Consider the following 57,671-nt stretch of genomic DNA (forward strand, 5'->3'; position numbering starts at 1 on the left):
CTGACATCCGGCACCACATTCACCGGCAGCCCCTGGGCCTCGCGATAGAGCGTTAGTGCCTTGCTGGTAAACTCTCCAGAATGCCCATCCACCACTCCCGGACCAAATTGACGGCCATCCAGAAAGATCTGTAACTGCACGGTGCGATCCCGTGAAAAGGCATCCACAGCAGGATCCGCAACATGGCGGCTACTGGTCACACATCCCGTTAGTCCAACAAGAACAGACGTCGTCAAGGCGGCCAGGGCGCACTGACGTGAACCGGCACAAAAAAGGAATCGCATGCCTGTATGAGGTGGGGCGGGCTGGTTTATTTCGCACCTGGGAAAGAAAACTTGTAGCGAGCCATCGCTTTATCGCCTGTCTTTTTGAGGATTCCCGATTCCACTGCCATTTGAAGATCCCGGCTGGCCGTGGCCGCAGAAAGGCCAGGAAAATGGCTCATGTATTCTTTACGTAAAAAGGAAGCGGAGCCCATCAATCCATTTGCTGCTGAAATCCGCTCCATCCCTGACATCCGTGGCTGTGGCGTGGTAAAAACTGGCTTCAGGGCAGCCAGCGTGACTTCCAGGGAAAATTCAATAAACAGCGTGGATTTCCCTGCCTTGTCACACAAACCCAGCACTGTGTAATAGTCCTGCTGCCGGTCACGGATCGCAGATTCAATCGGCACCAGTGAGAACAATGGATGATGGCGAAAGAGGATTAAGCTGTGCCAGAGACGCCCCATGCGCCCATTGCCATCCTCAAAAGGGTGAATGAACTCCATCTCGTAATGACACACAGCCGCGCAGATCAGTGGCGGCACTTCCTTTTCTTCCTTTAGCCAGCCGAACAAAGAGTTCATCAAACCTGCCACGCGGTCTGCTGGCGGGGCAATGTGGGCGATCATAGAGCCTTTAGCGATGCCCACGCCCCGGCTGCGCCAAGCGCCAGGGCGGCTTACCAGGCCGGCCATCATGAGATGATGCGCAGCCAGCAAATGCTTGGTGTTTTCCGGCTTCCACTTGGCCAGTTGGTCATAACAACGGATGGCGTTTTCGACTTCCCGCAGATCTTTTGCAGGGGCAATGACGCGTTTGCCCTCCAGCACAGCCGTCACCTGTTCCGCCGTCAGCGTATTTCCTTCAATGGCCAGGCTCGCCTGGATGGTCCGTACCCTTTGTGAACGACGTAACAAAGGGCTTGCCGGAGCCAGCAAGGCCCCATCATGCATCCCCAGCATCCGCTCAATCTCAGCCACAAGACTGGCGGCACGGGCGGTGATTTCAAAAGGGGGACGCATTGGGTGATAGTATCATATGAGACTATCAAAACAAGCATCGCTTACGCCGCACAAGCGCGATGCCAGGGGAGCTTATGCACCGCGCTGCCGCTCCAATTCTGCTCGCAGGCGCTCTTCCTGCTCGCGCAATGCCGGTGTCATTTCGCTGCCAAAATCCTCCATTTCAAAGAAGGGGCGAATCTCCACTTCCGACTCCTCGCCCGGCATTGGATCAGGGCAACGTTTCATCCACTCCAGCGCCTCCTCCATGGACTTCACCTGCCATATCCAAAAGCCTGCGATCAGTTCATTCGTGGCGGCAAAGGGACCGTCAATGATGGTCTTCTTGCCACTGGAGAACCTCACGCGCTTGCCCTTGCTGCTGGGATGCAGGCCATCTCCGTCCAGCATCACTCCGGCCGCCAGCAGTTCCTCATTAAATTTACCCATCTCCGCCATCAGCTCCTCAGTGGGCATGATGCCAGCTTCAGAGTTCTTCGTTGCCTTGACTATGACCATGACTTTCATCGCAGTGATTCTTTCTATTGGTAAGGTGTTTAGGGAAGCCTTCCGGTTACAGCAACCCCCGGTCTTCCTTTCAATCACATGACGAACGAAATCGGTGTGAAAGGACATGGTAGAGTTATTTCACCAAAAAAAATCCCGTCGCCTATGCAGACGACGGGATTGAATCATGCCGATGTATAACCGGTTACACCTTCGCCAAAATCGCGTTCAGGGTCGCGCTGGGGCGGAGGGCGGCGCTGGCTTGGGTGTCGCAGGGTTTAAAGTAGCCGCCGATGTCGATGGCCTTGCCTTGGACGGCGAGGAGTTCCTCAACGATCTTGTCTTCGCTGGCGGTGAGTTCTTCGGCGATGGGCTTGAACTGGGCTTGAAGTTCGGCATCGCCGGTCTGGGCGGCGAGGGCTTGGGCCCAGTAGAAGGCGAGGTAGAAGTGGCTGCCGCGGTTGTCGATGGTGCCTAGTTTACGACCTGGGGAGCGGTCGAACTCAAGGAACTTGCCAGTGGCGGTGTCCAAGGTATCCGCCAGGACTTTGGCTTTGGCCGTCTTGAAGGTTTCGGACAGATGCTCAAGGGATGCGGCGAGGGCGAAGAATTCACCCAGGGAATCCCAACGCAGGTAGTTTTCCTCCAGGAACTGCTGAACGTGCTTCGGAGCGGAGCCACCGGCACCGGTTTCGAAAAGGCCGCCGCCGTTCATGAGAGGGACGATGGAAAGCATCTTGGCGCTGGTGCCGACTTCCAGGATGGGGAAGAGATCGGTCAGGTAATCGCGCAGGACGTTGCCGGTGACGGAGATGGTGTCCTCCCCCTTGACGATGCGCTCCAGGCTGAAGGTACAGGCTTCCGCTGGGGCGAGGATGCGGATATCCAGCCCACTGGTGTCGTGATCCTTGAGGTAAGTTTCCACCTTGGCGATGATCTGGGCATCGTGGGCGCGAGCTTTATCCAGCCAGAAGATGGCGGGGACGCCAGTGGCGCGGGCGCGATTGACGGCGAGCTTCACCCAGTCCTGCACGGGGGCGTCCTTGGTCTGGCAAGCACGCCAGATATCGCCCTGCTCCACTTCATGGGAGAAGAGGACGCTGCCGCTGCTGTCGGTGACTTTGACGGTGCCTTTACCTGGGATTTCAAACGTCTTGTTATGCGAGCCGTATTCCTCAGCGGCCTGGGCCATGAGACCGACGTTGGGCACGGAGCCCATGGTCTTTGGATCCAGGGCACCCTGGGCTTTGCAGAAATCAATCACAGCCTGGTAAACACCGGCGTAGGAGCTGTCCGGGATGACGGCGAGGGTATCACCGGTTTTGCCCTGGGCATCCCAGACCTTGCCACCGGCGCGGATCATGGCGGGCATGGAGGCATCCACGATGACGTCGCTAGGCACATGGAGGTTGGTGATGCCTTTGTCCGAATTCACCATGGAGAGTGCAGGGCCGCTGGTATAGGCAGCCTGGATATCGGCTTCGATTTCAGCTTTCTTTTCGGCAGGCAGTTTATCGAGCTTGCCGACGAGATCGCCAAAGCCGTTGCGGAAATCCACATTGAGTTCCTTCAGAGTGGCGGCGTGTTTGGTGATGAGGTCTTTGAAGAAAACTTCCACAGCGCGGCCGAAGATGATGGGGTCCGAGACCTTCATCATGGTGGCCTTCATGTGCAGGGAAAAGAGGACGTTATCCGCCTTGGCTTCGGCGATCTGGCCCGCGAGAAAATCGACCAAAGCGGCTTTGCTCAAAAAGGTGCCATCAATGATTTCGCCAGCTTTCAGCGGGGTGGATTCCTTCAGCACTTTGGAGGTGCCATCGGCCCCGATGAATTCGATCTTCACATCCGTGGCAGCCGGGACGGTGACGGATTTTTCATTGGAGAAAAAGTCCCCTTTGCCGCCCATGGTGCCGACGCGTGTTTTGGAATCTGCAAACCATTTGCCCATGGAGTGAGGATGCTTCTTGGCATAGTCCTTCACGGCCTTGGGTGCACGGCGGTCAGAGTTACCCTCGCGCAGGACGGGATTCACGGCGCTGCCCATCACCTTGGCATAGCGGGCTTTGATTTCTTTTTCCGCATCCGTTTGTGGGTTCTCGGGATAATCAGGAAGCGCATAACCCTGGCTCTGCAATTCAGCCACGGCGGCTTTCAACTGAGGAACGGAGGCGGAGATGTTCGGCAGCTTGATGATGTTGGTGGTCGGCTCCTGGCAGAGCTTGCCCAGATAGCCCAGTTCATCACCGATGCGTTGCGCTTCCGGCAGGGAATCTGAAAAGGTGGCAATGATGCGGCCAGCCAGGGAAATGTCCCGCGTTTCCACCGCGATGCCCGAGGACCGGGTGAAGGCTTCGACGATCGGCAGAAGGGAGTAGGTGGCGAGAGCGGGGGCTTCGTCTGTCTTCGTATAGATGATGGTAGGCTTGGAGGACATGTCGGGATGATTTAGAGGCCCTCAGAGCTAGACGCACCTGCCCCGTTGCGCAACGGTCAAGGTATCCCCGCACTGGCTAAAAATGCGCTGGGAGCGGCCTGAGAGGTAGGAAATAGGGCTAAAGAGGGGATGTGGGAATGGGTGCTAAACCTCCTGCGGATGTTGTTAGCCATCTCTTTGCACCCGCATGAGCCTAAAAACCCTGCCAACTCCCGCACCTTTCTGTTAACGTGCAAATTGCGCAGAGCCGACAGGCAGGCGGATGCGCGATGAACGTGAAAAAATTCTTCCCTATAAAATCATGCCGAATCCAAATTTAACAGCGCCAAGCGTCGATGCAAAAGCCCTCAAGCGGGTCGCCATTGTGGATGATCATACGATGATGCGTGGTGGTATGAAGCTGTTCATTGAGAGCCTGCCTGATTTTGAATTTGCCTGGACCTCCGAAGATGCGCGGGAGGCGATGGCTGCACTAGAAGCCGACGTGCCGGATATCCTCATCATGGACATCACCCTGCCGGACCGCAACGGCATCGAGCTGGTCAAGGACGTCCACGCCATCTATCCAGACCTGCCCGTGCTGATGATGTCCATGCATGATGAGTCCTATTATGCCCTTCGTGCCCTCAAAGCGGGGGCCAAGGGCTATCTGATGAAAAGCATGCCGAATGAAGTCTATGAGCGCGCCCTGCGCCGGGTGGCGGAAGGCGGTACTTGGCTCAGTGAAGCGATGTCCGAGCAAATGGTGCAGATGTACACCAGTGGCACAAAGCGTGAAGGCGATGATGGGCTGGAGGTGCTGACAGACCGGGAATTTGAAGTATTTCAATTGATCGGCGAAGGGCAAAGCACCCATCAGGTGGCGGCGGCGCTGCACATCAGCACGAAAACGGTGGATGTGCATCGATCCAATATCCGCACGAAATTGAAAATGGAAGACGGGTCTGCGGTGGTGCGCTTTGCGATCCGCTGGGTGGAATCCCGCCGGATGGCGGCTCAGTGAGGAAATGCGAGGATATGACAAAGGGAAGCAAAGTCAGGTTATTTGCGTCTCCCAAAGCCGATCAGCCCCAAGGGGCGAATAATGACGGCGTAAATACATTAAAATTCGAAAAAACTCCTCGAGGGTCATTTTTCGTGAATTTTTAAACGCCGTTTATTCGGTGCCCGGAAAAATCTCCGGATAGGCGTGGCCAAACAGCAAGGTCCGCGAAGCCTTGATTTTACAGAGCTGTTTAGGCCTTGGGTAAATTCACTTTATCCTGCTCTAGGGCTGAACCCTGGATGGAAGTCAAGCCATGCCCAAGGGCACTCCAAGGCAGGGAGCCAATAGCCCAAAAAAGGGCTCCAGCCAAGAATGGCGCATCTCCAAAACCCCGCTGGTCCTGACCGCATTCACCCGCACCCCCTTTATGAATACCCAAACGCCACTGACCACTCCTGCTCTGAAAAGAATTTCAGACAGCCGTTCAAAACGGCATCGCCATAGGCTCTCAGTCTTCGCTTGTCTGCCGATACTGGCACTCATGCTGGGCGAGGTCAAAGGTCAGGCACCGGTGACAGGAGACTGGAACGTTAATGCTAATGGTAACTGGACGGATACGACCCGCTGGGTGGACGGGGTAGTGCCAAATGGAGTGGGATATATTGCTGATATTGTTCATAACATCAGTTCTACGCGCACCATCACGTTAGACATTGCCATCACTTTGGGAACTCTGCGGCTGGGGGATACTAATGCAGACGATGCTTTCATCCTGACAGGAGAAACCCTCACATTCGACAATGGCGGGGCAGGAGCCATCCTGGACCACGGCATAGGGAGCGTGACAGGGGGCCCGGCTCAAAATCCAAACGCCAGTGACCGTCTAAACATGATGGTGGATCTGAATGATGACCTGACGATCTACGCAGACGCAAACATCAGTTTTTACAATACCTGGGATGCACAGGGTCACGACATCACCATCAATGGCAATGCCCGGGTTTATTTTGACGGTAACGGAACTGCTGATTTCGGTAATGTCGTCAATGCGGGCACCATCACCGTCAATAGCGGGGAGCTGCGTATTGAAGGCCAGGTCGGTGCCAAAGAAAACTATGTCGGGGCAGATCTCATCTCACTGGGAACAGGCACACCCATGACCGGCAACAACTCCTTCACCCGATTGTATCTGGTCAATACCGAAGCCACTCAGGACTTCGACCTGAACATGAACGGCTACGCCTGGTTCATCAATGATATGGGAGAAAATGACCAGACTTTCACAGGGAACATCAACCTGACTGGAAACTTCAATACCAACCTGATGGATGTGAATGATCCCAGCACCACCGCCAGCGTTCTGTATGAACAGCACATTTTCACGGGTGTCATCTCAGGCACAGGCGGCTTCACGAAGATCAATACCGGAGCCATGGTGCTCACCAATAATAACACCTTTGAAGGCGTTATGCAAATTGAGCGGGGACGCTCAGAGAACCTGGGTTCCGTGCACTTATCCGGCGCGGATGGTGCGGTCTCTGGTACGTCCGGTATTATCCTCAGCCGGGATGGCAGCCTCTACCTGGATAATAGCAGCGCGGTCAACAACAACCGTATCAACGATACTGCCAGCATCACGATGCGGGATTACGGTCAACTGCGCATTATTGGTAACGACAGTGCCGCAGTCTCTGAAACCATGGGCGCACTGGTCATTGGGTCTGGCACCAACCGTATCTCTTTTGACCTCGCGGACTCTACTCCGCAGTCGGTCAGCCTCACCTTTGATAGCTTCCAGCGGAATGCAGGTGCCATCGCCCAGTTTCAGGTGGTGGATTCAGCCCCCGGCGCCCTTGGCACGACCGCGCAGGTGCACATCGCTGATGGTGGAGCCAGTGCTGTGCAATATGGTGGGGGCGGAGGCAATGGCAGCACGAACCAGACAATCCTGGTCGGCGCGGTCGGCGGAAACGCCGCCATACCGGATCACTTCATGACCTTTGACGAGAATAATCCCACGCTGCTACGCCCGCTAGATTTCGATACGGAATACCTGCTGTCACAAAACTTGGTGGACAATGGAATTGCCCACACACTCAACCGCGACACCATTCAAGGCACGGATCATAACCTCATGATCAATTACAACACGGAGGATCCGAACAATCCAGATCCGCAGGTGGACTGGTATGGAGTGCGCCCCATCCGTGTCACTGAAAGCATCGCGATTAACTCCCTTCGCTTCGGCACACGCACACCCACCGTGGGACTGAATACCAATGAACTCGGTTCTACAGTAGTGCTTGACCGGAATGCTGTCATCTACCTGGGTGACAAGGCTGCAGGCGACGGATTACCTGAAGTCACAGGTAGCGGCAGCGGCATGATCCTGTTTGGCCGGGATAGTGCGGGCAATGCGGCGGGTAGCAACCAGTTCATCGTTGGCGGTGCCTTGGACTTTGGTTCCAGGGAGGCCATCTTTATCAATGAAAGCGGTAACAGCGCTTATATCCGCTCAGAAATACGCGGTTCTGGAGGCCTCACCAAAACGGGTGCGCAATCCGTGTTTCTTGACAATGCCAATACCTACACTGGAACCACCACGGTCGCAGAACAATACCTTGTCGTGCGTCATAGCCAGGGCCTTGGAGGCTCCAACCGGGTTGATGTGGTCGGAAATGGTGCCCTATATCTAGAGCTGGGCTCCGAAATGTCCGCAGATACGGATCTTTATATTATGAACCGGAGTGAATCCGATGTGGCCCTGCGCAGCAACTCAAGCCACAACTCCTGGAACGGTGATATCATCATGGATAACACCAGTGCTATCGGGCAGCAGCTTTACTCTGCCCGAATCCAAATCGGCACCCACGACAGCCTGAGCCTGAACGGCAATATCTATGGCGCAAATCTTAGCAATCCATTGACGGCAGACCTCAATCTGAACGATGCAGCCCTTATCTCCACGGAGAGCAGCGGCGCGGGGATCATCAATATCAACGGCGTCTTCCAAGACAACATCAACGGAGCGGCCAGCGACTTGAGTGGGACCGGTGAAAACCAAGTGCTCAGATTCCAAGTCACGGGCAATAACCAACTCATCGTCAATGTCGGACAGCAGTGGAATGCGGCAGGAAGGATTCTTCATGAGCAGGGTTATCTGCGTTACACCGGGGAAGGCAATTTCTGGACAGATGAAGCCGCCGCTGCCATCGTGCCCACCAATGCTATGAGCGGCATGCGACTTGGGGGAAGCAGCTCTGGAGATCTTGCGGATATCAATGTGGTGCTCACCAAGGAAGGCCAGAAGCTGAATATTGACCGTATCGATTTTGGTGGCAGCGGCAGCTCGGATAACTACAACAACTTCGGTAACATCGTCCTGGCCGGCACCAATACCTCCGGCACGGTGACCTTTGGTAACGGCACGGGGATCATGTATTACGGATCCACCGATGCCTCACGATCCTATACCCGTGATCTGGCCGTATTCAGTGCTCTGGGAGGCACCGTCAACATGGACTTCCGCCTGGACGATAACGATTCAGAAGTGCATACCGTCTTCACGAAGATCGGCGGCGGCATTGTCAATCTGCGCGGCGACAACACGGCCACCAACGGGGATGTGGAAAATGTGAACCTTGCAGGGGGTCTGCTTCGCCTAACTAACTATGGGAGCTCCACGGGAACACGTTTTGATAATGGGGCCATGGTTGTCTTTGCCGGCGGCAGCCTGGAGATGGATGGTGTCGGATCCACCACCAACATTACGGAAAACTTCACCGGCACGGCCGTGGGTGGTGCTGCCACTTTCCCTGTCAGCTCGGCAGCCACCGTTATCGCTGCAGGCAGTTCCAATGTAGTTGTCACCTCGGATACCGGACGCACCACCACCCTGAACCTCGGTTCATCCACCATCAATTTAAACCGCGAGTCTGGAGGCACCCTCAACTTCGTCGAAAACAGCAATGGCGGCACCTCGGTCATCACCCTGAATGGTGTCGGTGCTCCGGCGGCAGATTCAGCCATCGCCTGGGCCACGTATGGGGACAGCTTTAATTCCGCCACGCAAACCGCCAATGCGCTGGATTTCGCCATGGTGGACAGCAGCGGTGCGGTCTCCGCATTCACCGGTAGCAGCAGAGAGGACACTGACGATGCATCCGCCTGGACTGCCGGGGCAGACGTGAGTGAAGGCGCGGGTGGTTTCAGTGGCACGACTTCTGCCGGTGCCGAAGTCAATACCCTGCACTTCGACCATGATGGCAGCAGCACGCTGACACTGGATGCAGGCGGCCTTACGGTGGACAGCGGCGGCATCATGATCAGCTCCGCCGTAGCCTCAGACAGCTCTACCAAGAGCATCATGGGCGGTGATCTGCGGGCAGGCAGCGGCCAGGACCTCATCATCCATCAGTATGGTGCAGGTGCCCTGACCATCGACTCCAACATCATTGAAAATGGCGGCACCGCCCTTGTCAAAACCGGCCGTGGAGAACTCATTCTCACCGGCACGAATACCTATACTGGCGGCACTTTCTTAAATGGCGGCATCATCACGGTGAGCAGTGATGACCAGCTCGGAGCAGTTCCAGGAGCCACGGAGGCTGGGAATCTGCGATTCAACGGAGGCACCCTCAATACTACGGCGAACATGACCCTGGACAGCGACCGGGGCATCATGATCGGCGGCAACGGCGGTGGACTGTCCGTTGCTGAGGGCACCACGCTGAGTTATGGTGGCATCATCACTTCTGAGGCCAATCTGATTGAGGAATATGTGACTGCCCAGGCAACGGGAAGTTTTGTCAAATCTGGTGCTGGCACACTGGTTCTTACCGGCACAGATAACCATACCTTCACCGGCATCCTGGATATCCGTGAAGGTACGATTCTCTGGGAGAATACCGCTGCTGGCAGCACCACCGCAGATATATTTGGCTCTCACAATGAGTTCATGGATGGCACCATCCTGCGCAGTGGAGCCACACTTGAATTTGCAGGAGGCACCGCAAGCACCAGTTCTAACAGCACCACAACCATCTATGAATGGTTTACCCTGGAGGCTGGCAGCACCATCAACGCTTCCCTGGTCAGCAACAGCACCACCCCACGTGACCGCACATATACCTTTAACGGTGTCATTCATCTGGATGCCATGGGCAATGCAGGCACGGCGGCAGGGACGGTGCTATTCAACACGGCACGGCGCGGTATCAATTTTAACAATGACGGGGGCTACCTCACCGGGGATGGCGGCATTCAGAAAATCGGCGATGGTGCTTTGTATTTCCGTGAGAACAGCCCCGAGTGGACAGGTCAGCTCATCATTAACGAAGGCACCGTGCAGGCCTACAGCGCCGGCAATGTCTTCGGCACAGGCACTTTGCCCATTTTGTTAGGTCACGATGGCAATGCTGTGGGTGAAACCAACGGTGGCAACAATGAAGCAGGTATCTACATGCGTAATGAATCCGGTTTCAACAACCTGCCCACCATCACGCACGACATCATTGTGCGTAATGAAAACGGCCTCGGCAGCCAGGAAAAGCGCATCGGCGGCTACTACCTTGCCCATGAAGACGTGGCGCAATACAATGGTAACCTGACCCTCAATGATGACGTTCGTTTCTTTTACCAGGATGATGTGCGCAACAGTCTGGACACCAGCAACAACTCCTCACATTTCCGCAATGACACCCGCAGCTACGGAGCCCCGGAAAACTCCGAAACCATTTTCATCAATTTTAATGGTGGCATCAATGGCGACGGTAACATCATTACCTACGTAGGCCAGGGCGGAACGGGCAATGCCACGAACGGCAGCATCACCGGAGCCAACGATGACCTGGTCATCCACACAATTTTCGGCCTGAATGGAGACAACCGTGACTGGACTGGCAAGCTGATCATCAGCAACAATGGCGGTACGACCGCTGCGGATGATGTGGACCGCTTTGCCTATATACGGTTAGGCCACGAATTCGCACTGAATGACAATCAGGTGGAATTTGCCAACCGGGGTTATCTTCAGATGGGTGGTATTGACAAGACCTTCTCCCAAAACTTCCTCTTCATCGGCGGCACCGGTCTGGCCAATACGGCAAAGATTCAAAATGCGGATGAGTCCGATGTCACGATCACTTTCTTCTCCGGTGCGGGCACCGTCAATGAGGTGTACCAGGACATCGGCGTCGGCATGGAAGACGGTGTTGTTTATGGCGGACGGTATGAAGACCGTGGCCTGCTGAACGTGGTCAAATCAGGCGCGGGTCATACCGTCTTCGGTGCCTCCACAGGCGGCGGTGAAATTGCCGATTCCTTCAGCAGCTACAGCGGCACCACGACGGTTCAGGAAGGCATCCTCTATGCAGGTAGCAACAATGCTTTTTCTCCTAACTCCCGTTTCATCGTCGAAGCGGGTGCTGAACTGAGCCTCTACTGGGACCAAGCCTCCACTGGTTTTGACAACACGCTCGGCTCCCTCAGCGGCAGCAGCGGTGCCCTGGTGGACATTGACAATTCCATCCTGCGACTGGGTGGGGATGGCACTATCGGCGCTGATTATTCTGGAACCATCAGCGGCTACGGCAGTTTCTACAAGATCGGCACCGGCTCCCAGCGCCTGTCGGGAGACAATACCTTCTTTGCCAGCAACGTGGCCATTTTGGAAGGCACTCTCATCGGCGGCAGTAACAGTGCCTTCGGCGATGATTATAATGTCATCAACCTGGGAGGTGTGCCCCTGGCTGCACCCAGCCCCATTGACGCACGCGTGGAACTGCTGCTGGATGGCAGCGCTACCGCCGTCAACAACATCGTTTCGATGAATCCTTTTGATGGCAATACTCAAGGCATCACCCTCATCGGGACACGGGCGACTGCGGGCACTTACGGCTTTTCCAACCTGAGCAGCGTGGATGCAGGCAACAACATTTTTGCCATCGCTGAAGGGGACTCCACCTTCCAATTTGGAGGCAACGTGGTCATCTATGATTACGGCATGGGTGCCAGCCTGATCAAGCTGGGTTCCGGCACAGTGGAAATGCACGGCACTTCGAACTATTACGGCACTGGCTTTAACACTTCCGGCCAGGCCATTGATGGCGGCACAGTCCTGCGTCAGGGTACCTTGTCTGTCTTCAATTCGACTGCGCTCAGCACCACGGTCGTTGAACTGGGAGACACACGCCGGGTCTTGAGCCAGGGCGTTTACCTGGCCACCAGCGGCTCGCTCGTCACTCGTGGAGGCGAATTTGATGCGGAAAGCAATGGCGCAGGAGCCGCCGGTGCGGGAGCCTTCCTAGACGTTACCTCCCAGGTGGACGGAGTCACCCTGACAGAGGCGGATGTGGGCAAGCGCATCCTCGTCAAAGACGAACTGGGGGATCCTGAGCGCAATGGCATCTATGAAATCCTGAGCGTCGATGAAGCGGATGGCTCAATGATCCTGGTGCGTGCGGACGACTTCGATGAAGCGGGTGAAATGCTATACGGCAGCAGCGTTGAAGTCGCTGCTGGTGAACAGGCCGGACTCAGCTACTTCATGGCCTCTGCCGATGTGGAAGCCGTCAACGCTGACGATCAGTCCAGTCCTGTTTATTGGGAAAAGGAAGATGCCAGCTCTGACCTGGCCCTCGTCGCCGGTGTGGCGGACCTGACCATCCTCAATGATGTGGATGTGAATGATACCAACAGCGGTGGCATCAGTGCCCTGGGAGGCATCTTCACCAGCGGTAACTCCACCTTCACGGGTAACATCACCCTCCAGCATCAAGATGGAGTGGACAACATCCACGAAATCACCCTGACCTCCGCTTCCAACACAGAGTCTGGAACCGGTGAACGCGGCACCATTTTCACCGGCGTCCTGTCTGAAGCCCAGCTTGGGGATACCCTGCATGTGCGTGTGGATGGCGGTGGCACAGTGACCCTAACCAACGATTCCCACAGCTATACTGGCAAGACCACCGTGGGTGAAGACAGCACCCTGCTGCTCCATGGCGCAGCCTCCATCTCCAACTCCAACTGGCTGGAAGTGGAAGCCGGGGGCGTCTTTGAAACCACCCAGCTCACCAGCAGCAGCGCCTATACTTGGGAAAACACCGTGAGCGGTACCGGGAGCATTCGGCCCGGCGCAGGCAATGCCTTCATCGTGGATGGTGACGGCGTCATCCGCCCTGGACTTTCTAGCAGCCCTTACAACATTGCCACTGCCGGAGACCAAATTGGCCGACTGACCGTGGAAGGAAACCTGGTGCTGGCAGGAGACAGCAGCGGCACGGATCGCCTGCTCCTGCAAATGGGCGCTACAGGCGGGGCCGATTTCAATGACGCCATCAATTTCTCCAATAACCAAGGAGCGGGTTTCGGAAGCTGGCTGCAAACACAAGCGACACTGTATGACAGCTTTACCGGGGGCAATCATGATAGCCTAACCATCACTGGAAATCTTTCCCTGGATGAAGGCGGTTACATTGTCTTCAACAACAGCAACGGTGATTACGTCCCGCAGTATGGGGATGTTTTCAATCTGCTGGACTGGGACTCGCTGACGGAAAATGACTTTGATACCGGGGGCACGCAGCGTGGAGGCGGGCTGCTGGGAGACCTTTATCTACCGGATCTGAACACGGGTTTTTATGATACTTCCCTCTTCCTCAGCCACGGCATCATCGTCGTGGTGCCTGAGCCAGGTCGTGCAGGGCTGCTGCTGGGAGCAGGCTTGATTTTCATGCTGCGCCGCCGCCGTCCGGCCACCCGCTAACCGTCATTTTCCACACGAAAAACCTACCATGAACACATCCACATTACCTGCAAAATCACCGGTTAACAGCCGGAGGAAAGGGCTGGCACTGGTGCTGGTGCTCACCTCCATTTCCCTCTGCATGATTCTCCTGGTGGCGCTGCTATCCACCAGCCAGACGGAGCTGACATCCACCGCAGCCTCTGCCCGTGGAGCCTCAGCCCGCCTGTATGCAGATACTGCTGTGAGCCTCGTGATCGGCCAGATCCAGTCCGCCTCGCAGCCGGATGCGGCTACCGCAGGCATTGAGACCTGGACCTCACAGCCAGGCATGGTGCGTCAATACCAGGAAAATGGTCAGTTGCTCAAGGGTAACAAATTATACTCGGATCAAAAAATGGTGGCTACAACTGAGGCGGAAATCATCAATGATACGCCACCCGCAGACTGGGACACCCTCCCCGAGCGATATGTGGATATCAATGAACCCGTGGCCCGCCGGGATGCCAATCAACCGGGGGCACCTCCCCGCTGGTTTTACCCCATCATCGACCCTCGAGCCTATGCCAACGATCCATCCAAATCCGTCGAAGGTTTCACCTATTCCCAGTATGCCAACGGCATCTCCGGGCAGGCACTGAATGGAGTGACGCTGCCCAATGCCGATAATCCCGATGCGCAGAGGCTGCCCATGCCTGTGGAGTGGCTGTATCAGTTGAAAGACGGCACGCTAGGTTTTCTGGATGAAGAAAACACCTTCGTGGGTCCAGCCGGGGCCGTGGCCAGCAATGACAATCCCATCGTCTCCCGCATCGCCTTCTGGACGGATGATGAATCCTGCAAAATCAACATCAACACAGCCGCCGAAGGCACCGCCTGGGATACCCCGCGCCTGTATCATGAAAGGGATGGCGACTGGGCCAAATACCAGCCCATGTCCTATGAATACCAGCGCTATCCGGGGCACCCGGCCATGGTCTCGATGAGTTCCGTTCTCTTCCCTCATGAGAATATGAATCCGCCGAAGTCAGACACAGCGCAGTTTGAAAAATCCCTGGATTTCAAAGAGCAAATTTATGATCTCATCCCGAAGATCCTGCCGGGAGGCTCCAGATCAGGCTCCGTCATCGTGCCAGCAGGCCGCAACTTTAGCCCGACCGATTTCAAAGAAGTGCAGCATGCCCTGGACGAGCGCCTGTTCGCCTCCGTGGATGAATTCCTTCTGCGGGCCAAGATCGGCGAAGACGGCCAGAGGCAGGAGGTGCAGCTCAATAACAGCGGTGCATGGAGCGGACTGACCCAACCAGAAGTGTTGCAAAGACTGCGCCCTTTCCTCACCCCGCGCAGCCGTTCTCCAGAGATGAACCCCTTTGGCATGCCAAAGATCGCCATGTGGCCCCTGCACGTCATCAATAATGAACAGTACCGCAGCGTCTTTGACCGCACCATCGCCTACTGCTCCACCCTGGGCGGGAAGAACTATTACTTCACCCGCCAGAATAGCAACAGCCAGACGGAACTGAGCACGATCCTGCGGAACAGACAGTTGTTTGACTATTTGTTAGACCTTACCGCCCGGCCCATCCCAGGCTTTGCCATCAACACTGCCGCCAACTTTGAAAACAAGTATGGCGACAACCGTCAGCAGATCCTGATCGAGATCTTCGATTACATCCGCAGCACCAATCTGTATGATGACACCATCGCTGAAGCCAGTGTGGGGGATACTCCCACCATCACCTCCCTGCCCACCGCCCGGCAGACGGCTTATGCAACGAATGGAGGTCTGGCTTCCAAAACCTTCACCCCGATGCGCATCAGCCAGGGCAGCGGTACTAACAGCAGCTTCCCCGGCCACGGGCAGGTCTTGCCCACCGTGCTGCCGAAAGGGCCTAGCGAGGTCTATCGTGGTATGGGCCGGTTCTTTACCATCAGTGAGGCTGGGTTACATTTCATCGCTACAGCCCAGGGGAATACACGGGCAGGAGGTGTATCTGCTGCCAAGATCGTGCCTACATCTCCTCCTGCAGAAGCGAACTACACGCCACCTAGCTGGCGCGGCAATGAATGGGGAGATAGCAACAACTGGTACTCCAACTTCCCCCCCTTGAGCGAGGAGAACCAGGATCCAGCAAATGGCTTCTACATGACCAAATATCCCGCGAATCATCGGCTGGAAGAGCAAGATGGCAATTCCCCTGATCATCCCGGTTATAACCCCATGAACTGGAACTGGACCCTCGACAAGGACACTCCCCTGGCGAACAACGTCAAGCGCATCCAGGCCACCTTCCTCCTCGAATGGTTTTGCCCCTCCGCAGGCTGGGCCATCATCAATCCAGACTTCGCCATTGAGGTGGATGCCAGCGCGCTGCGGATCGGAGGCAAGCCCATGTTCCCTCTCAATGGCGGCAGGACTCTCATTCGGCCGTTTAAAAACATGAGCCAGGGAAACGGCATCCACCAGCGGGGTGGCACCACCTCCTACCGCGCCTTCCTTCAGGAGCGAAAACTCCCTGCTGTGGCGACAGGACTCAATGGTTATACCTCCGGCAGCATTCTCTTTGATGACACCAACATTCCCTCTGCCACCCAGGTGCCTTATTCGACAAATACAGGCCACATCAACTACTCCACCTATGCCTCCCAATCAGGGGTCCTGAAACAGTGCAATCAGTATAACCTTGTCAGTGACTTCATTGATGTGCCCGGCGGAGACCTGGGCAAAATCTCCTTCACCGGCGGAGTGGTCACGGTGAAGATCCTCACCAATACAGCGACCCCGACAGTCCTCCAGACCTTCAATTTCAATTTCCCAACCTCTCAGTTTCCCAGCCCTCTTCTGACTACCCAAAGCACGGACACCACCTGGTCACAGAATGCAGACGGCTCCTGGGTGATCAACCAGCCCGTACCCGCCCCTTACTGGTGGGCCTTCCACTCAGATGGTGCCCTGGGTCGTGATAAAAACGGACGGATCACCCAGACTGCCGCAGTGCCCGCCTCACGCATGGGGGGCCGCTTTCGCTACATTGGCAATGAAATTGGCAATTACACCGGAGCCAATTCTTACAGGCGCGGAAACCTCGCCATCCTGGACGACACCATCCAGTCCCTTGTCCTTCGGCATGGCGATCCCCGCCTAACCATGGGGCAGTATAATGTACCGGTCAGTGAGTTTGAGCGGCACCGCCTTTATGGACAGCAGCGCATGGCCCACAACATCGTCCTCCGCCACTGGAGTGAAGGTCCAGGCCTTGACCAGGGGCTGGACAAAAAGGGCTGGCGGCTCGTCAAAGATGCTGACTACTACGCCTCGTTCCTTCCAGACCACCCCTACTCTCCCGCATGCGGTGCTGGACTGCAAAAGTATGGCGACTTCGACCGAGGCATCACCAACCAGACGGACGGTGCTTACATCAACAAACCCGACGAAGGCAACAGCTACAGCGTCATCAGCAGCAGCGACCAGGAACAACTCGTCCCTTACTTTTCCAATTCCTACAATTCCTGGACTGGCGGGTCATCCTACTTTTCCCCTAACCGCCAAGTAGCCTCTCCCGGCATGTTTGGCTCCCTTCCCACGGGCATTCACAATGCCGGTGCAAGTCCCGCAGGCAAAAGGCGTGAGCCCTGGCGCACCCTCCTTTTCCGTCCACAGACTTGGAGCACCAAACGCGGCCAGCAGTTCCACATTGGCGCACCGCAGGCGCTCAAAGGTTATGGCGTTGCCGCCGCAGGACTGCCCATCCAGGGCGTCAATCCTCCGGACTACCTTTTCATGGACTTCTTCTGGATGCCCATCGTGGAGCCTTATGCCATCAGCTCACCCGGCTCCACCGCAGGTAAGATCAACATGAACTACCAGATGGCCCCCTTCCGCCACATCCGGCGCACCACGGGGCTGCATGCGCTGATGAAAAGTGAGATCCTTACTGCTGTCTCCCATGCCGATGCCAACGTCTATCTGCGCCGCCCTACCGGAGCCCCCAAAGGTGCCGAGGAGAGTTGGTTTTGGAAAGAGGACACGAGCGCCAGCGGCAAGAAATTCTGGCATCGACAGATCGATACCGAAGCCACGCTGAAGCTTTTTGACGAACGTTTTAAGAATGGCTTCGCCTTCATCTCCCCAGCCCAGATTTGTGAAATGTATCTGCTGCCCAAGCGGACAGATCCATCGGATACCCTCGTGCCTAACCAGTGGCCGGACCAGATCGCCAACCTTCTCAAGGCCACCTCCGCAGACAGCATTCTCAAATTTTGGGAAGAGCATGCCATCACTGCTGAAAACTTGAAGGAGCGTCCTTATACCAACCTGTATCCGCGCCTCACCACACGGTCTAACACCTACCAAGTCTTCGTCCGTACCCAGGTCATCCGCAAAGCACGCTCCTCCGACCCCACCAAGTTCGAAACTGGCAAAGACCAGATTGGTGCTGAGTATCGCGGGTCCGCAGTGATCGAGCGTTACCTGGATCAAAACGACCCACAGCTCCTGCCTGCCAGCGGCTTGGACTTTGCCGTGGGAAACATGACCACCAAGCCACATCTCGATGAGCTCCACAGGTTCCGCGTCATCGCTCAAACCCGTTTTGACCCTTGATCTAAAAACCTCAAAAACCACATCCCATGAAAATCACCCACCCGCAGCAGCACGCGCCTTGCACCTCCCCCTTACCTCCAGGCTTTTCCCTGGTTGAGGTCATGATGTCCATGGCCATCGCCTCATTGGGCTTCATCACCATGCTCGGTCTTCTGCCCCATGGGTTGGAGCTCTCCCGCAATGCAGCCTCCATTTCAGCCGAATCCAGGATCAATCAAAAGCTCGCCGGTGAGTTGCAAACAGCCACCTGGGAAGACCTTAACTGGGAAGGCTACGGCCCCACCCGTTACTTCAATGACCAGGGCATTGAGCTCAATGCAGACGAGGTCACTGCGGAAGGGGCCGACAGTTTCAGCCTCAGCTATGTAGCCTCCGTCCAGATGCCGGCTGAACCAATGGACCTCGTCCTGCCTGCCAACAATCCTAATCGCCCGGCGGAGACTTATCTGCGCCGCCTGCGCATCTGCATCGCTCCCACTTCCAACCCGGACTTCGACTTCCAATCCGCACCCGATCGCCGCGTGACCAGCTACACGGCCATCATTGCCAAAAACTGAAGCACGGGCATCGAAACCCCACCTCCCCCATGAAACCTGATCCCCGCTTAATTCCCCGCATCCGCCGCATTGGCTTCTCCCTGGTGGAGCTTCTTGTCTCCATGACGGTGCTCAGCATGATCATGCTCATGTCCGCCCGTTTCATCGGCCAGATGCAGGAAACCTGGTCTGCCAGCAATGCACGCCTGGAACAGTTTCGCGAGGCACGCGGTGCCTTTGAAATCATCACTCAGTCCCTGCGCCAGGCCACGCTGAACACTTATCTCACCTATGAATACAACACCGGTGACTCCCCCACGGTGCCCACCTCCCGGGAGGAGGCTCCTCTCAAATACATCCGTCATTCAGAGTTGCAGTTCATCAATGGCAGTGCGGCAGAACTCCTCGGCGAGGATTCACCTGAATTCGTGAAAAACCACGCCGTCTTTTTTCAGGCCCCCATGGGGGTCAGCTCACGGACAGGATACGAAGGCCTGCAGCGCCTCCTTTGCGGACGCGGTTATTTCATCCACTATGGCAATGACGATGCTTACCGGCCCAAGCATGTGCAGACCAGCCGCACACGTTTCCGCCTCTGGGAATACCGGCCAACTTCGGAATTCAATGAAGTCTATTCCGTCACTCCTGGAGAATGGTTCGCCAAAGCAGCGGATCAAATCATCCAGCCAGGCGAATCGGTCAACACGCCATCCCACTCACGGCCTGTAGCTGAAAACATCGTCGCTCTCATCATCTCCCCGCAGATCACCGATCAGTCGGCCAGAGCGCAAGAAAGAGATGCCACCTGGATCGCTCCTGCCTATGCCTATGACTCCACAGCCATCGTCGGCGCCACGCTCAACAGCCCTCAAGGCACCCAGCATATGCTCCCGCCTGTCGTTGTTGTCACCCTCGTCGCCATCGATGAAGCCTCAGCGGCGCGTCTTCAAAGCCTCCAGCCCGAAGGCGTGCCAGACCTCCTCCCCGACGATGCTTTTACAGAGACAGGCAATTTCACTCAGGACCTCGCCGCTCTGGAGCAAAACCTGCGCGATAGAAAATTAAACTATCGGGTCTTTTCCACAGCCGTGCCCATGCGCAATTCCAAATGGAATCAGCTCTACCAGTAAACCCCGAACATCATGAAAAACCTTTCTCCTCATTCTTTTGGCAGGGTATTGCGCCCGGCGTTTTCATTGATTGAAATTATCGTCGTCGTCATGATCATCGCCATCCTCATGGCCCTCATGACGCCTCCTCTGCTCAGTGTTATGGAGGGCAATCGTCTCACACAAAGTGGCCAGGGCCTGCTCTTCCGTGTCTCCATGGCCCAGCAGATGGCCCTCACGGACAACCGACCTGTCGAACTGCGCTTTTTCCACTATGCGGATGACAACGGTTTTGAAGGCTACCACGCCACGCAAATCTATTTTTATGATGAAGCCAGCAATGACCAGGAGCCTATCGAAAGCCCCCTTTATTTCAGTCAGGGAATCATGATTCCAGACAGCCCAGTTTCACCCCTCCTCTCAGGACTCACTGAAGATGCTCCTGCTGCCGAAAAGGAACCTTTCAAATCCATGGGAGCCAAATATCAGCGCATCATCTTTTACCCCAATGGCTCCACCAGCATCAATGCACCCCTGCGCGATGCTTACCTGACCCTTTGCGCCGTGCGCACGGATACCAGTGATGCATCCGTGCCTCCTATCAATTATTACACCATTCAGATTGATCCCGTCAACGGCAGCACCAAAAGCTACCGCCCGAACTGAACCAAATCCTGGCGCAGTTCATTTCCCCTCCTTCGCCCATTGCTTCATCAGTGCGATGTTACGCTCAATTTCTGCACCGCCCTTCTTGCGATAGTCCACCATGTCGCTGTCATACATCGCTTCAGATTCTGGCCCCGCATCCTTCGTCTCCGTCATCCACTGGTCCAGCTTTGCCCGGTGGCTTTCCAACACTTCACGATAGTCTGGATTTGCCGCCAAATTTGTCACCTGCCAGCGATCATTCACATACTCATACAGCTCCTCAGCCTGCCGCTTCGGACTAAACAACAGTTCTTCAGAGACTGATGGAAGCGTCCCCGCCTCATGCGCAGCACGCAGCACCCTCACGATGTCCTTGCCATCCTTGTAAGCATTCGGCTGTAAATGCGGCCGCTCTGGATAAAAATTACGGATGTATAAAAACTTGTCGGTGCGCACACTGCGGATGCGTTCCACCGTTTCATCACAGCGGTCTCTAGCGGCATACACCGCCTCACGCGCTTTATAATCCTTCGCCAGCACATCGCGCCCCTGCATCACCTCAGGCACTGGCAGGCCTGCCGCAGCCAAGGATAAAGGAGCCATATCAATCTGCTGGATCATATCCTCGCGCACCGTTCCTGGGACTATCCCTGGGCCACGTACCACAAAGGGAATACGGGAGCCTTCATCATAAAGAAACTGCTTCCCCCGTGCATGGCTGATGCCGTGATCCGTCATGAAAATGATCAGCGTATTCTCCAGCAGCCACTCTGCCTCCAGACGTGCTAGCACCTTCCCCACATGCTTGTCCGTCAGCTTAACCGCATCCAGATACGCCGCCCAATCTTCCAGCAGCACCGGATCACGCGGGTAGTAGGGTGGCAGGGTCACTTTTTGCGGATCGGTAGCTTCACCAAATTCTGCCTTGGCCCTTTCAGCCAGTGCACGTGCATTCCGGGAATCACCACCCCTCAGCTTTCCACCAGGTAATTGCACCTGCATGAAAAACGGCTGGTCCTTGCCACGCCCAGCCCAGTCATGGCTGTCATACATCGCGGGATCCCATTCAAAATTATAGTCCGTCTTGCCCAACCGACTTTCAGGCGGATTCCCGGCCAACTTCGCCCGCTTTGCCGCCTTCTTGCCCTTCGGCAGGCCGAAGGGAAGCCCCCGCGCATCCAGATCCGGAAGCCCACTGCCAATGCAGGTATAGTATCCACCTTTCTGAAACAGAACAGGCACTGGCTCTACACCTTCCGGCAAGTGAATTTTCAGCTCTCCCCGCCCACTCCGGTGATGATGCGCCCCTATCGTCGTCTGATACATCCCCGTGATCATCGCCGAGCGGCAGGTAGAGCACACCGGTGCCGTCACCTGGGCCCGAGTAAACTTCATTCCTTCTTTCACCAGCCGGTCCACATTTGGCGTATTGATCGTCGTTTCCCCATAGCTGGAAAAATGGGCCGACATGTCATCCACGACAAACCATAGAATGTTAGGCCGCTCAGCCCCCTGCATGCACGGCGTCATCATCATGGCAGCACATGCCACGATACAGTTAACGAAGGATAGGATGGATCTCATGGTTGTTGGACAGGTTCCTTTTCAAAATCAGTTTCATTCACCCAACCCGCATTGGGCTTCTCACCCTTCATAAATTTCTCGTAAAACCCTTCACCGTTTGTGGGCTTGTATTCGTCGAAGATCTTCCCCTGCCCCATCATGCGCGGGTCACCCTGCGCTTTCATCGCATCCTCCATCCTTGTGCGCAGGCTTTTGATCTTCTCTTCATGCACAGACTCTCCTGCCAAATTATAAACACAGTCCGCATCCACGCTCAGATCATAAAACTCTTCAGCCGCACGGATGCCAAAGTTCAGCTTCCAGTATTTGTCGTTCCGGTCCTTCCGCCCCATCTCCAAGATCAATGATTTGGTCGGACTGCCATCCGTGTCCAGATAGCCTGTCTCCGGATTACCCGCTGGCCAACGTGTCGGCTCATAGTTCTTCAGATACAGATGCGTCGCCGTGACGATGCCCCGGATGGGATATCCCCAGTCATGCGGCCTGCCCACATCCGTGCGCTCTTTGCCGATCAGCACATGATCCCGCTCCGCCAGCACCTGGCCCGCCTTTTCACTCTCCAGGATCGGCCTCCAGCTTTTTCCCGTGATCGCCAGCATCCCACTGTCTTTCTCCGCGATGCCCGCATAGTCCAGCATCGTTGCTGCGATGTCTGTGAAATCCACAAAGTCATCAATCACCCGTCCACTCTTTTTCATACCGCCAGGAAACCGGATCGCCAGCGGGATATGATTAGAGTCATGATAAGCATAACCCTTCACCCGGGGGAATGGCATACCATGGTCGCTGGTTACAATGATCAGCGTATTGTCCAGTTCCCCGCGTTTCTCCAACTCCGCAATCATCCGCGTCAAATGAGTGTCCATATGCTCCACTTCATAGGCATAGTCTAACATATCATGCCGTACGATTTCATCATCCGGCCAGTAGGCAGGCACGCGGTCGATGTCGCTTAGCTTCTTGCCACCTTTTTCCACACCCGTCTTGAATTCGTATCCGCGATGCGGCTCCGTGCTTCCATACCAGAAACACCAGGGCTTACCCTCCTCTTTCTCCTCAAGGAAATCAGTAAAATTCGCCGCATAATCATTGTTGCCCATCGCCGTCGTGGGTGGTTTCGCTTTGCGTTTGTTATAGGGTTTGCCCGTGATCTGGCGCGGTTTTCCATCCGCATCATTGGCGATCCCCGGCCCCCATCCCTTTCCTGTGATGCCCATGTGCCAGCCCTTGGCCATCAGCACCTCCGGCCAGCTTTTGAGCTTTGGGGGAAAGACCGCCATATGGTTCCCCGCCTCTTCATTCTGCCACAGATGACGCCCCGTCAGCACGATCGCCCGGGATGGTGCGCACTTCGCCATCGGCGTATATGCATTCTTGAAAATCACCCCCTCTTTGGCGATCCGGTCAAACCCCGGCGTCTTCACCCACTTCGTGCCATAGGCCCCCGCATGCGGCCCCCAGTCATCGGCGATGGCAAATAGAATGTTAGGCCGCTTTGCCTCTGCTGCGGCTGCATTCAGCACGCCACAGGCTATGATTAAAAGAGTAAATATCCGTTTCATCAAAGTCCTCATTCTTGGCTTTTCTTTCCCTTTTTCCCCTTCTTCCCCTCTTTGCCGCCGCTCTCAATGAAGCTCGTGTAAGCCCAATACGACGTCCACTCCTTCACGTAAGGTTTATACATTTCTGATTCAAACCAAAAGATGGATTCTGGATCTGGCGGCGTCACCTTACCTTCAGGATAATCCTGCCCCGCAAAGCTGGCATCCACACTCTCATTCCAGACTTGCCACGCTGCCTTCATCTTCGCCATCAACTCAGGCTTTTCGGCACTCAGATCCTTTGTTTCCTGGGCATCCGATTCCAGGTCATAAAGCTCAAATGGCCCCGCCTTCAGGTCATTCGCCACCAGCTTGTATTGGTTGTCCACAAACGCTGTTTTCGCTCCATACCGGAAGAAGATCGGCTTCTCTCGGGAGCCAGTCTCTCCGTCAAACAACGGCTTCAGGCTTACCCCGTCCACAGGTTGGATGAACGAGCTGTCCGGCAGCCCCACGATGTCCGCCACCGTCGGAAACAGGTCCACCACGCATGCTGGATGCTGAGTCACCCGCGCCTTCACCACGCCCGGCCATTCCATGATTCCCGGCACCCTCAGCCCACCTTCGTAAACTTGGCCCTTGTTGCCGCGCAGCCCGCCCGTTGTGTTCGGCTGGATGTTCGGCAACCCACCATTGTCACTGCAAAAGACCAGCAGCGTATTCTTCTCCAGCCCAAATTCACGTAGCTTCTGCCGTAGCGTGCCGATGCTCCGGTCCATAGCCACCAATTCACCATGATGATTGGCTGATTCTTCGTCCAGATCCGCAAAGGCCGACCGGTCCGCATCGCTTGCCTTGAACGGTGAATGCGGAGTGCCATACCAGATCACCGTAAACATCGGCTTGCCACTGGCACGATGCTTGTCCAAAAACTTCACTGCTTCATCCACGATCAATTCAGATGAATCCCCCGTCATCTTTTCCGGCACACCGTTACGACCCAGGTAAGGATCCATGTCAATGAAGTTGGTCGCCGACAGCCATTCATCAAAACCAAATGCCCCTGGACTGCGTGGGTCAGCCGCCAGCACCGGCGCTCCGGGCCCCTTGAATCCATTGAGGTGCCATTTGCCAAAGTGGCCCGTCACATATCCTTTCGTCTTCAGTGCCTGGGCAATGGTCTTCTCCTGAAGCCTCAGGCCATAACCATGCGTCAACACGCCCGTGCGTTCATTGGTGCGTCCCGTCATCACACAGGCTCGCGTTGGAGAGCATACCGGATTCCCGGCATAAAAGCGGTCAAAGCGCAGACCGTTCTCCTCCATCGCATCCAGATTCGGCGTCTTCAGCACCGGATGTCCCCGATACCCTGTCTGCCCCCAGCCCATGTCATCCGCCATGACAAAGATAATGTTAGGCTTCACCTCCTGCGAAAGAGCCCGCCCCGTCACCAGGGCCACGGTGCATAAAATTCCAAAGGTTAAAAATGTTCTCATCACTTGATATGTTTGCAGCCCCAGCCGCAGTTCTTGTTCACCCGCTTTATACTTTTATGGCAGCTTCGGTTTCACCCGCGTCTTGCCATCTGTATCCACAGGATACACAGCCTGATGCGCCTCCAGCTCCGCCACCAGCGTCTTCATCATCCTCCCCAGTTCTTCAGGCTTTTCTCCCGCCAGATCCTTCTGCTCAAAGGGATCATTCTTCAGATTGAATAACTGGTAATGAGATCCTTTCGAGACCTTCGTGGGGAAGTAATGGTATATCACTTTCCATTCTCCATCACGCAGGCTCGTCCAGTAATCCGTGCGATGGGGTGAATGCGGATAATGCATCAGGAAGCGCTCACCTCTTTCTGCATCGGCCTGTCCCGTCAGCAGCTTCGCCAGCGGCAGTCCATCCACCACATGCCCAGCAGGCGCAGCCACACCCGTGAGCGCCAGAACTGTCGGGAAAAGGTCCTGCACCGCTGCCTGCTGGCGCTGGATCACACCCGCCGGGATGGGCAGCATTTTCTGAAACCGGTTCTCCTCATTCCGCTTCGCCCAGGCCGCGATGAACGGCACACGCATGCCCCCTTCATAATGCGCACCTTTTTTACCCCGCAGCGGCGCTGCACAGGCCACCTCATGCTCATTGCCCAAAGGTGCATCACTGCCATTGTCACCCAGGAAGAAGATCAGCGTATCCTCCGCCACGCCCAGCTTGTCCAGATGATCCAGCAGATCTCCCAAGGACTTGTCCATCCCCTCCACCAGCGTCGCAAAAGCCTGTGCCGGAGCTTCTTTCCCACTGTCCTTGTAATTCGCCTCAAACCGGGGATCCGATTCAAACGGTGCATGCACTGCATAATGGGCAAAGTAGAAAAAGAATGGCTCCTTTTCTTTGGCCAGTGCATTCAGCTTATCCTTCGCTTCCAGTGTCAGTGCTTCTGTGAGGAAGATATCCTTACCGTGATACTTCTCCAGATGTGGCACTGCGTTATTTTCACGCTTGCTACCCCAGCCAAAATTCTTAGCTGCATAATAGCTGCCCGGTGCCCCCATTGCGCCGCCGCCCACATTAGTTTCGAAGCCCAGGTTCAGAGGCTCCCCACCCTCTAATGCCTTGGGGCCAAAGTGGGCCTTGCCGATGTGCAAAGTATTGTAACCAGCTCCGTGCAGCACAAAGGGCAGGGTTACATCCCCTCTTTTCAGACCTGCCCAGTTCCAGTCCGGCGGACCTTGAGGTCCCGCATTGTCCTTCTCAGGATTGATCCAGTTCGTCGCCCGGTGCCGCGCCGCATTCTGGCCCGTCATGATGGAAATGCGCGTCGGCGAGCAAACACTCATCGCGCAAAAGTTGTTAAACCGGATTCCCTGCGCCGCCAACCGCTCCATCCCCGGCGTGCGATAATGCTCATTGAGCGGATACTTCTTTGGTTTCCCTTCCGCATCCGTCAGGAACGGCACGGAGGTATCCATCACGCCCATATCATCCACCAGGAAGACAACAATATTAGGCCGGTCAGCAGCCACAGTCACGCCCGCCCACAACGACAGGATTGAGAAAAGAAGAAATGCTTTTTTCATACAGTACGAGGTCTCAGTCTTCCGCTTTCTTCTTGCCCTTGCCTTTGCCCTTCCCCTTGCCTTCCGGCTCGGCCAGAGGACCGGCCAGCGGAGGGTTTTCATAATACGCACCGTCATTGACCAGCCGTGGATCCCCCGTGCGGCTCAGTTCATCCATGAGCCGTTTTTCCAGCTCAGCCTTCACCTCCGCATACGCCGGGTCTTCCGCCACATTCTTCGTCTCATGAGGATCCTTCTTCAAATCATAGAGTTCATACTTCGGCCGCTTGCCATAGATCCATTCATAATGCGCCTTCCACTCCGGTGTTTTGCGCACCCCCACCAGCCAGGCCTTGGTCGGCCCGGAATCATCGTCCGGATGCGTCGTCCGAGTGACATCGCGGATCTCCTCCATCGTCGGCTCCACCGGTCCGTCCAGCCTATAGGGATCTCCCAGCGGCCAGCGGTCCGGGCGGAAGTTGATGATGAACAGATGGTCCTTCGTCGTGATCGCCCGCTGTGGGTAGGGGCTGTAATCCGCCCGGGCACTTTCCACATGCCTTTCACGTCCGGTAAAGACCTGCGTGCGCGTCTCATCCACCTGGCCTGACTTGTCCGATTTCAACACAGGCCACAGACTGCGGCCCGTCATCACCTCAGGAGCGGACAATCCTGCTGCTTCCAGGAATGTCGGAGCCAGATCCGTCAAGTTGACAAAATCATCCACCACACGCCCACCTTTGACTCCAGGTCCCGTGATGGAAAGACTCACACCTGTTCCAAAGCCATACAGGTTACACTTGCCGTGAGGAAAGCCCGGTGCTCCATGGTCGCCACTGATGACGATCAGCGTATTCTCCAGCTTACCTGATTTCTCAAGCTCCGCCACCAGCACCCCGATGCCGTGATCCCAGGCCTGCACTTCGCCAAAGTAATCCGCCAGGTCCTCCCTCACCTCCGGCACATCCGGCAGATAAGGCGGCATCTTTCCCTTGAGCGAATCCGGATCAATGTCCCACAGCTTCTTGCCGCTGCCCTGGGTCCACGAGCGATGCACATTCGTCGGTCCAAACCAGTAGCAGAAAGGCTTGCCTCCATCATTCGCTTTCAGGAAGTCACTGAAATTCCCACGCACTTCCGCATACAGCTCTTCCTTCGCCGCCTCCAACGGCTTTCCTTCTCCCACCATCTTCGTCACGTTTTGTGAAAATTGGTTAAACCGTCCGCCTGCTGCCTGAAACGCATACTTCTGCCCCCCATACGGCGCATCCGAAGGCGAGCCCGGTCCCCACACCTTATAAGTCTTGCCGATGTGATACCCTGCGTCATTCAGCAGCAGCGGATACGCCGGGATCTTCTCATCCCACACCGCCCCGCGCAGAATGCCTCCACGCCCCGTCCGCCAGAAATACTGTCCTGACAGGAGCGAGCTTCGGCAAGGTGTGCATGACGGTGCATTCACATGCGCATTGCGAAACAGTACACCCTTCTTCGCCAGTTTATCAAAGTTCGGCGTTTTGAGCACATCGTTTACTCCGCCCTTGCCATTCACCTCAGCATAAATGCTGGCAAAGCGTCCCCAGTCATCGGCAAAGAAAAACAGAATGTTGGGACGCTCCTGCGCCTGAGACAAAGAAGGAGCCAGGGATAACCCCAGGCCCAATGCGAGTATGAAGAGTCGGCTGATCATCGGACCGTGTTCAACGCCCAAATCCGCCGGAGCTTTCCACAGAATTAAAAAAGCATCTCCACTTTAGACCCTCATCCTGCTCCTGGTCATTCATTCCATCCGCTCAAGCCTGACATGCTTTAGATCCATCACCTGGACACCCGGTTTAGACACAGCTTCCAAGACGAGTTTCACGGGTCCCTTCGGCAGTTCCACCCTGCCCATCTGGATACTCTTCCATTCCCGGTTCCTATACCGCAGGCGACCCGCCTCATCCCGGTGCGGCAGCGGGATGTCCACCGCTGGTGCGAATGCCATCGTCGCCTCCAGCTTGGCATCTCCCGCCGTCAGGCGCAGCCTCGCTCCTTCATCCTCGGAGGAGCAGACGCCGGCAATCTCCACCTCATAACTTCCAGCTTCCACCACGTCCACGTCAAACCACACCCGCGCAGCAGCATCCGTCCATCCCGTCAGCCAATCATTGGCAAAGCCCGGTCCCGAGGCGAAGTGCAGGGGCTCATCAAAATAGGCCTGTGGGGCATGCAGTTCCACGGGGTTATGCTCCGCATGGCCCACGGGCAGAGGCATCCTGCGCAGACCGTCTCTCGCAGTTTCATCATACCACGTCTCATAACGTGCGCTGAGGTCCTGCACCAATTCTGCATGCTTGTTCGCGATGTTCTTTTCCTGACCGGCATCCGCCTCCATGTCATAGAGCTGCCACGGCGTCGCCCCAGCATCATTGGCCTTGGCTTTGGATCCACCAGACGGCCCTTTGATCTCCCGCACCAGCCGATAGCGCTGCGTACGCACCGCCCCTGGATAACGGTTCGTTTCATCAATCGGATTGTGCGTAAAAAGGATCCGCTCAGGCCAGTCCTGCGCCTCTTCTTTTTCCAAAAGTGGGCGCAAGCTCACCCCATCCACCTTTGGGCCTTCGGGCATCTTCACTCCGCAAAGGTCCAGCAGGGTCGGGTATAGATCGATGTGCGATACAATCGGCTTTACCACATGCGCTTTCCATTTGGCCCCCGCCCATTGGATGAATAGCGGCACCCGGCTGCCACCTTCATGCACACTCGTCTTCCCACCGCGCATGCCTGCATTGTATGTCTTCACGCCAGCGGTACCTCCATTATCCGTCAGGAATACCACAATCGTATTCTCCGCCATCTTCATCTCTTCCACATGCGCCATCAGCCGCCCGACATTATCATCAATGTTTTCGATCATCCCATAAAAGGCCGCCAGCGTCTCCGTCATCCCCTGAGCCTTGAACTTGTCATAATACCGGTCCGGCACCTGGTATGGCGAGTGCGGTGCATTGTAGGCCAGGTAACAAAAGAACGGCTGCTCCTTGCTCGCGCTGATGAACTTCATCGCCTCATCCGTCAGCACGTCTGAGATATAGCCCTTCGTCTTTTCCGGCTTGGCTCCACGCAGCAGCGTCGCATCGAAGTATTGGTTCCAGTGCCCGTTGTTAAACCCCATAAATTCATCAAACCCCTGCCCCTGAGGCGTGAAGGGATACTGCTCGCCGTTGTGCCACTTGCCCAGGCAGGCTGTGCGATATCCAGCAGGTTTTAAAGCTTCCGCCAGGGTCACTTCGGTGGCGCGCATCGCCTCCCGGTTATGCGTCACCCCATGACAGCCCGTGCGCACCGGATAGCGTCCTGTCAGCAGGGCCGCACGTGTAGGTGCACAAAAGGAGTTCACATAAAATCGGTCAAACCGCACCCCATTCTCCCCCAGCCGGTCAATGTTCGGCGTGTGCAGATGCGGATTCCCGTGAATGGACAGGTCCCCATAGCCCTGGTCATCCGTGAGAATGAGCAGGACATTCGGCGCTCCCTTCAGCATCGCCTGATTGGCGATGAACAACAAAAACAGGAAAATATATTTCATCTTATGTTAGGCCTAAGTGTTATTCAACGAATCCCTGCTGGCGGCTTTTCAGCTTATCCGGGGTAATGTTTGATAGCTCACCCTTTTACTTCATAGGCGGCTGAAAAACATCCACCGCGCGGATGCGTACCGGGTTGACATCCACGGTGATCAGCTCCACCGTATGAGGCCCGTTCTTTAGCATGTTTGCCAACCGAATGCGAAAAACACCTGCCTCACCACCCTCCGGAGGCACAAAGGAAACCTCCGGCACAGTCACCCTTTGTACACTGAAGGTGAATTGGTCGCCCTTGCGATTACGTTCCGCCCGCCGCCACAGTTCCGGCTCGATCTGGATCTGCGCGGATGCGCTGGTAAAGGGCTTGAAAGCATTGCCGTCACCATCTTTCCCTGTCACGCTTCCAGTCAGCGTATAATCGCCCACATCGCTGGTCATGAGGATCGTCCATTCCTGCGGTATCTGCCTATCTCCCAGCGTCACACCATGCGGAGACATATCCCGTGGATTGTCCGTCTTCAGAGTCTTTGTATTTCTTTTGTCACCCAGGATATAGGTGGCCAGGAAGCAAGGCGCTTCCCCCGCATCCATACCGTCAATCCTCACCTTCAACTTCCCCGCATCCGCTGCAGAAACGCCGATCAATTCCACCCGGTTGCCCTCAAAAGTTACTTTCACCGTTGCCCCGGTACTTGATGAAACCAGATCCTCTCCCTCAAGCCTGAAGCCTTTGGCCGAACCCGCAAGCTCCTTCGCGCTCACTCGCTTCTCGCGCACAGCCGACTTTGGATAGATGGAAGGACGCCGCAAGTGGCTGAGGATATTCGCATTGATGATATGCGCCCCGTACCCGTTCTGATGCACCGCATCCTTCAGAAGTGGCTGGATGGGCAGACCGTTCTCTTGAAGATAAGCACCCCAATCCCGGCGATTTTCCACAAATTCCGCCCCATGCTTTGCACACACCTCGCGCAACGCAGCCACCTTTTGATCCACGGCATCTTCCGACTTGCCCCAGTTCGGTTCATCCCGCATCCGCCAGTGAATGCTCGGCACCAAAATGTCAGCAGTGGTGTGTTTGCGGATATCCGCCAGCAACAGGTCCAGATCCTTCGGATCTCCTATGGTATAGGTGATGAAAAGATCCGGCTGATCTGCATACACCAGATGCCGCGCCCAGCCGCGCAGGTATAACCAAGGGCACGAATTCCCCACCATCTTTTTATACTCAATTGACGGTGCTTTTGGAAACCGTTTGGGGATCTCTTCCTGCCACACCTCACCGTTGCCCAGCATGTGCGTATAGCTGGAGCCCAGTGCCCAAATTTTAAAGGGACGTGCCGGGATAAATCCATTCTCCAGCTTGTCCATCGTCTGCCGCAGATACTGGCCAGCCTCCGGCGGCGGCCTCGGCACATATTCTTTTCCACCAGGCGGTGGTCCTTGATGGTCCACAAACGTGACCCCCTCCTGTGCACGGAGGGTTACAAAGGCCATCTGCAAAACACACGCACTCAGGAGCAGGCGGATCATAGTTTGGAAGACAAGTGCGGGTTCTCATACCAGACAACGCCAAGCTGGTCGCGCTCCTCACAGGTCATCACATCCAGGTCGCCATCATTGTCGAAATCAAGTAGCTGCATCAGATCAAATTTCACTCCGACCGGCCCGCCCAGAGGATGCTGCTTCCAGGGGGCATTGGCCTGCTGCTCCAGCCAGACGATTCCCTCCAGATCCCCCTTGGCATTCTCACATGTATAGAAAAGATCCATGAGACCATCGCCATTTACATCCGCCGCTTTCACAGCTTTAGCATCCCCCAGCTTCTCCTTTTGAAGCAGGATCGTCTGCTCCAGCCAGGCACCATCTTTTTGACGCAGGTAGATCAGGATCTCCACCGGCTTCACGGCCACGATGACATCCAGCAAACCATCGCCATTCACATCCGCGATATCGGCAAACATCACCTGCTTCCCCTGCGCCCCGATGGCATGTTCCTTCCACTCCGCCACCTTGCGCACGGCCTCTGCCCCTGGATTCTCCAGCCAAAACACCCCGGTGCGATCCCCCTTGCGGTCAGTGAAAAGAATGTCGTCATCTCCATCCCCGTCCATGTCATGCGGAGTCAGTGACATGATCCAGCCCGCATTCCGCAGCACATGATACTTCCAGGCAGCCAGATCCGCAGGATCCTCGGGAGCTTGCAGCCAGCCGATAGTGGCCCCCGGACCTTTGGAGGACAGCACTAAATCCGTCCCATGCTGACCATCCAAATTCGCAGCATAAGCCTGCATCCACATCTGTTTCCCGTCAGTCGCTGGAAAGGCGTCTGTGGTCCAGTTCTTCTCGTCCAGCACATCGCCCTTACCGCCGGTGAAACGATGCCAAAAGACACTCCGTGTTTTACCTTCAGTCACGCTTACCCCCTCCAGCCGGCCATCATTGTCCAGGTCCGCCAGGATGGCATCTTCCGCATCCATCACCTTGCCCACAGTCACTCGCGGCCACGGCTTCTTCGTCGCTTCATGGCCAGGGTGCAGATAAAGACGCACCACGCCCCCCTCTTCCCAACCGGTGATGAGATCTGGCAGACCATCCCCATTCACATCCCCCGTCTTCACTCCATCCGCCCCCCGGCTGCTGTCATCCACCGCATGCCGGTTCCAAACAGGTCCGGGTGCCATCTCCACCGTGTTTGCTCCTTGCCCTTGCACATTCATGAATGAGAACGCGCATAACAAAAAAGGGTATAGGATCATTCGGTTCATAGGAACAAAACAGTGGCGGTCATGTCAGTGTTTCTTCTTTTTCTTCTCCTTCTTTGCCAAAGGAAACTCGGAAGATTCCATCCGTGATTCCATCATCAGCTTTTCAAGTTCGGCCACCTTCTCAGGCATGCTCGTTGCCAGATCCGTCGTCTCGCCGATGTCTTTGCTCAGATCATAAAGTTCGATGGGAGCGTTCGGTGCCCGGCGATAAATTTTCCAATCCCCTTTCCTCAGAGCCTGCTGCGGAGCCGCCTCCCAGTAAAACACCTCGCGTTTCTCCTGCTCCGCATCCTTGCCAAGCAGCGTCGGTAAAATGGAGCGGCCATCCCCCTTCACCGCTTCAGCGCCGGACACCTCGGCAAAAGTAGGCATCATATCCGCAAAGTCAGAAACCAATTTGCTCTCGGCTCCCGCTTTAATCTTGCCAGGCCAGCGCGCAATGAATGGCACACGAATGCCACCTTCATACAGCTTGAACTTCAAGTCACGCAACGGCCCATTGCTATCGAAGAACTCTGGGGCTGATCCACCGGCTGTGATCGGGCCATTGTCACTGGAGAACATGACCAGTGTATTGTCCGCAATTTTAAGTTCATCCAGCAGATCCAAGATGCGCCCGATATCGCGATCCATCCGTGTAATCATGGCGGCGCGCACGGCACGGGGCTGATCCTGCGGGCAATAAGTCTTGCTGCCGGGGAAGGTCTTGGGTTCCGGCCACTTGCCGCGATACTCCGCCAGCGAATCCTCCGGCACGGCCATCTCCGCATGAGGAATGGTCAGGGCTGCATAGAAGAAAAAAGGTCCGTCTTTGTGACGCCGGATAAAGTCCAGCGACTGCTCTGCAAACAGATCATGCGAATACACCTTTCGCTGTCCGTCCTTGTTCTCAGGAATCTCCATTCGTTGACCATCCTTCCACAGATGATCGGGGTAATATGAATGTGCCAGAGTCTGATCCAGGTAGCCGAGAAACTCATCCATACCCTTCACCCACGGAGCACCCGTGGTTTCCTGCTGCCCCAGCGCCCACTTGCCCACACCACCCGTGGCATACCCGGCTTTTTTCATCATCTGCGAAATCGTAAAATCCTCCGGCAACAGCGGCAGATCACTGTTCGCGCGGATACGACCATGCCCGGCATGCTTCCCCGTGAAAAGCACACAGCGCGATGGATGACAGGAAGGTGCCCCCGCATAATGCTGAATGAAACGGATGCCCTGCGCCGCCATCTTATCCAGCCGGGGCGTATTCGTGAGCTTCTGCCCATAGCTCCCCAGGTCACCATATCCCAGGTCATCCGCCAGGATGTAAATGATGTTAGGCGGCGCAGCCTTCACAGGCGCGATAATCAGAGTCACCGCAAAAAGCATCAGGCAATGGAGGATAGGTTTCATGATTGGATCATTAAATGTTAGGCGTAACCGCTCTGGATTCATTGCACCTTTGTCACGGTATTCATCACCTTGCCCGTATCGTCATAATGTATGATCTCCAGCTTGGCACCGTCTCCACCATCATGCCCTGATTTGACCAGGATAAACCCACCCGTGGCCTTTGGATACGTATAGGGCTGTTTGATCAAAGCCTCAGGATCGGTGCCTTTCTTGGAACCAGGTTCCACCCCAATGCGCGAGTTTTCATCATTCAGAGCCCCACAGGCAAACTCCTCAAAACCGCTGGGATGAATGCTATGATACTGCCAGTGACGATCCCCGCAAAAGGTCATGAAGCCAGTGATGCTCTCCTCCTTCAGCCAAGCAAAGAAGGCATCCGCCTCATGACGAAAGCCACCCAGGTTCGCATGGTTGTCCGTTTTATAGGCATCATCAGGACCCACCATCGGCGTGGGGCTGATCAGCAGCTTCCAGGTAGCATCGCTTTCCTTGAGGGTACGCTGAAGCCATTCCCGCTGCTCCTTCCCCCACAGGCTCTTGTCCGGCCCGTCCTCCATTTTGTTAGGCGAGCGATGGTCACGTCCTTCCGTCAGCCAGATTTGCAAATGTTTGCTCACCCGGTGTGTGCGGTACGTCGGGGATGTGCGGTCACCCGCAGCATGGATGGGCATTTGCTCGCGAAACACCTCGATCCCCGTCTGCGGCATCGGCATCCGGTCACCGCTGTTGTCTCCGTCATTGAAACGGAAATCATGATCATCCTTGGACCAGTAGGCAGGCGTGCAGGCAAAAAAATCCACCAGCCGAGGAAAACGGAACTGCTCATGCCAGCACTCGCGGAGCTGCGGCAGGGTGCGCGCCGGACCGTTCATGATGTTATCATAATAAACGATGTCTCCCGTGCCGATAAAGAAATCCGGCTTCAGACTGACCAGGACTTTGAAGGATGGATAACCGAGACGCTTGTCTTCCTCCGAGGCCGAGATGACCGCACCGGTCTTGACCTTCTTCCCCTCCATGAACTTATGATAGTTCATGCAACTGCCAATGGCGAAGGTCACAGCCCGCGCAGAGTCGCCACCCGGAAGCGTCCTAAACTCGCAGGCTGGCCCGGACTTCGCACCCTTCTCATCATCACCCACCACCGCCCGGAAATAATAGAGCTCCCCGCTCTTGAGTCCCAAAAGCTGCGCACGCACAATGAAGTCACTCTCCTCCGTGGCAGACATCCATTCCGTTCGGCTGGCATCACTGAAGTCAGGCTTCACACCATATTCAAAACAGGCCACTCCACGGATACCTGGCACATCCCCTTTCTCATTCAGTTCCGGTCCCGCAATGGCCGTGAGGCGCGTTTGCAAAAGGACTGTCGAATCTGTGACTTCACCAGACATGCAACCCTGGGCCATGAACACATCCGCTCGCACCAGGGAACTCAGGCTAATCAGACAAAAGAGAGCAAAATTCAGTTTCATGCAGCGCCCACTAACGTCAGGAAGTTGGTAACCTTGCGAACAGCTTTGCAGCCGCCCAGGATCCCCCACTCGCTCCCAGGGATCACTCGGAAAAATGCTCCGCTGCATAGCGTGAGGCACTCCTGGAAATTCCACGTCATCACTGATTTAGGGCATCTGATCCCTACCCATACACGTTTATTTGCCGATGAATTCACAGCCCACTCCCGGAACCCTTGCTCCAGACTTTGATGCCGCCGTCGTTGGCGGGAGTTACCCCGAAGGCACCCGACTCAAGCTCAGTGATCTTAGAGGCCAAACCATCGTCCTTTATTTTTACCCGAAAGACGACACCCCCGGCTGCACCAAGCAAGCCTGCGCACTCCGCGATGGCTGGTCCGAAATCAGCAGCAAGACCACCGTCTTCGGGGTCAGCATCGACAGCATCAAGAGCCACGAAAAGTTCATCAAAAAATACTCTTTGCCCTTCCCTATCCTGAGCGATGAAGACCAGTCCATCGTCAATGCCTACGGCGTCTGGGTGGAAAAAAGCATGTATGGCAATACCTACTTTGCCCTTTTGCCATCATGGCCTCGTGGTGAAACTGCCCTCGATATTCCAGTCCGAACACAGCGTACGCGGATATCCAACGAATCCGCAGACGCTTGGGGAGCATGTCAAAAAACGCCGGTTGGACCTTGGCTTGAGGCAGATCGACGCCGCTCAGATGATCGGGATCTCGCCCTGCGTTCTTGAGCTCTGGGAACGGGAACGCCGCTCACCATGCGGAACCGATTGGCAACTGGTCATCAAATTTTTGGGCCATGACGCACGACCAGTCCCCGAAACTCTCGGAGCTTGGCTCATATGGTTTCGGAACCTCATCGGATCTGATCAGCGAAAGTTTGCGGAGTTGCTGCAAGTTGATCCACGCCGCCTTCGGTCTTGGGAACACGAACGCGAGCCCATTGGTCCAAGACATCTTTCCCAGCTCCGAAGATTCGCAAATGAGTTTGGCGTACTGTTCATCTGGTGACATTGCCGTTAAAAATCTGCGGCAGAGTATGGCTGACACCGACCAGAGGCCCGGCGAAGGTTAAGAAGATACGGGGCAGGCAGTGCAGGTTGGGTGAGGGGATATGCTATGGACGATTAATTTCAGATGCACGAATTTCTTGCAATATACCGAGCATTATAGGATTGAATTAGCAGTTGCCCTTTTAGGATTATACCGATCATACTCTTATGAGTTCCAGAATTCTTCCTGTCGGATCTAAAATCATGTTTGTCACTGCTGCACCGGAAGGAGAAACGCCACTGCAAACAGGACGCGAGCAGAACGCCATTATGCGAGCTGTGGGCGGACACTTCCAACTAGAATCGATTTTTGCAGCCAATCCAGCCGATTTAGTACATCAAATTGCTATACACCGTCCTCAGGTGATCCACTTTGCTGGACACGGTACTGGCAAGGAGGGGCTGTTATTCGAGGGGAGAAGTGGTGAGAGCATCCTGCTCACATGGAAGGCACTCAACCAACTGTTGGCAGCAAAGGAATTGATGGCCAGCGTCCAGCTCATAGTGCTGAACGCTTGTTGGTCCATCTCTCAGGCTAAAGAGATTTCGGCGGCGGGACCGGATGCGGTGGGCATGAAACGAGACGTACTTGATACACTAGCTGTAGCTTTCGCCGATTCATTCTATCAGACTTTACGTTCACTCTCACCTGCAGGTGCTTGTGCAGCTGCCATCGCGGCAGTTCAGGGCATGGGATTGGAGGAAGCTGATTCCCCGGTTTTCTGTCCTGGGACCGCGCCGCTGGTAGCTAGTTTGAACGCAGTTCCTTCGATCCGCGAACAGGTGGATGAGCGCTGGCCCGGCTTGGAGCTAAAAGCGTTGATTGCTGATCAATTCCCCGACTATCACCGCCAGATCGTGGACACTGATTGGAAGCGCCTCAGGCTACTTCTGGACTTCATCACCTGGGTTGGTGAGCGAAATGCTATGAAGACAAAGCTAACCCAGCTCATTGCTTCGACCCCTCCTGCCTGAAGCCATGCCCAATCGTATTTTTGACACTGCAAGGATGGAGGAAATGCTCGGTAGTATCCGTGATGGGCGCTGCGTGCTGTTTCTTGGCCCGCAGGCCGCATTGTTACCTGATGGTCGCCCGGTGGAACAAGCCTTGATCAAGGTGGCGGTGGACCATCTGAAAAGGTTTGCGCCAGCGTGGGTGAACGAGAACGGAGAGGACTTTGGGAGCCTTGCCTACCTATGCCAGGCGGTGGGAACAGACCAGCGTGATGAGATTCGAGACAAGCTAGTTGGCGAACTTGCCAAGTGGAAAAAAGCCGCCACAACAGGCCCCTTCCACAACACGCTGGCGGATCTACCTTTCACCCTGATCGTTCAGGTCACGCCTGACCCCTTTATGGAGATTGCCTTGTCGGCGAAACATATCCCTCCTGGCAGACTCGCAGCGCACGCGTATGATTTTCGTGAACCCTACGAGGCAGGGAATACGGGTACGCGGCGTAACCTGCCTCACGTGGGAAGCTCCGCTGAGCCTTTGCTGTACTATCTGGGCGGACGGGCACAGAACCCGCGCTCTATCCCCTTCGCCTCCGAGGAGGAAGTAAACCACCTCGTGGCGCTGGTCAGGGAGCAGCCGCCCTTGCCCCTGGCGCTTACTGAGGCGCTAAGGGATGGTGGCGATAATCACCGCTCGGCACTTTTCGTGGGCTTCGAGTTTGGAGCGTGGCAGACACGCTTTTTGCTGCGTGGACTCTACACGCAAGTGGCTCGTCCCTACAGGGCGGTGTCCACATCCCTTGAGCAGGCATGCAAGCGAGCACCTTCAAAAGAAGATGAGGAGTTTCTCTGGGCTGCCTACCGTGTTGTTTTCGCCGATAAGGCCCCCATCGACTTCGCCAAGGCACTGCGAGATGACTGGACAAAGTTCAATCAGACCACGCCTCCGCCTGCGCAAACTGGCAGCCCCGTTAATCAAGGTAAGGTTGTGGAGTTCATCGTGTACCATGTACCCTCCGACGATCTGCTGCTGATCGCTCAAAGCATAACAGAATTCTGGAGGGAGCATCACCCTGCCTTCGAAAGTTACAAGACAAGCAAACGAGCACGCGAGCTTGTCACCTTCATGAGCGAATTGAAGCGGTTACCCGATTTGCTCACACGCATTCGAGAACGCGTCCCCACTGATTTCTCTGCCAGCGAACCCACCTTCTACACCTTCTGAGCGTCATGGACACCGCACTTCCAGCGCCCAAGTCTGCTGACACTCCTCTCACAGTTAAAGTGCACCGCTATCCGGGCACCCGAGCCTTTCAAGACAAGGAGCTTGACCGCCGCCTCTTCACTGGGCGGGACACAGAGATTCGAGAGCTGTGCCAACGCATCTTGAGTCATCGCATCGTAGTCCTCTACGCAACCTCGGGCACGGGCAAATCCTCCCTATTGAAAGCGGGTGTCTTTCCCGAGCTGCGGGCTCGTGGATATCTGCCACTGGATGTGCGCTTTGACTTCTCGAAGGAGTGCACCTTGGGAACGCAGTTGGACAAGGAAGTCCGGCGTGAGTGTGCTCGTCCCGAGCAAGCTGCTACCTTGATCGATGCGCCGTCCGACAGCCCCACCTTTGAGCATTACTTTGATCAGGCCGAGTTCTGGGGAACACGCGGCCCGATGGTTCCAGTGCTAGTACTCGACCAGTTCGAGGATGTCTTCAAGCGTCACAAGGACCCAAAAATTGCCAAGCAGATCGCCCAGGCCCAGGCGGTCCTTTTTAAGGAAATTGCTAGCCTAATCACATCGCCGCGCGACATGCGGCTAGTGCTCTCCTTGCGCGAAGATGCGATAGGCACGCTGCTTGCCATGGGTCACGAGATTCCGGGCCTCACCCATCACAATCTGCAACTCCTGCCGCTCTCGGCAGAAAACGCCATTGAGGCGATTAAACTGCCTGCCACAAAAGATTTCGGCAAGTACAATGCTCTCTACACCCCCCCCTTTGAATGCGATGATGATGCTGTTCGCCCACTCACGAACTGGCTCGCGGAGAAGTCACGTGCCGTGATCAAAGACACTATGCGCGGGGAGGGGGGCGGAGTGGAAACCTTCGTTCTGCAGATCTTCTGCGAGCACATTGAGGCTCACGCGATCCGCGAGATAGCAGCAGGTCGCACTGGGACTTTCACCACAGCACTGTTTGAAGGCAAGGGAAAGAAAGAAGCCGTGCTTCGTGACTATTACCATGGCAAGCTTCTTCGCTTTCTTGTCAGTCGCACCCAGGAAGAGGCAGACAAGCTGGATCTACAGCAGTTGGAAAACAGGTGGTTGCTCCCGCGTCTTGCGAATAGATTCATGTTCAATCCGATGAGGTCGTGGCGCGTGCTCAATCTCCTGGAACGCGACCTTCTCACCAGCGATGGTGGGCGGCGGCCCGCCCGCCGTGATGAAATCATGCGTCTCCGGGGGCTGCAGGAGTGGGAAGTGGTTTGGCTAGAAGCCCAGCGTCTTGTGCGTTCAGAACCCTTTGGCGGCCAAAATTTACTCAACCTTAGCCATGATCAACTCGCGGCGGCGATTCACGAAAGGAGCCTGTTACGCTTCGTCCGGCGTCAGCTTTACGTAGGGATCACCATCACTGTCGCCTTTGCTCTCTGCATTGTTGCTGCTTTATGGGTTCATGCTGCACAGATAGATGCTGCTAAGGAACGCATACGTGCCGATCATGAGTTTGCGCTCCGCACTGCTGCTGCGGAAGCAGCGTTGGAGCGAGCTGGAGAGCAAACCGGGATGAACGCCCTGGCAACGCTCGCAGCGGCCGTGAAGACCCTGCCCAGTGATGATACTGCGTTCTTCCATCTCGTGGATGCAGCGATGTCCGAGGGCATCTCCATTCCTCTCGGCTACAGGCAACTTGTTAAAGACCCGGGTGCATTCGATAACGGGAGGAAGACTGAAATTCTCCCCGACGTAGATGGAAACCACTTCGGCCATTTACGTGGTGCTAAGTTGGAAGTCATCTCCCTTTTAGGTAGCGATGAACCTCGTATGATCCATATTCCTCCAGACCTCAGCAAGGCCAGCTTTGCACTAGGTAATGGTGGTAAAGCGGTTGTAGCCATCAACAAGCGTTCTGCGACAAAGGCAGCACCCGGCATCGGGCCTTCCGAACGACCAGTGACTGGTAAAAAAATGGATCTGCACATCCATCAGAACGGTATCTTGCCCTGGCCGAAGACTGAGCTACCGCCCATCAGCGGGGATCTCCACGAGCTTATGCTCAGTCCACGAGCCCATTGGTTGATTATGGCAGATCGCAAGAAAAAGAACCTCCTATGCTGTGATCTTCAAGGGCATCCTCTACCCCTTCCCCTGGGTAAAAAAGCTGGCGATGTCCGATGGCTGTGCTTTCCAAAGCAAGACGACATTGTAGTTGCAGCTATATATGATTCAGGAGCTGCTCCAGATTCTGAATTTCAGAGCACATCGGCCTTTGTAAAGCGAGGGGATAACTCTGAGTGGTTACCCCTAAAACTGAAAGATGTCCGCGTTGCCGAATTCAGCATGAACGGCGGCTGGCTGGCAGTTGTTCATGGCCATGAAATAAGCTTTTTTTCGCGCACAAACCTAAATCAAGACACATCACTAGCAACTACGCAGACATTCCCTCTTAGACAGATACTTCCAGTGGAAAAGGAGGAGCCGCGCACACTGAATATTCAAACGCTCACATTTTTTGAGAATGATCAGCGCATGATTGTTAGCGGAAGAATGAGATCTGAACTCGATTATACCTATACCGATGAGCTTTATTATTTTAGCTTGAGAAACGAAAAGTGGCAGGTTGATTTTAGCACCCAGACTCAGAAGAGAGACGAGGAGTCCGATCTCAGCTCAACCAAACTTAGAGACCTCCTTATACGTCGTATAGAAGAAAGCACCACTCAACTTGACCGCCCGACTCGCTGGCAGTTCGATCCCTCTGGACGTTGGGCCTCTACTCCGACTCAAATCATCGATCTTTTGGGCGACAGAAGCCCACCATTTAGCTACCCTTGGCAAAGCATTCAGTTGGAGGAAGAAGATAGGCGCCCACGGATGCCCCCTAATCTTGGCAATTGGCTGTCCCCCACCTTAGCGCCCCCCCCATTGCTACGGTTACTGGAACCTAGCGGTGCATATGCAGATTGGCGTTTGGGCAGCGTCCCCATACTGCGCCCATCCCTCCGACTGTTAGGTAAACCAGAACGCAAAGCACGAATAGCTCCTGATAGAGCCTGCTTGATCGTTTGGGACGAAGACAGACGCTGGACTGGGACGGCAAACATACAAGATCAAAGTGCCCCTAGTCCAGGCATTATTCTACCCGAAGGATGGACAGTCCTAAATATTACGGCAGCCAAGTACCTTTTAGCCTACTCGGAATCCAGTAACAGTCTACAAGTGTGGGATGTGGCAATACCGGAGGCACCACTCTTCAAAGAAGAAATTAAGCTCTCTACAGACATAAATATCCAACCCAGTCGCGACAACGCATTGGTCAATGTCGCAGGAGACCGCATCTTCATTGCAGATACTCTATCGAGGCTTTTTTGGCAGTTCGCTTTTGCCTCAAAAACCTGGACGTCACAGCCAGCAGAGCGTGTGCTCGACCTGCCTCATGGATGGATCTTACAATCCCACACTACTGAATCTGAAGACGAGGATAGCCTTGCCAGTTCGATGGAGTACAAAGCGAGCATTGCCAAAGCCAGCACTCCAGACAAACCACTACATGTCAATCTGCGAAGCGGTTACACTCATTTAAAGGTTACACCCGATGGTCGTGGGTTGATAATTGTTTATCCGGAAACAAGCAAGTCCACTTCTGGCCGGAGGAACTCACAACTATTACTCAGGCACTATGAACTGACTCCTGATGAAGGACTAAAGGATCCGCAAGAATGGCTCCTTAACGGGGATGCCGAAGTAGATGACATAATGACTTCTCCGGACTTGCGCTGGTGCACTGCACTCATAAATGGCTCCACGCCTAAAATGTGGGACCTACGACTCCCTGCCAGCAATCAAAATAATGGCCGACCAGCGCTGCCCTTGGGAGAATGGAGCATCGGCAGCGACCAATACTACTTCAACGAAAATATTACCAAGCGGAAGGTCGCCATTATCCCTGAACGGCATGAACTGGTCATCGAAGGCGAGGACAAGGTATTCCATATACCTTTCTCAGAGTGGCGTCCTGGCACGACTCCAGAAGAGCTTGCTGATCGCATAAATTTCGCTGACCTAGTCTCCACTCTCACCAGTGAACAAGAGTTTCGCACCTCTATGCGTAGAAGTGGAGCCATCAGCAAAAAAATCATACCAGGCGAAGTCTTGCTTGAGCGCTATGGCAAAGACATGAGCAACCAAAGTCTAGCCAAAGTCACGGCTTGGCTCATGAATGGCGGTTCGGTGCGCGAGCATCCCTTCACGACTCGGCCTATTGGTGACTGGATCGCCGAACGCCTGACCGCAGAAACCATCGATGATACGATACAAGCATATAGAGCCTCGCCCAGTGATCCAAAAGTATTGCGTGCTCTAGGCAAGCTCTTGTTTAAAGAATCAGGCCATCAGTCCAGCTTTACCTCTGAGGCTTGCTTTACTTTTGCCAGAGAAAACTCTTCAGCCAGTGAGCACGCCGAGATTGACGCGGAGTGGGCTCAAGTATCCCAACACGGGGCCCTGCTCTTACTCGATAAGATCTTTCAAGGCACCGAATACTCTTCTTTCAGGACTTACAGTAAAATGAAGGTTCTGCAGCAAGTGCAGAAGAGGCTGGGCAGTCTTGGTTACTATCAAGGTGCGCCTGACGGCCGGACAGATAGTTTGAATCATGCCGCGATTGTTCAATGGCAGGCCTCCCGAGGTCAGCCGCCCACAGGATTGTTGTCAACGAATGACATAAAACAATTAGGAATGAATAATTTACTGGAGCAACATGCACCTGCCCTCGGCGGAAAGTGGCTTGGCACTTATTATTATGGGACCGATGAATCAGCTGCACAAAAACCGGTCGAGTTTAAGCTTACTATCCAGAACAATCACGGTGACTCTTGGTTCACAGGTATTTACACAGAGCCATACTCTGGCTTCGGATCTCGTGGGCCTGACGGGCAGATGCATGGCTTAGTGTCAGGCTCTATCATTGATGAAAATGGCAAGATGAAAATTCAATTCAACAAGACTTACCGTTATTTTCACCAACCTCCTATAGTTTACGAGGGCACGCTCAATCCAGATACAGGCAAAGCCTATGGCAATTGGGGCGGTAAGCGAGGAACGTTTACCTTGGAACGACAGCCTTAACATCAGTCAGCCTGCCATGAAACACATTTGGATCATCACTCTCTTCGGTCTTGTGAGCTGCCACAGACCTTCCCTGACTGAGCTTCCGCAACAAGGCAGCGCGATGCAGGGACGGATCATCGTTTCCGGTTTCGAACCTTTTGACGGAAGGAGGAGGAATGCGTCTTATCAAATAGCCCAACTAGTCGCAAAAGCCGGGACGGGGCGAGATATCACCGTTTTGGAAGTTCCCGTTCACTGGGGCGCACCAGAAAAGGCTCTGGCCTCGCAAAAGGCGAGGCCATGGACCCTGTGGCTAGCCTTCGGAGAAGGCACTAACATCTTCCAGATTGAAACTGTCGCAAACAATAGGCGTATCAACACGGAGGATAACAACGATCAAAAGCCGTCTCAAGCGCAGATGATAAAAGGTGCGCCAGAAAAGCTAACCTCTCTCTTCCCTGCAGCTGCATTATGTGACGCCTTAGTTAAACGGGGTCTGCCCGTCCGCGTCTCCGTCGAAGCGGGAAATTACCTCTGTGAAGAAATGTTATTCAACCTCCTACACTCTCAGGCAGAGGTGCCTGGTCCGGCACCCGTAGTCCTCTTTATTCACACGCCGGTGCTCGGAGCCAAAGTCAAGATGCCTGATGGCAGCGAGCGCCTGATGAACGAAGATCTCTTGGGGAAATTCGCTGCCGCTATTCTTCCGGCTATCGAGGAGTCGCTGCTAAACTCAGTTGAACCTTAAGCACGCCAAGCGAAAATCACCCTTGCTATCATGAATGATTTGCTTAACGTTACCAACTGAATGTCACGTATGTGGAGTCATAATGATTGTTTACAAAGATGAAGCGGGCAGCCATCATCATCGGTGTCGACAGGACCGGAGGCATGCCCCCCCTGAGAGACGCTGCCAAAGGTGCCCGACGTTTTGAAGACTGGGCACTGAGCCAAAAATTTGATTCTATACATGTTTTCACCGACGAGGACGACAGCGTCGTGGAAGTGGGGGCAATTAAGAGGGCCATCAAAAAGATGGTTGATACTGGCACCTTTGAGCAACTTGTGATCTATTTCGCGGGCCATGGCGTGAACATCGGCTATGGCGAGTATTGGTTGCTATCTGACGCGCCTGGAGACCCACAGGCGGCAGTCAATATCCGCAGCAGTACATGGCAGGCCGAATACTCCGGCATTCCACACACCATCTTCATTTCCGATGCCTGCCGTACAGCTGCTGAAGGAGGAACAACCCAGAGGGTGACTGGCAGTGAAATTTTTCCTAACGACGGAGTCGGTGGGTTAGCAAAGCCAGTAGATATTTTTTATGCCTGTACGTTGGGACGTCCGGCACTTGAGATCCGGGATCGGAATGTGGCGGCAGGCGCATTTACAGCTTTGTATACCAGTGCATTTCTTGATGTATTGCAGGGCAAGCACGCTGAACTCCTGGAATGGAAAAAGGAGGCAGGCAAGTCCGTTGCCTACGTACGACCAAGGCCGCTGAAACCTCATCTAACCGCAGAGGTACCACGTCGTATCACCCAACTCAAATTGCAGGCAACCGCGATCCAGGAGCCGGACGCGCGGATCGTTTCGGATGACACCGCCTGGATCGCACGACTTACCGAAGAGGAAGGGTTTACACCGCCTAGGCCAACAGCATTTTCAATACCCATACGGAGAAGCAATGCATATCGCGCAGGGGTGAAGCCCGCATTAGCTCCTGTCACAGCAGCTTCAGCGGCATGCATTCTGTTGCGGTCAGTGCTGAAAGACGGCATCCAAGGTATCATGACAGCCTCGGAGCCCCCGGAACTGATCACTCGACGCCGCACCCGTAGCCCGAAACTCACCACTCTCGATAAGGACTCGGTGGCATGCGTCGCTACATTGAACTCCCTAGCGAGGAAAGCTGCGATCCCATTCGGGCCACCCCATCAAGAGACCCATTGCGGCTTCAAAATTCGGGGTGCCAAATTTGTCAAAGCTTGGTGCAACGGATCAATCGCAGAGGTCATAGACCAGCCTGGTGATTTGATTCGTATGCACAATGTTCCAACCCCAAGCACTAGCGTTCTACTGGAGTTGGAGAATGGAACAGGCATGTTGCTGCCAGCCATTCCCGGATTCCTCGCCGGTCTCACGGTAGAGGATGGGGAATTGATAGACGTAGCCTATGAACCCTCCGATAACACCTCACGTTGGGATACTTACCGCCAACACGCTGCAGATCTGCGGGCACTTCGTGCGGTAGCTTCATCTGCTACCCGGAGCGGTGTGTTTCGGCTGGAGAATGAAGACGCACTGGAAATCATGCATCGGATGCAGCATTTCAAAAGTGTTGATCCCTCGCTAGCCATCTATGCCACCTATGCCTATCATGACATTCGTCTCCGCGAGCTCATCCAGCAAATAAGCAATTCTATGAGGGACGATCTTGGAGCCCGCTTGTTCGATATTGCCTTGCTTGCTGGTGAACTTCACAAAGTCCAAATCGGCGCATCCAAAGATCAGGCTCTCATCTCCCCATTCCCTCTGCTCGCTCAAGGTTGGGCACTCCTCGCCGCCCAGGCAGTTACCTTGCCGGACGCCCTCAAGGACATTCAATGCTCCCTCCTGCCTTCGGTCTGGACGCTGTTTAACCCCGAAGGAGTGAGAAAAATCCAAACTGCCATAGAACAACGAGAAATTATATGAAACGTAAGCTCATTTTCATCCACGGTCGGTCACAGCAATTCAAAGACTCCATCCAGCTGAAAGCCGAATGGATTTCTGCATGGAAAAAAGGCCTCAAATTGAATGGCCTGGAATTGCCCATGGAGGAAACAGATATCGCCTTCCCCTATTATGGTCAGACTCTCCATGACCTAGTAGAAAGATCCCCAGAAGTCGCTGAAATTATCATACGAGGTGCCGAAGAAGATGCCGCCAAGAAAGCGTTCGTCCGATCCGTCATCGAAGAGATCAAAAAGGCCAAGATCACCGATGAGCAGCTCGAAACGATCGTCGGCAGCGACGTAGTTGAGCGCGGCCCCCTCAATTGGCCCTGGGTCCGTGGCGTCCTACAAGCTGTCGATAAATACATCCCAGGCGGCAGTGGCAGCAGTATTGCGCTTGCCACCAACGACGTATACCAATACCTCAATAGCTCTGGCATTCGCGACTCTATTGAATCCGGCGTGCTCAAGGCCATTAGTCCCGGTATTGAGACAGTGGTCGTCAGCCACTCCCTTGGCACGGTCGTGGCCTACAACCTCTTGCGCCGTGAGGGAGAGTCCCGCGAATGGAAGGTACCACTCTTTGTAACCTTGGGATCCCCTCTCGCTGTGACTGCAATTAAAAAGGCCCTGCGTCCCATAGGCCATCCATCCTGCGTCTCTAAATGGTACAATGCTATGGACCCACGCGACATCGTGTCCCTGCGACCACTGGACGAAGATCATTTCGACATCTCCCCCTCCATCGAGAACCACCTCGAGGTCAACAATCACACCGATAATCGCCACGGCATCGCTGGCTATCTGGACGATAAACAAGTGGCCAAACGCATCTACGATGCATTGGTCGCATGACTTAAGTTGACAACTCTTCTGGGTTTTATATTTTACGGTTCATGATGTCTGTGCTGTGTTTCAGCGCACTTCGGACTTATAACTCTTGGTGCAGTTCTCAAATGCAGGCCTCCTCTCAAAGTTTCTTTTATTATTTGCAAAGAAGGAGCTCTGGCAGGAGGCCGCAGCTTATACGATCTAGTTACCGCAGAACAAATCGTGGAGCCCATACTGACGCTTTCCAGAAAGAATCTACCGATTTTGTGAAGTCGCAATCAAAGCACTTCCAGAACCATCCAGAAGTAATAGCCTGAATAGTCCAACTTTCTTGAACCAAAAGGCACTCGGAAACTAACCTTGATGAATATATGTCGCTCGGTTCTGAATAAAATTGTTGCCCAAGATTAAGCGGATCCATGATAGGTAAGGCATCTGCATATGTTTTTTTCTCTTTCGTGAAACGCAACTCCACCCGGCAAACCCTGAACCCACCCAGCCACAAAGGAAATACAACACAAGATCTAGATTTACTCACCATCACACCAGCAGAGTTGGCATGATTTTCCTTTGTATCCCAAGTCGAAGCCCAAGCCTCCCACGAATCATTAGTGGTGTTGATGACTTGACTAAAATTGTGAAGCGCAGTTCCTGAGCCATCAATTAGAGAAATATAAGGAACATTTGGAAACATTTGCTGAAGCCATTCTTCCAAAGAACGCATTATCTGAATAGTATGCTTAGCATTCCGTGCAGAGACGCCAAAAATAGCAAGGCTAAGACTTGAAAACCACAAAGACTTAACCATATCCTTTGTTATTACTCCGTTTGCAAAATCCAGTGAAATACAGCCCCGCGTTTTCCCATGCCTTCCAACCCAGACAACGGGGACAGTAATCCCGGAGGCAACTTCCTCTAGAGCGTGGACAGGACAAAGATAATGCGGAGGATTATCTTTAGCATCAAAAGAGATAACCCCCGGAGAATGATCCCCCAGTCCGATTCCAGTCATTCCATCTATGCAAAACCACCCCATGCAGCGTTGAGTTCTTGCAATCTCGTGGTCATCCCATCCCTGCCTGCGGTTCGCAATAGCATGATAAGCAAGTAATTTAAGGAACAGACTTCCATGCCCTCTTTCCACGACAATTCTTAGGCTGACATGGACAGGTTTTTGACATTCAAGCTGACTTGGTCTCCTTGCTTCAAACACCGCCACAATGTCTTGTAAGCACGAATCAAGCCACTTTCTGTTTACTGCACTTGCTCCAAGCCTTGCGGTAAGCCTCTTAAAAGCTCCTAGTTGTTGGCTATCATTCTCTAACTGGGTAGGCGGGTAATTTTCAACGATTTTATCAATTGATTGCTCTAACAACTTCCCGACTGCTCTATTTCTAGAGTTAGAAATCTGAGGCTGTTCACGATGTCGGGTGTGGCGGTCAAAAATATTGGCAACAGATTGCACTAATAAGTGAAGCATTGTCTCATCTGCTTCGACAAATGGCCTTTGGCTGTCTCCACGGACGAGTCGAACAACACCGACGACTCGACCCTTTCTAGTTACAGACGCTGCCAATATTCTTCGATGAGCAGTCCTAGTAGGAGCACCAGCCTCACGAAGGCGATTTTGAGGAATGATCCGAATCTTCCTTTCCAATCCATTCACTATACATTTAACAATCTCGCGAGCGTCGGGCACGTTGTGCTTCCGAAGACTGCATCCAATATTAGCTCCAACAAACGGAGTTATCGCTTGATACAGTGGAATACGTTTATGGTCATAAACAATCGGTTGAGGTTCCTCTAAATCATAAGCTTTGTCCCCTGGGTTTCCAATGAGACCGGAAGTCGAAACGCAGACCAATTTATTTTGAACTTTCATGAAGACCGAACACCACTCAGAATTGAGGCATTCAGAACAAACCTGCCTAATTTGCTCAAACTCATCAAAATTTTTAACACTACTTTCTTGTAGGCGCGAATAAAGAGTAGCCAATGCTATTCGAGCCTGAATTTTACGGATTGAATCAATAAATCCGCCAATTAAGGTGGCAAGTCCCGTAACGACTGCGTTTGAAAATACGTGATCAAGCGCGAAGTCACCCTGTCCCTGCTCGTGTTTAAAAGAGTACACAGTCAATACTCCTTCAACAACTTGCTCACTCGCATTAGGGGATGCTATCTCGTAGATGGGCGTTGCAATTATACGGCTAACCTCCATTCTGCCCGCTTTATTAGGGCGTCGAAACTCTTGGAAATCATCGACTGAGCCACGTAATACTCGACCATGCGCCGTATCACGAGCTATTCGTCCGACTAAGCTTTCTACGGGAAGAGTTGATTCGGCGATATATTCATAATCGAACTTGGATGTCCCTTTGACATACAAACACTCTTTTATCTGATCAAAGTGCCAGATAGTGCAACTCGCACTAGTTCCAAAACTACCAGTCTGTGCAGCAGAAGCTATCTGAGCGCATAGCTTGTTTAATAGCTCAGTTCTATCCCATTTGTGGCATTCGGGATTCCAGCCATACATTGAATGAACCCCCTCAGAGCTCCGAAGAACCTGGATCCCTGGTGCTAATGCAGCAGCGGCAGATTCAACCTCACTTACCTGAACTGCAGCAAAAGCTCCTGGGTATCTAGCCTCCAGATTCAAGACGCCAATCAACTCGAACTCCATTTCGACCGGACAGGAAGCCCCATTTGAAGCAGCGGGACTTGGGCAGTATATTGGCACCACGACCTCGGACTTTGTGGAAGGTATAGTTTTACGATAAATATAATTTGAAAGATGTGTCTCCGGCTGCACCAATTTACGGTCCTTGTCTGTAATATCACGAACGTTGTTGATCAAGTACGATTGCCCGGTTGCAGCGACGTGACCTACAATACCCTCTCCAGTCACAGCTATCTTCCTCTCGATTTTAGGATATGGTACATTAAAGGCAATATCACAAACTAATCTACGTGAACCCTCATCACTGTAGCCGTGAATTGATGGAGGATCTTTCACAATGAATAACATTCCTGCAGTTGCTCCAAACCGTTCGGTTATTGCCGCCACTTGCGCTTTCAGCCGGTCCTTGGCACTCTGAATAGCCTCCAGCTTCATTGATTCAATAAAGTTATGAGCAGATTCCAGCGGAGATAATGGAACACGACCTTGCAAATTGGCTTTGAGCTTCGCCCTCACATTGAGAAGCGCAGTATTTTTAGTTCGATCTGATTTATATGTATCCTCTTCGATAAGAAGTCTACATTTTAAGTAACAGGCTAGTGAGAGTTCTCTTTCGAGTTCTTTTAACGATACTGTAGGCTGTGGGATACCTCTTTCTTTTCTAATTCTATGAGTATTTGAAACATTTTGAACGGTCTTTCTAAATACCCTCTCAGCATGCTCAATCGCGTCCCTTCCAATTTTTACTGAATCTGATAAAGCCTTCCATTCTTGGACACTTGCGTGATCGTTTTTCGCAAGATTTAACAATCGAGAAATGCATGCCCGGTGGACTTCAGTGCAGTCATTTCGATCTAAAATATTGGAAAGAATGCGCTTAACATTCTCAGTATCAACCGGTTGATTTAATTCGCTTTGACTAGTTACCTCGTCTCTAAATTGATCGAGTAATTGAGCTATTTGATAACTTTGCGAATCAGCACTTACTGGTATAATCGGTGTTAATTTCAGCAGCGTATGATTCTGCTCTGGGTCAAAAACCCCGACTTGCGTTGCATTCGAACCAGTGCGCACTTTCATAATTAAAACTGCATCTCCTTGAGGCAGGGTTCCATGGCTTGCAGCACTCGTGAACCACCAAGGTTCTGGCCGCGCATCTGTCTTGATGGCAATTCCGCTCCCCCCAAAACGACCATCATTACAGTAGATCGTAGGGATCTGATTGGATGCCAAGTGGTCCTGGAGGGCACGAAAGTTTGCATGCTTCGAATCGTAGCTAGAAATTACTACAACGTCCGCTTCATTCATAGCCTTTGAACCCAGATATTGTAATGCTTCAGAGCAAATGAGGGGGAGAACTGTAACTTGTGATACATTTTCTCCATCTGACACACGAAGCTCGTATGTAGGTAAGTCTGGCGGGAAGTTATCAAAATGCTGGCCTATAAGTGGTGCTTCATGCGGAGAATAAACAAATTTTGGACGCAAATTCACGGAAAGTTTGAACAGATTTTTCCCCTTTCTCTTTTTTGAAGTACCGTGAATGTCTTGTATTGGGTTTAAAATATGAGGGTCAAGGCTGGTCTCTCCAAGAACCGGCATGACAGTAGTTCTTGATGAGCTGCGAGCTCGAACGCCATCAAGGACCTCGCTTGATACCCCGAGATTTTCATACTCTTCCCATGCCAGAATGCTGTCATCGAGTGCATGAGTTCCTGCGAACACCAAACAATTAAAATTTAGTCTTTTCCTCAAGCATTTTAAAAATTGCCTGGGCACCGCACCTTCAGAAAAGACTACGACATGAGGTTTAACGCTCACGTCCAAATTATTCAACCAATCCACAACTGCAGTAAGTCGTGCGCAGTGCCAGAGAAGGTATTTATTGAAGCATAGTTGCTGAAGGTCATTCACCTCCACACCAAGATTTGCGAGCGACTGTAAAATTGGCTCTTCACTCGAGAAAGGCTCTTTAAGATAGTTTACTGCACCTAAAGTAAAACACGGATGGCACTCGAGTTGTACGACTGCAATTCTTACATCGGCAATTGTTTTTGTTGTGGCATTCACTCGGCTAAAAAAACATTTTAACGCTCAGCTTACGAGACATTTTTTTATCCTCATTACATTATAAATATTTAATAATTATCACCATTATCAAATTCGGTTCGCTTTGCACTATTTAAATAGTCGCGGAAACTACAAGAAATCATAGGCACTGGCCATGATTATGTCTATAAGTCGCCAGTCAATTCACAAGAACAACCTCCACACGCCCGTCTTTCACATACACCTCCAGCATGGGCCAGAGGCTCAGCGCATAATCGACGGCCCAAGGCGCTTTTGGGCAGGTGACGGCTGCTGAGTTTGACCTGCTAAGGGCTTTGTGCAGGCATTGCAGGATGAGACGGCTTTCGGCGCTGCGGACGGCCTGCCGCTAACTTGGCTCGGCCCGGCTTTCCCGCTGCCGCGCTTCAATTCGGTAAAGATGGCCGATCTGCAAAAGCACCCAGCCTGCCTGCTGGGGGGCGCTGGTCTTGGCCTCAATGTACTTGCGCCGGGCATGCGCCTAGCAGCCCGCTAGAACGAGTCCTGTGCGACTGCGGGCTGTAGGCTGGATAGGCGGCGTAGCCTTCGCACTGCACGGTGCCGCCGAAGTCCCCTGGCAAGATGTTGCCCAGGCAGGCGGAGCTGCGGCTGGTGGCCCAGGTGAAGCACACGTCGGCTCCGGGTCGCTTGCAGGTCCACAGGTAGCCTTGTTTGGTCTGGCCGTGGCCGGGGCTTAAATACTCCACCGGTGTCTCATCCACTTGCACGTAACCTCCGGCCATCACGCTGCTGCGGTTCTGCTCATAAACGGGGGTGAGCCAGTCGGCTGCCAGGGCCAGCCAACGGGCCATGCTTTGGCGCGGGATGTCCACTCCATGACGGGTGGAGTAAATCTGCTCCTGGCGATACAGCGGCAGGTGGTCACAGTATTTGCCCACGATGATGGCGGCCAGCAGGCCGGGGGCGGCGAGGCTGCGCTCTTGCAAAGTGTTCAAAGGGGCGATGATGGGCGTCAGGTGGGGCTCTTCACGCTTCACATACTTGCGCCGGATGAGGCGGCGGCGCAGGAACCGGGCCGGTTCATAGTCGAGCTGTTCGGTGACTTCTTCGCCCATGCAGCGCCATGATTCAGGAGCGGCTTTGACCTCCTGAGGCTCGATGATTTCTTCCACTGCGGGCAGGTGCTCAGGGACACGGTCTTCACGCGGTTTGCGTGGTTTTTTGGGTTTTGCCGCGGCTGCCTGCTTTTCGATCTCAGCCTCCAAGACGCCGGGGTTTGCGCTGGAAGCCGGGTCTTTTTTGACCCGTCATCCCCCTGCAAAAGCAGCATCAGCTGGCCTTCATCCATCACCTCGCTGCTGCGCCCGAAGATGCGTCGCACCAGCAGGTCGATCTTTTCCCTCAAAAGCTTGATCTCCTGCCGCGGCGCCTCGTTCTCGGCAGTCAGTCTGGCTTCAAGAGGCGTCATTGGAGGGCGGGCTTGGATGGCGTTTAAAACGCAGGCCGTTGACCCTCTTCTATCAAGTTTTGTTTCTACCCCTTTCAATCCCGCTGATACCACGGCCGCATGGAAGCCCCCTTCAAATCAATGCCATCGGTGAGCATCGCCAAGGCCTCCGGGGCCAGGCGCATCTTGGCTCCTTGCACCTCCCCAGGTTTGGGCCAGGAGAACGTGCCCGCCTCCAGACGCTTGGTCATCAGCCACAGGCCGCTGCCGTCAAATAAATCACCTTCAGCCGCGTGTGCCGTTTGTTGCTGAAGACAAAAAGAGCGCCGCTTTTGATGTCCTCCTTGAGCCGCTCGCCGACCAGCCCGCTGAGCCCTTCAAAACCCTTGCGCATATCGCAAGGCTCCAGCGCCACAAAAACCTTCAAACTGCCGGTAAAGCTCAGCATGGCCGCGACTCCTGCAAAGCGTTGAGAAGTTGCACCGCCAGGGTGATGTGAGCCGAACATTGAATGTGCAGTTTCACGCCACAGGACAGCTCAAGGACCAGATCCGCCGTGGAGCGGGTTCCCGCCGCTTCACCCGCTCCTGCGGAGAAGACAGCCTCCACAAAAGACACTGGCCTGACCCGCTGCTGCTGCCGTACTGAGCTGGACAGGCCATCCTTACGCCGCCAGCTCACGAAAGTTTGATATTTGACTCCGGCCATCGCCGCAAAGCGCGGCCGCGACAAGCCGCTGCGCTCATACTCCAGCACCAGGGCAATCTGTCGCTCCACAGGCGTCTGCACGCGCCCCACTCGATCATTCTTCAATACAATGGCCTCTTTGTTCATACAGGTCATAGCTGACCACCTATGACCTCAATGAATCCAGCAACTTCATACGGCACTTCGCGTGACGCTTACACTCTGTTGCTTTCCTCTATCTTCAAATGTTAATAACAGGCTCTAACGGCAATCAACTATAATGGGCCGCAGATCAGAGATCAGTACATCTTTTGCCAACTCCAGAGTATTGCAATTATCAATTGCTGAAACTTTCAACCACGAAATAATACAACCTTGTACCTTGTCAGGAACTGCCACGTATTCCATATACTTCGCAACGCTTCTTGTTAGGCCCATCGTTACTTCCCCATTTCTAGCCAAATACTCCACCGCATACGAAAGCATCTTGACTCTAGCATCACTAACAACATGGTCATCAAATACAAGATAATATAGCGCGATCAATTCTTCTTCACCCGCCTCCGAAAGCATCTCTAAGACCTGCGCGGCTAAATTTGCTGTGGCATTACTCATATGGATTTAAAAAACAGATTTTCCGTTATGAACAAGAATTTTTTCACTGGAAATAAAATAATTATGAAACTCGTCAACTTCAAAGTTATAAACCTGAACCAAACCATCTCTGGTGTCTTTACTAACAGTAGCATCCACTCTTGATAGTGCTTTATCAACACCTTTGGCATTCCAAAGAACGTTTTGTGGTTTTAATTGAAGTGCTGCAATCCATTTGCTGTCCCCTTGATAAAATCTATGATTAGAGCTGCATGATATAAATACATTATCACCTACTTTAAATTTAAATAGATCACTTCGAGAGGTCGTGAATGTTTTCGTTACTTTTCGAGTGACTATTTGACCGCTCCTCTCATCATAGCAAAACACGTAGGAGTTTGTGCCTATAGTCTCAATTGGAAGCATCCCTTCAGGCGTCCAGACTAATGTTCCCGCCACAAAACACCCGCCAGATGAAGGAGGGAATATCAAAGATGGAATATCTGAATTAGGAATGGATTTGTGTGGTTGCCAAGCACCGTTTTTGGGCTTGAATCGGCAATATTGATCAGACTCATACTTCGCTGCAGGAGCACTCCGGGGCCGCGCTGTTGGCTTTGGCATTATGCGAATCTGATCTCCAGAAGGGTGTTCATACATCCTTCCCCCGCCCGACTTAGTTGGCCCTTTATACACGAATCCTGAATCGTGAAGATGTTTAATCGTTCGATTAATTCCAATTTTGGGGGATACAGGGCATGTACCAGGAGTATATGGAGCAACAGATGGCGGAACTACACGTGGAGCTATTGGCCGAATGGGCCCACGTCCGCCAAAACCTCCGCCACCTCCACCTCCCCCCCCGGCCATACCTCCTCCTCTTGGCCCACCCTGTAGACCAAGTGGATCCACCAGAACTATTGGAGAATTCGATACATATTCATAGAGATTAACGCCTCCATCTTCTTCAATTGGATCCTCACTGATCCACACTCCAGCCCTAGCATCATATGCTCTGTAAGGTGCCAAATGAAGATCACTTTTCTCATGGTACCAATGTCCAGTGAAACGGAAATCCGCCAAACGGCTTCCTCCTGGGCCTCCCGCTGCACTCACTGTCTGCACTCCGTAGGCGTCATATGCGTAGCTTTCGACCACCTCTTCCGCTTCATCCATCACTTGTCGCACGCTACCCAGATGATCATGTGTGAAGTAGTAGTTTAAATTATTCGACAGCGCCGTTCCCAAACTGGCATACCTCCTCACCACCACCCCCTCGGGTGTTCGTTCCTGCACGATTTCAGCTCCCTCCCACAGCAACAGTTTTTCTCCGATTACATCCCCGGCCTCATCTATTTCCACTTCTTTTACTCGTCGGTTCAGCGCGTCATAGGTAAATTCACTGCGACTGCTATCCCCGTAGTTGATCGCCACCAACTGGTTCAAGGCATCCCATTCATAGTCCTGCCCCCGGCCATTGTTCAGCATGTTGCCACGCAGGTCATAGCTGGGCTCGGTTTGTCCTGTTAGGCCGCTGACCTCCACCTCATAATCCTGCGAGGTTGCATTGCCGCTGCCATCCAAACCCGCCACGGTCACGACATTGGACCCCTCATCCAAGGACAGGTCCAGACTGAACCGGAACTGAGGCTCTTCCGACTCATCCGACACCGTCCGCATCTTGGCCGTCTGGCTATTGACACTCACTGTCCCAGGCTCGTTAACGGTGCCCTCAAACCTCACCAGTCCGCCAGCAGGACGGGCATTCATCTGGTTCATGTTATTATGACCAAACTTCATCACACTATTCCCGTCTTGATAGCTAACCCGGTTTCCCCCTGCGTCGTAATTATAGTATTGTTGCCGCACGATCGAGCTGCCTTCTGTCACCACCACCGATCTCAGTTGATCCGAATCATCATGCTCCAAGGTCCAATCCTGCTGTGGCGCAGCTCCCACCTTTTGCGACCAGCGACGCAAATCACCTCCAAATCCGAAACCGTATCCATATTCCGAAATTAACTCATTAGCCGAGGTCCGGTGAGTGATTTTTTCCAAACGATGATGCTGCGTCGCTGCAAGATACGTATAAGTGGTCTCCTGGC

At 54.0% G+C, this 57,671-nt stretch carries 32 protein-coding genes and 3 pseudogenes (2 of these 35 cut by a window edge); 13 read left to right on the forward strand and 22 right to left on the reverse strand.

Going from position 1 to position 57,671, the window contains the following annotated elements:
- From EI77_RS00225 to EI77_RS00240, 4 genes are all read right to left on the reverse strand, one after another.
- Positions 1 to 284: the 5' portion of a L,D-transpeptidase family protein gene (locus EI77_RS00225; protein ID WP_133792750.1), read on the reverse strand. It extends 703 nt beyond the left edge of the window; 284 of the gene's 987 nt are visible here — the first part of the coding sequence; its start codon is at positions 282 to 284; the stop codon falls past the left edge of the window.
- 26 nt (positions 285 to 310) lie between these two features.
- On the reverse strand, positions 311 to 1,285 hold the full coding sequence (locus EI77_RS00230; protein ID WP_133792751.1) for a Fic family protein: 975 nt from the start codon (positions 1,283 to 1,285) through the stop codon (positions 311 to 313).
- A 72-nt stretch (positions 1,286 to 1,357) separates the two neighbouring features.
- Positions 1,358 to 1,792 carry a YciI family protein gene (locus EI77_RS00235; RefSeq protein ID WP_133792752.1) on the reverse strand — a complete coding sequence of 145 codons (435 nt, stop codon included), beginning with the start codon at positions 1,790 to 1,792 and terminating at the stop codon, positions 1,358 to 1,360.
- A 184-nt stretch (positions 1,793 to 1,976) separates the two neighbouring features.
- A complete protein-coding gene (locus EI77_RS00240) occupies positions 1,977 to 4,205 on the reverse strand; it encodes an NADP-dependent isocitrate dehydrogenase (protein ID WP_133792753.1) in 2,229 nt (742 codons plus the stop codon).
- 262 nt (positions 4,206 to 4,467) lie between these two features.
- Between EI77_RS00240 and EI77_RS00245 the strand changes: the two genes are divergently transcribed.
- From EI77_RS00245 to vccD, 6 genes are all read left to right on the forward strand, one after another.
- On the forward strand, positions 4,468 to 5,208 hold the full coding sequence (locus tag EI77_RS00245; RefSeq protein ID WP_243838627.1) for a response regulator: 741 nt from the start codon (positions 4,468 to 4,470) through the stop codon (positions 5,206 to 5,208).
- 295 nt (positions 5,209 to 5,503) lie between these two features.
- Positions 5,504 to 13,957 (forward strand): PEP-CTERM sorting domain-containing protein, encoded by an 8,454-nt coding sequence (locus EI77_RS00250; protein WP_133792754.1) that lies wholly within the window; start codon positions 5,504 to 5,506, stop codon positions 13,955 to 13,957.
- A gap of 28 nt (positions 13,958 to 13,985) precedes the next feature.
- Entirely contained in the window at positions 13,986 to 18,539 is a 4,554-nt protein-coding gene (gene vccA / locus EI77_RS00255) for a Verru_Chthon cassette protein A (protein ID WP_133792755.1), read from the forward strand.
- A 26-nt stretch (positions 18,540 to 18,565) separates the two neighbouring features.
- Positions 18,566 to 19,096: a Verru_Chthon cassette protein B gene (vccB, locus tag EI77_RS00260; protein ID WP_133792756.1), complete on the forward strand. Its 531-nt coding sequence runs from the start codon at positions 18,566 to 18,568 to the stop codon at positions 19,094 to 19,096.
- Between the two features lie 29 nt (positions 19,097 to 19,125).
- Positions 19,126 to 20,205 carry a Verru_Chthon cassette protein C gene (gene vccC / locus EI77_RS00265; RefSeq protein ID WP_133792757.1) on the forward strand — a complete coding sequence of 360 codons (1,080 nt, stop codon included), beginning with the start codon at positions 19,126 to 19,128 and terminating at the stop codon, positions 20,203 to 20,205.
- A gap of 12 nt (positions 20,206 to 20,217) precedes the next feature.
- Positions 20,218 to 20,850 carry a Verru_Chthon cassette protein D gene (gene vccD / locus EI77_RS00270; protein WP_133792758.1) on the forward strand — a complete coding sequence of 211 codons (633 nt, stop codon included), beginning with the start codon at positions 20,218 to 20,220 and terminating at the stop codon, positions 20,848 to 20,850.
- Positions 20,851 to 20,868: 18 nt separating this feature from the next.
- Here vccD and EI77_RS00275 read toward each other — a convergent pair whose 3' ends face one another.
- The 10 genes from EI77_RS00275 to EI77_RS00320 form a co-directional block, all read right to left on the reverse strand.
- The gene (locus EI77_RS00275; RefSeq protein ID WP_133792759.1) at positions 20,869 to 22,416 is read right to left on the reverse strand and encodes a sulfatase family protein; all 1,548 of its coding nucleotides are present in this window, start codon (positions 22,414 to 22,416) and stop codon (positions 20,869 to 20,871) included.
- Positions 22,413 to 23,978 carry a sulfatase family protein gene (locus tag EI77_RS00280; protein WP_133792760.1) on the reverse strand — a complete coding sequence of 522 codons (1,566 nt, stop codon included), beginning with the start codon at positions 23,976 to 23,978 and terminating at the stop codon, positions 22,413 to 22,415. The genes EI77_RS00275 and EI77_RS00280 overlap by 4 nt, the downstream gene beginning before the upstream one ends.
- An 8-nt stretch (positions 23,979 to 23,986) precedes the next feature.
- Complete coding sequence (locus EI77_RS00285) at positions 23,987 to 25,453, reverse strand: sulfatase family protein (RefSeq protein ID WP_133792761.1); 1,467 nt, start codon at positions 25,451 to 25,453, stop codon at positions 23,987 to 23,989.
- 54 nt (positions 25,454 to 25,507) lie between these two features.
- Entirely contained in the window at positions 25,508 to 27,028 is a 1,521-nt protein-coding gene (locus EI77_RS00290; RefSeq protein WP_133792762.1) for a sulfatase-like hydrolase/transferase, read from the reverse strand.
- Between the two features lie 13 nt (positions 27,029 to 27,041).
- Positions 27,042 to 28,697 (reverse strand): sulfatase family protein, encoded by a 1,656-nt coding sequence (locus EI77_RS00295; protein WP_133792763.1) that lies wholly within the window; start codon positions 28,695 to 28,697, stop codon positions 27,042 to 27,044.
- A gap of 90 nt (positions 28,698 to 28,787) precedes the next feature.
- On the reverse strand, positions 28,788 to 30,581 hold the full coding sequence (locus EI77_RS00300; protein WP_133792764.1) for an arylsulfatase: 1,794 nt from the start codon (positions 30,579 to 30,581) through the stop codon (positions 28,788 to 28,790).
- Positions 30,582 to 30,666: 85 nt separating this feature from the next.
- The gene (locus EI77_RS00305; RefSeq protein WP_133792765.1) at positions 30,667 to 32,112 is read right to left on the reverse strand and encodes an SGNH/GDSL hydrolase family protein; all 1,446 of its coding nucleotides are present in this window, start codon (positions 32,110 to 32,112) and stop codon (positions 30,667 to 30,669) included.
- Positions 32,109 to 33,263 (reverse strand): FG-GAP repeat domain-containing protein, encoded by a 1,155-nt coding sequence (locus EI77_RS00310; RefSeq protein ID WP_166646925.1) that lies wholly within the window; start codon positions 33,261 to 33,263, stop codon positions 32,109 to 32,111. Before EI77_RS00310 ends, EI77_RS00305 begins: the two co-directional genes overlap by 4 nt.
- Positions 33,264 to 33,371: 108 nt before the next feature.
- Positions 33,372 to 34,745, reverse strand: a complete 1,374-nt coding sequence (locus tag EI77_RS00315; RefSeq protein ID WP_166646926.1) for an arylsulfatase — start codon at positions 34,743 to 34,745, stop codon at positions 33,372 to 33,374.
- A 38-nt stretch (positions 34,746 to 34,783) separates the two neighbouring features.
- Entirely contained in the window at positions 34,784 to 36,220 is a 1,437-nt protein-coding gene (locus tag EI77_RS00320; RefSeq protein WP_208300227.1) for an alkaline phosphatase D family protein, read from the reverse strand.
- 187 nt (positions 36,221 to 36,407) lie between these two features.
- Between EI77_RS00320 and EI77_RS00325 the strand changes: the two genes are divergently transcribed.
- The 7 genes from EI77_RS00325 (at position 36,408) to EI77_RS00355 (ending at position 48,130) form a co-directional block, all read left to right on the forward strand.
- Positions 36,408 to 36,956, forward strand: coding sequence for a peroxiredoxin (locus tag EI77_RS00325; protein WP_133792768.1), 549 nt, complete (start codon positions 36,408 to 36,410; stop codon positions 36,954 to 36,956).
- Positions 36,957 to 37,445: 489 nt separating this feature from the next.
- Complete coding sequence (locus EI77_RS00330) at positions 37,446 to 38,252, forward strand: CHAT domain-containing protein (RefSeq protein WP_133792769.1); 807 nt, start codon at positions 37,446 to 37,448, stop codon at positions 38,250 to 38,252.
- 4 nt (positions 38,253 to 38,256) lie between these two features.
- Complete coding sequence (locus tag EI77_RS00335) at positions 38,257 to 39,456, forward strand: SIR2 family protein (RefSeq protein ID WP_133792770.1); 1,200 nt, start codon at positions 38,257 to 38,259, stop codon at positions 39,454 to 39,456.
- 5 nt (positions 39,457 to 39,461) lie between these two features.
- Positions 39,462 to 44,573, forward strand: coding sequence for an nSTAND1 domain-containing NTPase (locus EI77_RS00340; RefSeq protein WP_133792771.1), 5,112 nt, complete (start codon positions 39,462 to 39,464; stop codon positions 44,571 to 44,573).
- 16 nt (positions 44,574 to 44,589) lie between these two features.
- Positions 44,590 to 45,303, forward strand: coding sequence for a pyroglutamyl-peptidase I family protein (locus EI77_RS00345; RefSeq protein ID WP_166646927.1), 714 nt, complete (start codon positions 44,590 to 44,592; stop codon positions 45,301 to 45,303).
- A 98-nt stretch (positions 45,304 to 45,401) separates the two neighbouring features.
- Complete coding sequence (locus EI77_RS00350) at positions 45,402 to 47,255, forward strand: caspase family protein (RefSeq protein ID WP_279586890.1); 1,854 nt, start codon at positions 45,402 to 45,404, stop codon at positions 47,253 to 47,255.
- Positions 47,252 to 48,130 carry an alpha/beta hydrolase gene (locus EI77_RS00355; RefSeq protein ID WP_133792774.1) on the forward strand — a complete coding sequence of 293 codons (879 nt, stop codon included), beginning with the start codon at positions 47,252 to 47,254 and terminating at the stop codon, positions 48,128 to 48,130. Before EI77_RS00350 ends, EI77_RS00355 begins: the two co-directional genes overlap by 4 nt.
- Positions 48,131 to 48,311: 181 nt before the next feature.
- Here the strand turns inward: EI77_RS00355 and EI77_RS00360 are convergent, their stop codons facing one another.
- From EI77_RS00360 to EI77_RS00400, 8 genes and pseudogenes are all read right to left on the reverse strand, one after another.
- Entirely contained in the window at positions 48,312 to 52,859 is a 4,548-nt protein-coding gene (locus EI77_RS00360) for a GAF domain-containing protein (RefSeq protein WP_133792775.1), read from the reverse strand.
- A 178-nt stretch (positions 52,860 to 53,037) separates the two neighbouring features.
- Positions 53,038 to 53,298: pseudogene (locus EI77_RS24135) on the reverse strand (IS66 family transposase).
- 34 nt (positions 53,299 to 53,332) lie between these two features.
- On the reverse strand, positions 53,333 to 54,103 hold the full coding sequence (tnpC, locus tag EI77_RS00370; protein WP_133792776.1) for an IS66 family transposase: 771 nt from the start codon (positions 54,101 to 54,103) through the stop codon (positions 53,333 to 53,335).
- 29 nt (positions 54,104 to 54,132) lie between these two features.
- A pseudogene (locus EI77_RS24140) lies at positions 54,133 to 54,306 on the reverse strand (transposase domain-containing protein); the annotation flags it as partial.
- Between the two features lie 74 nt (positions 54,307 to 54,380).
- A pseudogene (tnpB, locus tag EI77_RS24145) lies at positions 54,381 to 54,793 on the reverse strand (IS66 family insertion sequence element accessory protein TnpB).
- Positions 54,727 to 55,119 (reverse strand): IS66 family insertion sequence element accessory protein TnpA, encoded by a 393-nt coding sequence (tnpA, locus tag EI77_RS00390; RefSeq protein WP_133792780.1) that lies wholly within the window; start codon positions 55,117 to 55,119, stop codon positions 54,727 to 54,729. The pseudogene tnpB and the gene tnpA overlap by 67 nt, the downstream one beginning before the upstream one ends.
- 114 nt (positions 55,120 to 55,233) lie before the next feature.
- Positions 55,234 to 55,587 (reverse strand): hypothetical protein, encoded by a 354-nt coding sequence (locus tag EI77_RS00395; protein ID WP_133792781.1) that lies wholly within the window; start codon positions 55,585 to 55,587, stop codon positions 55,234 to 55,236.
- 6 nt (positions 55,588 to 55,593) lie between these two features.
- On the reverse strand, positions 55,594 to 57,671 hold the end of the coding sequence (locus tag EI77_RS00400; RefSeq protein ID WP_133792782.1) for an RHS repeat-associated core domain-containing protein. 3,772 nt of this gene lie beyond the right edge of the window; only the last 2,078 of its 5,850 coding nucleotides appear in the window; its start codon lies beyond the right edge, outside the window; the stop codon is at positions 55,594 to 55,596.

This window comes from Prosthecobacter fusiformis (genome assembly GCF_004364345.1).
Taxonomy (GTDB): domain Bacteria; phylum Verrucomicrobiota; class Verrucomicrobiia; order Verrucomicrobiales; family Verrucomicrobiaceae; genus Prosthecobacter; species Prosthecobacter fusiformis.

What these genes read in the sequence shown, in the direction of transcription:
- EI77_RS00230 (WP_133792751.1), bottom strand. Translation starts at nt 1,285, where the DNA reads ATGCGTCCCCCTTTTGAAATCACCGCCCGTGCCGCCAGTCTTGTGGCT.
- EI77_RS00235 (WP_133792752.1), bottom strand. Translation starts at nt 1,792, where the DNA reads ATGAAAGTCATGGTCATAGTCAAGGCAACGAAGAACTCTGAAGCTGGC.
- EI77_RS00240 (WP_133792753.1), bottom strand. Translation starts at nt 4,205, where the DNA reads ATGTCCTCCAAGCCTACCATCATCTATACGAAGACAGACGAAGCCCCC.
- EI77_RS00245 (WP_243838627.1), top strand. Translation starts at nt 4,468, where the DNA reads ATGCGCGATGAACGTGAAAAAATTCTTCCCTATAAAATCATGCCGAAT.
- EI77_RS00250 (WP_133792754.1), top strand. Translation starts at nt 5,504, where the DNA reads ATGCCCAAGGGCACTCCAAGGCAGGGAGCCAATAGCCCAAAAAAGGGC.
- vccA (WP_133792755.1), top strand. Translation starts at nt 13,986, where the DNA reads ATGAACACATCCACATTACCTGCAAAATCACCGGTTAACAGCCGGAGG.
- vccB (WP_133792756.1), top strand. Translation starts at nt 18,566, where the DNA reads ATGAAAATCACCCACCCGCAGCAGCACGCGCCTTGCACCTCCCCCTTA.
- vccC (WP_133792757.1), top strand. Translation starts at nt 19,126, where the DNA reads ATGAAACCTGATCCCCGCTTAATTCCCCGCATCCGCCGCATTGGCTTC.
- vccD (WP_133792758.1), top strand. Translation starts at nt 20,218, where the DNA reads ATGAAAAACCTTTCTCCTCATTCTTTTGGCAGGGTATTGCGCCCGGCG.
- EI77_RS00275 (WP_133792759.1), bottom strand. Translation starts at nt 22,416, where the DNA reads ATGAGATCCATCCTATCCTTCGTTAACTGTATCGTGGCATGTGCTGCC.
- EI77_RS00280 (WP_133792760.1), bottom strand. Translation starts at nt 23,978, where the DNA reads ATGAAACGGATATTTACTCTTTTAATCATAGCCTGTGGCGTGCTGAAT.
- EI77_RS00285 (WP_133792761.1), bottom strand. Translation starts at nt 25,453, where the DNA reads ATGAGAACATTTTTAACCTTTGGAATTTTATGCACCGTGGCCCTGGTG.
- EI77_RS00290 (WP_133792762.1), bottom strand. Translation starts at nt 27,028, where the DNA reads ATGAAAAAAGCATTTCTTCTTTTCTCAATCCTGTCGTTGTGGGCGGGC.
- EI77_RS00295 (WP_133792763.1), bottom strand. Translation starts at nt 28,697, where the DNA reads ATGATCAGCCGACTCTTCATACTCGCATTGGGCCTGGGGTTATCCCTG.
- EI77_RS00300 (WP_133792764.1), bottom strand. Translation starts at nt 30,581, where the DNA reads ATGAAATATATTTTCCTGTTTTTGTTGTTCATCGCCAATCAGGCGATG.
- EI77_RS00305 (WP_133792765.1), bottom strand. Translation starts at nt 32,112, where the DNA reads ATGATCCGCCTGCTCCTGAGTGCGTGTGTTTTGCAGATGGCCTTTGTA.
- EI77_RS00310 (WP_166646925.1), bottom strand. Translation starts at nt 33,263, where the DNA reads ATGGCACCCGGACCTGTTTGGAACCGGCATGCGGTGGATGACAGCAGC.
- EI77_RS00315 (WP_166646926.1), bottom strand. Translation starts at nt 34,745, where the DNA reads ATGAAACCTATCCTCCATTGCCTGATGCTTTTTGCGGTGACTCTGATT.
- EI77_RS00320 (WP_208300227.1), bottom strand. Translation starts at nt 36,220, where the DNA reads ATGAAACTGAATTTTGCTCTCTTTTGTCTGATTAGCCTGAGTTCCCTG.
- EI77_RS00325 (WP_133792768.1), top strand. Translation starts at nt 36,408, where the DNA reads ATGAATTCACAGCCCACTCCCGGAACCCTTGCTCCAGACTTTGATGCC.
- EI77_RS00330 (WP_133792769.1), top strand. Translation starts at nt 37,446, where the DNA reads ATGAGTTCCAGAATTCTTCCTGTCGGATCTAAAATCATGTTTGTCACT.
- EI77_RS00335 (WP_133792770.1), top strand. Translation starts at nt 38,257, where the DNA reads ATGCCCAATCGTATTTTTGACACTGCAAGGATGGAGGAAATGCTCGGT.
- EI77_RS00340 (WP_133792771.1), top strand. Translation starts at nt 39,462, where the DNA reads ATGGACACCGCACTTCCAGCGCCCAAGTCTGCTGACACTCCTCTCACA.
- EI77_RS00345 (WP_166646927.1), top strand. Translation starts at nt 44,590, where the DNA reads ATGAAACACATTTGGATCATCACTCTCTTCGGTCTTGTGAGCTGCCAC.
- EI77_RS00350 (WP_279586890.1), top strand. Translation starts at nt 45,402, where the DNA reads ATGAAGCGGGCAGCCATCATCATCGGTGTCGACAGGACCGGAGGCATG.
- EI77_RS00355 (WP_133792774.1), top strand. Translation starts at nt 47,252, where the DNA reads ATGAAACGTAAGCTCATTTTCATCCACGGTCGGTCACAGCAATTCAAA.
- tnpA (WP_133792780.1), bottom strand. Translation starts at nt 55,119, where the DNA reads ATGAACAAAGAGGCCATTGTATTGAAGAATGATCGAGTGGGGCGCGTG.
- EI77_RS00395 (WP_133792781.1), bottom strand. Translation starts at nt 55,587, where the DNA reads ATGAGTAATGCCACAGCAAATTTAGCCGCGCAGGTCTTAGAGATGCTT.